The organism is Asanoa siamensis (genome assembly GCF_016862555.1).
Taxonomy (GTDB): Bacteria; Actinomycetota; Actinomycetes; order Mycobacteriales; family Micromonosporaceae; genus Asanoa; species Asanoa siamensis.
Genome location: NZ_BONE01000020.1, coordinates 1 through 54971, shown reverse-complemented (window position 1 = coordinate 54971; position 54971 = coordinate 1). Strand labels below are relative to the sequence as shown.

General features: G+C 72.0%; 54 protein-coding genes, 1 tRNA gene, 1 pseudogene and 1 riboswitch (1 of these 57 running past the window's edge). Of the genes and pseudogenes, 28 read left to right on the top strand and 28 right to left on the bottom strand.

Annotated features, from left to right (window positions below):
* The 5 genes from Asi02nite_RS14455 to Asi02nite_RS14435 form a co-directional block, all read left to right on the top strand.
* Positions 1–1167 carry the 3' portion of a LamG-like jellyroll fold domain-containing protein gene (locus tag Asi02nite_RS14455; protein WP_203713275.1) on the top strand. The gene continues 1449 nt to the left of window position 1, outside the view, so only the last 1167 of its 2616 coding nucleotides appear in the window; its start codon lies off the left edge, out of view; it ends in the stop codon at positions 1165–1167.
* 38 nt (positions 1168–1205) lie between these two features.
* Positions 1206–7502, top strand: coding sequence for an RHS repeat domain-containing protein (locus tag Asi02nite_RS14450; RefSeq protein ID WP_203713273.1), 6297 nt, complete (start codon positions 1206–1208; stop codon positions 7500–7502).
* Between the two features lie 3 nt (positions 7503–7505).
* Complete coding sequence (locus Asi02nite_RS14445; RefSeq protein WP_203713272.1) at positions 7506–7934, top strand: DUF7878 domain-containing protein; 429 nt, start codon at positions 7506–7508, stop codon at positions 7932–7934.
* Between the two features lie 294 nt (positions 7935–8228).
* Positions 8229–8846, top strand: coding sequence for a glyoxalase superfamily protein (locus Asi02nite_RS14440; protein ID WP_203713271.1), 618 nt, complete (start codon positions 8229–8231; stop codon positions 8844–8846).
* 89 nt (positions 8847–8935) lie between these two features.
* Positions 8936–9388, top strand: a complete 453-nt coding sequence (locus Asi02nite_RS14435) for a hypothetical protein (RefSeq protein WP_203713270.1) — start codon at positions 8936–8938, stop codon at positions 9386–9388.
* On the opposite strand, the gene Asi02nite_RS14430 is transcribed toward Asi02nite_RS14435, so the two are convergent.
* Together Asi02nite_RS14430 and pdxR are read right to left on the bottom strand one after the other, a co-directional pair.
* Positions 9373–9909: an LOG family protein gene (locus tag Asi02nite_RS14430; protein WP_203713269.1), complete on the bottom strand. Its 537-nt coding sequence runs from the start codon at positions 9907–9909 to the stop codon at positions 9373–9375. The genes Asi02nite_RS14435 and Asi02nite_RS14430 overlap by 16 nt on opposite strands.
* A gap of 12 nt (positions 9910–9921) precedes the next feature.
* The gene (pdxR, locus tag Asi02nite_RS14425; RefSeq protein ID WP_203713268.1) at positions 9922–11304 is read right to left on the bottom strand and encodes a MocR-like pyridoxine biosynthesis transcription factor PdxR; all 1383 of its coding nucleotides are present in this window, start codon (positions 11302–11304) and stop codon (positions 9922–9924) included.
* Between the two features lie 88 nt (positions 11305–11392).
* Here pdxR and Asi02nite_RS14420 point away from each other — a divergent pair, with 88 nt between their 5' ends.
* Together Asi02nite_RS14420 and Asi02nite_RS14415 are read left to right on the top strand one after the other, a co-directional pair.
* Positions 11393–12286, top strand: coding sequence for an MIP/aquaporin family protein (locus tag Asi02nite_RS14420; protein WP_203713266.1), 894 nt, complete (start codon positions 11393–11395; stop codon positions 12284–12286).
* Positions 12189–13013 carry an NAD-dependent epimerase/dehydratase family protein gene (locus tag Asi02nite_RS14415; RefSeq protein WP_239126715.1) on the top strand — a complete coding sequence of 275 codons (825 nt, stop codon included), beginning with the start codon at positions 12189–12191 and terminating at the stop codon, positions 13011–13013. The genes Asi02nite_RS14420 and Asi02nite_RS14415 overlap by 98 nt, the downstream gene beginning before the upstream one ends.
* A 166-nt stretch (positions 13014–13179) precedes the next feature.
* Here Asi02nite_RS14415 and Asi02nite_RS14410 read toward each other — a convergent pair whose 3' ends face one another.
* Positions 13180–14376: an MFS transporter gene (locus tag Asi02nite_RS14410; protein WP_203713264.1), complete on the bottom strand. Its 1197-nt coding sequence runs from the start codon at positions 14374–14376 to the stop codon at positions 13180–13182.
* 282 nt (positions 14377–14658) lie between these two features.
* On the opposite strand from Asi02nite_RS14410, the gene panD reads away from it, so the two are divergent.
* Positions 14659–15075, top strand: a complete 417-nt coding sequence (panD, locus tag Asi02nite_RS14405; protein WP_203713262.1) for an aspartate 1-decarboxylase — start codon at positions 14659–14661, stop codon at positions 15073–15075.
* Here panD and Asi02nite_RS14400 read toward each other — a convergent pair.
* Positions 15039–17831 carry a helix-turn-helix transcriptional regulator gene (locus Asi02nite_RS14400; protein WP_203713260.1) on the bottom strand — a complete coding sequence of 931 codons (2793 nt, stop codon included), beginning with the start codon at positions 17829–17831 and terminating at the stop codon, positions 15039–15041. The genes panD and Asi02nite_RS14400 overlap by 37 nt on opposite strands.
* A 129-nt stretch (positions 17832–17960) precedes the next feature.
* Between Asi02nite_RS14400 and Asi02nite_RS14395 the strand changes: the two genes are divergently transcribed.
* Positions 17961–18782 carry an alpha/beta fold hydrolase gene (locus Asi02nite_RS14395; protein ID WP_203713258.1) on the top strand — a complete coding sequence of 274 codons (822 nt, stop codon included), beginning with the start codon at positions 17961–17963 and terminating at the stop codon, positions 18780–18782.
* A 53-nt stretch (positions 18783–18835) separates the two neighbouring features.
* Here the strand turns inward: Asi02nite_RS14395 and Asi02nite_RS14390 are convergent, their stop codons facing one another.
* Genes Asi02nite_RS14390 through Asi02nite_RS14380 form a run of 3 tightly spaced genes read right to left on the bottom strand, consistent with a single transcriptional unit; the run spans position 18836 to position 21568 of the window.
* Positions 18836–19699, bottom strand: coding sequence for a YwqG family protein (locus Asi02nite_RS14390; RefSeq protein WP_203713256.1), 864 nt, complete (start codon positions 19697–19699; stop codon positions 18836–18838).
* 51 nt (positions 19700–19750) lie between these two features.
* On the bottom strand, positions 19751–20542 hold the full coding sequence (locus Asi02nite_RS14385; protein ID WP_203713254.1) for an SAM-dependent methyltransferase: 792 nt from the start codon (positions 20540–20542) through the stop codon (positions 19751–19753).
* A gap of 39 nt (positions 20543–20581) precedes the next feature.
* On the bottom strand, positions 20582–21568 hold the full coding sequence (locus Asi02nite_RS14380; RefSeq protein ID WP_203713253.1) for an alpha/beta hydrolase: 987 nt from the start codon (positions 21566–21568) through the stop codon (positions 20582–20584).
* A 71-nt stretch (positions 21569–21639) separates the two neighbouring features.
* Here Asi02nite_RS14380 and Asi02nite_RS14375 point away from each other — a divergent pair, with 71 nt between their 5' ends.
* Entirely contained in the window at positions 21640–22191 is a 552-nt protein-coding gene (locus tag Asi02nite_RS14375) for a TetR/AcrR family transcriptional regulator (protein ID WP_239126714.1), read from the top strand.
* A gap of 8 nt (positions 22192–22199) precedes the next feature.
* Here the strand turns inward: Asi02nite_RS14375 and Asi02nite_RS14370 are convergent, their stop codons facing one another.
* The 3 genes from Asi02nite_RS14370 to Asi02nite_RS14360 form a co-directional block, all read right to left on the bottom strand.
* Positions 22200–22733 carry a hypothetical protein gene (locus tag Asi02nite_RS14370; RefSeq protein ID WP_203713250.1) on the bottom strand — a complete coding sequence of 178 codons (534 nt, stop codon included), beginning with the start codon at positions 22731–22733 and terminating at the stop codon, positions 22200–22202.
* 75 nt (positions 22734–22808) lie between these two features.
* Positions 22809–23603, bottom strand: a complete 795-nt coding sequence (locus tag Asi02nite_RS14365; protein WP_203713249.1) for an aminoglycoside phosphotransferase family protein — start codon at positions 23601–23603, stop codon at positions 22809–22811.
* Positions 23604–23689: 86 nt separating this feature from the next.
* Positions 23690–24661 (bottom strand): hypothetical protein, encoded by a 972-nt coding sequence (locus Asi02nite_RS14360; RefSeq protein WP_203713248.1) that lies wholly within the window; start codon positions 24659–24661, stop codon positions 23690–23692.
* A gap of 110 nt (positions 24662–24771) precedes the next feature.
* Between Asi02nite_RS14360 and Asi02nite_RS14355 the strand changes: the two genes are divergently transcribed.
* Positions 24772–25266, top strand: coding sequence for a TspO/MBR family protein (locus Asi02nite_RS14355; RefSeq protein WP_203713247.1), 495 nt, complete (start codon positions 24772–24774; stop codon positions 25264–25266).
* Between the two features lie 6 nt (positions 25267–25272).
* On the opposite strand, the gene Asi02nite_RS14350 is transcribed toward Asi02nite_RS14355, so the two are convergent.
* Entirely contained in the window at positions 25273–25581 is a 309-nt protein-coding gene (locus Asi02nite_RS14350; RefSeq protein ID WP_203713246.1) for a hypothetical protein, read from the bottom strand.
* Between the two features lie 122 nt (positions 25582–25703).
* On the opposite strand from Asi02nite_RS14350, the gene Asi02nite_RS14345 reads away from it, so the two are divergent.
* On the top strand, positions 25704–26516 hold the full coding sequence (locus tag Asi02nite_RS14345; protein WP_203713244.1) for an SAM-dependent methyltransferase: 813 nt from the start codon (positions 25704–25706) through the stop codon (positions 26514–26516).
* An 11-nt stretch (positions 26517–26527) separates the two neighbouring features.
* Here Asi02nite_RS14345 and Asi02nite_RS14340 read toward each other — a convergent pair whose 3' ends face one another.
* The 3 genes from Asi02nite_RS14340 to Asi02nite_RS14330 all read right to left on the bottom strand — a co-directional run bounded on the left by Asi02nite_RS14340 (position 26528) and on the right by Asi02nite_RS14330 (position 28916).
* A complete protein-coding gene (locus Asi02nite_RS14340) occupies positions 26528–26947 on the bottom strand; it encodes a pyridoxamine 5'-phosphate oxidase family protein (protein WP_203713242.1) in 420 nt (139 codons plus the stop codon).
* Positions 26948–27103: 156 nt separating this feature from the next.
* Complete coding sequence (locus Asi02nite_RS14335) at positions 27104–27469, bottom strand: Imm1 family immunity protein (protein ID WP_203713240.1); 366 nt, start codon at positions 27467–27469, stop codon at positions 27104–27106.
* An 85-nt stretch (positions 27470–27554) separates the two neighbouring features.
* Entirely contained in the window at positions 27555–28916 is a 1362-nt protein-coding gene (locus Asi02nite_RS14330; RefSeq protein WP_203713238.1) for a serine/threonine-protein kinase, read from the bottom strand.
* 113 nt (positions 28917–29029) lie between these two features.
* On the opposite strand from Asi02nite_RS14330, the gene Asi02nite_RS14325 reads away from it, so the two are divergent.
* Both Asi02nite_RS14325 and Asi02nite_RS14320 read left to right on the top strand, forming a co-directional pair.
* Entirely contained in the window at positions 29030–29851 is an 822-nt protein-coding gene (locus Asi02nite_RS14325; protein WP_203713236.1) for a poly-gamma-glutamate hydrolase family protein, read from the top strand.
* Between the two features lie 99 nt (positions 29852–29950).
* Positions 29951–31681: an L-aspartate oxidase gene (locus Asi02nite_RS14320; protein WP_203713235.1), complete on the top strand. Its 1731-nt coding sequence runs from the start codon at positions 29951–29953 to the stop codon at positions 31679–31681.
* Here Asi02nite_RS14320 and Asi02nite_RS14315 read toward each other — a convergent pair.
* Genes Asi02nite_RS14315 through Asi02nite_RS14300 form a run of 4 tightly spaced genes read right to left on the bottom strand, consistent with a single transcriptional unit; the run spans position 31641 to position 34040 of the window.
* The gene (locus tag Asi02nite_RS14315; RefSeq protein ID WP_203713234.1) at positions 31641–32516 is read right to left on the bottom strand and encodes a patatin-like phospholipase family protein; all 876 of its coding nucleotides are present in this window, start codon (positions 32514–32516) and stop codon (positions 31641–31643) included. The genes Asi02nite_RS14320 and Asi02nite_RS14315 overlap by 41 nt on opposite strands.
* Before the next feature lie 52 nt (positions 32517–32568).
* A complete protein-coding gene (locus tag Asi02nite_RS14310) occupies positions 32569–33048 on the bottom strand; it encodes an SRPBCC family protein (protein WP_203713233.1) in 480 nt (159 codons plus the stop codon).
* Positions 33045–33407 (bottom strand): metalloregulator ArsR/SmtB family transcription factor, encoded by a 363-nt coding sequence (locus Asi02nite_RS14305; RefSeq protein WP_203713232.1) that lies wholly within the window; start codon positions 33405–33407, stop codon positions 33045–33047. Before Asi02nite_RS14305 ends, Asi02nite_RS14310 begins: the two co-directional genes overlap by 4 nt.
* 21 nt (positions 33408–33428) lie before the next feature.
* Positions 33429–34040, bottom strand: coding sequence for a TetR/AcrR family transcriptional regulator (locus Asi02nite_RS14300; RefSeq protein ID WP_203713231.1), 612 nt, complete (start codon positions 34038–34040; stop codon positions 33429–33431).
* Positions 34041–34199: 159 nt separating this feature from the next.
* Between Asi02nite_RS14300 and Asi02nite_RS14295 the strand changes: the two genes are divergently transcribed.
* Entirely contained in the window at positions 34200–35690 is a 1491-nt protein-coding gene (locus tag Asi02nite_RS14295) for a dihydrolipoyl dehydrogenase family protein (protein WP_203713229.1), read from the top strand.
* Here the strand turns inward: Asi02nite_RS14295 and Asi02nite_RS14290 are convergent.
* Positions 35670–36209, bottom strand: a complete 540-nt coding sequence (locus Asi02nite_RS14290; RefSeq protein WP_203713227.1) for a hypothetical protein — start codon at positions 36207–36209, stop codon at positions 35670–35672. The two genes, Asi02nite_RS14295 and Asi02nite_RS14290, sit on opposite strands and share 21 nt — an antisense overlap.
* Before the next feature lie 128 nt (positions 36210–36337).
* On the opposite strand from Asi02nite_RS14290, the gene Asi02nite_RS14285 reads away from it, so the two are divergent.
* The 4 genes from Asi02nite_RS14285 (at position 36338) to Asi02nite_RS14270 (ending at position 39490) form a co-directional block, all read left to right on the top strand.
* Complete coding sequence (locus Asi02nite_RS14285) at positions 36338–37330, top strand: arabinan endo-1,5-alpha-L-arabinosidase (RefSeq protein ID WP_203713225.1); 993 nt, start codon at positions 36338–36340, stop codon at positions 37328–37330.
* 109 nt (positions 37331–37439) lie between these two features.
* Complete coding sequence (locus Asi02nite_RS14280; protein WP_203713224.1) at positions 37440–38165, top strand: MerR family transcriptional regulator; 726 nt, start codon at positions 37440–37442, stop codon at positions 38163–38165.
* Positions 38166–38249: 84 nt separating this feature from the next.
* Positions 38250–38774, top strand: a complete 525-nt coding sequence (locus tag Asi02nite_RS14275; protein WP_203713223.1) for a hypothetical protein — start codon at positions 38250–38252, stop codon at positions 38772–38774.
* 14 nt (positions 38775–38788) lie between these two features.
* Positions 38789–39490 carry a GOLPH3/VPS74 family protein gene (locus Asi02nite_RS14270; RefSeq protein WP_203713222.1) on the top strand — a complete coding sequence of 234 codons (702 nt, stop codon included), beginning with the start codon at positions 38789–38791 and terminating at the stop codon, positions 39488–39490.
* Positions 39491–39495: 5 nt separating this feature from the next.
* Here the strand turns inward: Asi02nite_RS14270 and Asi02nite_RS14265 are convergent, their stop codons facing one another.
* The 3 genes from Asi02nite_RS14265 to Asi02nite_RS14255 are packed head-to-tail and all read right to left on the bottom strand — an operon-like array spanning position 39496 to position 41699.
* Positions 39496–40602 carry a hypothetical protein gene (locus tag Asi02nite_RS14265; RefSeq protein WP_203713221.1) on the bottom strand — a complete coding sequence of 369 codons (1107 nt, stop codon included), beginning with the start codon at positions 40600–40602 and terminating at the stop codon, positions 39496–39498.
* Complete coding sequence (locus Asi02nite_RS14260; protein ID WP_239126713.1) at positions 40599–41129, bottom strand: SigE family RNA polymerase sigma factor; 531 nt, start codon at positions 41127–41129, stop codon at positions 40599–40601. Before Asi02nite_RS14260 ends, Asi02nite_RS14265 begins: the two co-directional genes overlap by 4 nt.
* 36 nt (positions 41130–41165) lie before the next feature.
* Entirely contained in the window at positions 41166–41699 is a 534-nt protein-coding gene (locus tag Asi02nite_RS14255) for a GNAT family N-acetyltransferase (protein WP_203713220.1), read from the bottom strand.
* 39 nt (positions 41700–41738) lie between these two features.
* Between Asi02nite_RS14255 and Asi02nite_RS14250 the strand changes: the two genes are divergently transcribed.
* Entirely contained in the window at positions 41739–42329 is a 591-nt protein-coding gene (locus tag Asi02nite_RS14250; RefSeq protein WP_203713219.1) for a helix-turn-helix domain-containing protein, read from the top strand.
* On the opposite strand, the gene Asi02nite_RS14245 is transcribed toward Asi02nite_RS14250, so the two are convergent.
* Positions 42266–43036 carry a hypothetical protein gene (locus tag Asi02nite_RS14245; protein WP_203713218.1) on the bottom strand — a complete coding sequence of 257 codons (771 nt, stop codon included), beginning with the start codon at positions 43034–43036 and terminating at the stop codon, positions 42266–42268. The genes Asi02nite_RS14250 and Asi02nite_RS14245 overlap by 64 nt on opposite strands.
* Positions 43037–43113: 77 nt before the next feature.
* Between Asi02nite_RS14245 and Asi02nite_RS14240 the strand changes: the two genes are divergently transcribed.
* The 3 genes from Asi02nite_RS14240 (at position 43114) to Asi02nite_RS14230 (ending at position 46530) form a co-directional block, all read left to right on the top strand.
* Positions 43114–43851 (top strand): phosphotransferase family protein, encoded by a 738-nt coding sequence (locus Asi02nite_RS14240; RefSeq protein WP_239126712.1) that lies wholly within the window; start codon positions 43114–43116, stop codon positions 43849–43851.
* A gap of 97 nt (positions 43852–43948) precedes the next feature.
* Positions 43949–45790: a VanW family protein gene (locus tag Asi02nite_RS14235; protein ID WP_239126711.1), complete on the top strand. Its 1842-nt coding sequence runs from the start codon at positions 43949–43951 to the stop codon at positions 45788–45790.
* 218 nt (positions 45791–46008) lie between these two features.
* Entirely contained in the window at positions 46009–46530 is a 522-nt protein-coding gene (locus tag Asi02nite_RS14230; protein ID WP_203713214.1) for a DinB family protein, read from the top strand.
* A 3-nt stretch (positions 46531–46533) separates the two neighbouring features.
* On the opposite strand, the gene rho is transcribed toward Asi02nite_RS14230, so the two are convergent.
* Entirely contained in the window at positions 46534–47724 is a 1191-nt protein-coding gene (rho, locus tag Asi02nite_RS14225) for a transcription termination factor Rho (RefSeq protein ID WP_373312261.1), read from the bottom strand.
* Positions 47725–48042: 318 nt separating this feature from the next.
* Here rho and Asi02nite_RS14220 point away from each other — a divergent pair, with 318 nt between their 5' ends.
* Positions 48043–49245, top strand: a complete 1203-nt coding sequence (locus Asi02nite_RS14220; protein ID WP_203713210.1) for an acyltransferase family protein — start codon at positions 48043–48045, stop codon at positions 49243–49245.
* A gap of 87 nt (positions 49246–49332) precedes the next feature.
* Positions 49333–50619, top strand: a complete 1287-nt coding sequence (locus Asi02nite_RS14215; protein WP_203713208.1) for a serine hydrolase — start codon at positions 49333–49335, stop codon at positions 50617–50619.
* Here the strand turns inward: Asi02nite_RS14215 and Asi02nite_RS14210 are convergent.
* On the bottom strand, positions 50588–51484 hold the full coding sequence (locus Asi02nite_RS14210) for a PLP-dependent cysteine synthase family protein (protein WP_203713206.1): 897 nt from the start codon (positions 51482–51484) through the stop codon (positions 50588–50590). The two genes, Asi02nite_RS14215 and Asi02nite_RS14210, sit on opposite strands and share 32 nt — an antisense overlap.
* A gap of 114 nt (positions 51485–51598) precedes the next feature.
* Here Asi02nite_RS14210 and Asi02nite_RS14205 point away from each other — a divergent pair.
* Positions 51599–51672: transfer RNA gene (locus tag Asi02nite_RS14205), tRNA-Pro, on the top strand.
* 26 nt (positions 51673–51698) lie between these two features.
* Here the strand turns inward: Asi02nite_RS14205 and Asi02nite_RS42560 are convergent.
* Together Asi02nite_RS42560 and Asi02nite_RS14200 are read right to left on the bottom strand one after the other, a co-directional pair.
* Positions 51699–51890, bottom strand: a pseudogene (locus Asi02nite_RS42560) (tyrosine-type recombinase/integrase); the annotation flags it as partial.
* Positions 51869–52243, bottom strand: coding sequence for a hypothetical protein (locus tag Asi02nite_RS14200; RefSeq protein ID WP_203713204.1), 375 nt, complete (start codon positions 52241–52243; stop codon positions 51869–51871). The gene Asi02nite_RS14200 and the pseudogene Asi02nite_RS42560, both read right to left, overlap by 22 nt.
* 249 nt (positions 52244–52492) lie before the next feature.
* On the opposite strand from Asi02nite_RS14200, the gene Asi02nite_RS14195 reads away from it, so the two are divergent.
* On the top strand, positions 52493–52861 hold the full coding sequence (locus tag Asi02nite_RS14195) for a hypothetical protein (protein ID WP_203713202.1): 369 nt from the start codon (positions 52493–52495) through the stop codon (positions 52859–52861).
* A 133-nt stretch (positions 52862–52994) separates the two neighbouring features.
* Here Asi02nite_RS14195 and Asi02nite_RS14190 read toward each other — a convergent pair whose 3' ends face one another.
* Positions 52995–53255: a hypothetical protein gene (locus tag Asi02nite_RS14190; RefSeq protein WP_203713200.1), complete on the bottom strand. Its 261-nt coding sequence runs from the start codon at positions 53253–53255 to the stop codon at positions 52995–52997.
* Positions 53256–53419: 164 nt separating this feature from the next.
* A riboswitch (SAM riboswitch) is annotated at positions 53420–53532 on the top strand.
* A 45-nt stretch (positions 53533–53577) separates the two neighbouring features.
* Here Asi02nite_RS14190 and Asi02nite_RS14185 point away from each other — a divergent pair.
* Complete coding sequence (locus Asi02nite_RS14185) at positions 53578–54870, top strand: aminotransferase class V-fold PLP-dependent enzyme (RefSeq protein WP_203713198.1); 1293 nt, start codon at positions 53578–53580, stop codon at positions 54868–54870.
* Positions 54871–54971: the final 101 nt, after the last annotated feature.

Below are 54971 nucleotides of genomic sequence, written 5' to 3'. Positions count from 1 at the left end.
GAGACCGAGATCGTCAATACCCAACGGTCGTTCGGGGTGTCGGCCTGGGTCAAGCTCGACGAGCTCGGCCGCAGTCAGACGGTCGTCTCGCAGGACGGTGCGGGCCAGGCCGGGTTCACCCTCGGCTACGACGCAGGTCGGGCCGCGTGGGAGTTCGGCTTCCCGACGACCGACGTGAACTCGCTCGGCCGGTGGACGGTCGTCGGCGGGACGGTCGAGGCGGGCAGGTGGACGCACCTGGTGGGCATGTTCGACCAGCAGGCGGGCACGATCGCGATCCTGGTCGACGGGGTGCGTACCGAGTCGCAACGCCGCTCCCGGCTGGCGGCGCGCGGTGCCGTCCAGATCGGCCGGCACCTGGAGCTCGGCACCTACACCAACTACCTCAACGGCGACGTCGCCGACGTCTCCCTGTTCAACAGGGTCGTCGTCCCGAACGAGGGCGGCCCGATCTCCGAGGTCAAGGCCACCCGGAAGGGCTACTGGCCGGTCGACACGGCACCCGGCGGCGTCAGCCCCGAGCACCGCGCCGGCCAGCCGCTCACGCTCGGGGGCGGCGCCGTCCTCGGTGTGGACGACCCGTTCGGCGACCCGCCGTCCATCCCGATGCTCGGTGCCGGTGAGCTGCGGCTCGACGGCGTCGACGACTACGCCGCGACGGCGAGCGCGCCGGTGCCGACCGATCACAGCTTCTCGGTCGTGGCCCGGGTGCGGGTGGCGTCGATCGACCCGGGGCAGCCGCAGGCGGTGCTCTCCCAACCGGGCGCGCACACCAGCGCCTTCGTGGTGCGCCGCAACGCCGCGAACCGGTGGGAGCTGATGATGACGAAGACCGACACGGTCGGCGCGGACAAGGTGACCGCCTACGACTCCGAGGCCGAGCAGACCGACGAGCTCTGGGGCCAACAGGTCGCCCTGACCTACAACGCGTTCACCAACGAGGTGAAGCTCTACGTCGACGGTCAGCCCACCGTCACGGGCAAGGCCGTCAACGGCGCCGCCTGGAACGCCTCGGGCGGGCTCCAGGTCGGCCGCGCGTTCCTCGACGGGGTGTGGGCCGAGTACTTCAACGGTGCCGTCGACGAGATCCGCACCTACTCGGGCGTGCTCGACGCCACGACGGTGCAGCTGCTCAACCAGCCGGGTGACGGGCAGGTCGACCTGTGAGCCCGGCCGGCAATCGCGACTCTTCACGGGGAGTTCCCATGTTCTCGCGCGTCTTTCTCGGTCGCCGCTACCGCCGTCGGGTGGTGCGGCCCGTCACCTGGCTGATGACGGCCGTCGTCAGCGCCGGCATCCTCTCCGGCCTCGGCGCACCCGCCGCGGCCGCGGGAGGCACACAGGCACCGCCGGCCGTCAAGGAGTTCGGTGAGACCGTCACCGGCACGCCGCAGGCGGTGAAGCCCCGCCGGGAGAACCCGGTCTCCGACGCCCGCGTCACGAAGCCGGCGACGGTCACCTGGCCCACCGCCGGCGTGGCCGACCTGCCGGTGACGGCCGCCGTCGACACGACGAAGGGCGGCGGCACCGCGCGCGCCGCCGCCGTCGCCCCGGCGAAGGTCGGCGGCATGGCGGTCGGCGTGCGCGCGCCGAAGGCCACCGATCAGCGCTCGGCGCAGAGCGTGCCGGGCACGGTGCGCATGGAGGTGGCGCCGCGCGCCACCTCCACGGCGGTCGGCGTCGACGGCCCGGTCGTCAGCGTGCGGCGCACCGACAGCGCGCGGTCCCCGCAGAAGCTGAGCGTCTCGCTGGGTTACGGCGGGTTCGCCGACGCGTACGGCGGTGACTACGGCGCGCGGCTGCGCCTGGTCAAGCTGCCCGCGTGCGCGTTGACCACGCCGACGAAGGCGCAGTGCGCGGCGGCCGTACCCGTGAAGTCCACCAACGACAGTGCGGCCGACGTCGTCACCGCGGACGTCGACGTGACCGCGGACGCCGCGGTCTTCGCCCTCGCCGCCGGTGACAGCTCGGCCCAGGGCAACTACACGGCCACGAAGCTGGCGCCGTCGTCGAAGTGGAACGTCCAGCCGTCGTCGGGCGCCTTCAACTGGAGCTACCCGCTGCGCCTGCCCCCGACGCCCGGCGGCAACGTGCCGGAGGTCTCGTTCAACTACTCGTCGCAGAGCGTCGACGGGCGTACGTCCGCCACCAACAACCAGGGGTCGTGGGTCGGCGAGGGCTTCAACTACGAGCCCGGCTACATCGAGCGGCGCTACAAGTCGTGCAACGACGACGGGCACGAGACCAGCGCGGACCAGTGCTGGTCGCACGAGAACGCCACCATCATGCTTGGTGGACAGTCCGGCGAGCTGATCAAGGACGCGTCGGCTCGCTGGCGGATGACCACCGACACCGACTGGAAGATCGAGCCGAAGACCGGCGCGACCAACGGCGACAACAACGGTGAGTACTGGCTCGTCACGACGCCGGACGGCCAGCAGCACACCTTCGGGCTCAACCGGCTCGAGGGCTGGACCTCCGGCAAGCCGGAGACCAACGCGGCGTGGACCGTGCCGGTCTTCGGTGACGACAGCGGCGAGCCCTGCTACAACGCCACGTTCGCCAACGCGTCGTGCCAGCAGGCGTGGCGCTGGAACCTGGACTCCACCCGCGACCTGCACGACAACGTCACGTCGTTCTACTACGCGCGGGAGACCAACTACTACGCGCGCAACGGCAAGACCGACGTCAACGGCACCGAGTACCACCGCGGCGGCTACCTCGACCGCATCGAGTACGGCCAGAAGTACGGCGCCGTTCACACGACGCAGGCGCCGGCCCGCGTGCGGTTCTCCGTCGCGGAACGCTGCCTGGTCACCTCGACGTTCGACTGTGCCGAGAACAAGCTCACCGAGGCGAACGCGACGCACTGGCCGGACGTACCCGCGGACCGGATCTGTGCCCCTGGCACGAAGTGCAAGCTCGAGCAGGCGGCGCCGTCGTTCTTCACCCGCAAGCGGCTGACGGCCATCAGCACCGAGATCCGCAAGGGCACCGGCTGGGACCTCGTCGACACCTGGGCGCTCGACCACTGGTTCACGGACAACTCCGACGGATCGAAGACGCTCTGGCTGAACCAGATCCTCCACACCGGACACGTCGGCGACGGCACGGTCGCGTTGCCCGCGATCCAGCTCATCGGTGACCAGTACGACAACCGGATCGACCTGCCGAACGACTCGATCGCGGCCCTGATGCGGTTCCGGGTCACCACCATCTACACCGACTCGGGCTCGCAGATCGACGTCACGTACGCGGACCCGGACTGCTCGGCCGGCAACCTGCCGTCGCCGGGCTCCTCGACGCGGCGCTGCTACCCGGTCAAGTGGACGCCGAACTTCGGCGACCCGGTCGACGACTGGTTCCACAAGTACGTCGTCAAGGAGGTCATCGAGACCGACCGCACCGGTGGCGGGCCCGACATGGTCACCCGCTACGAGTACGTGGGCGGCGCGGCCTGGCGCAAGGGCGACCTCGACGGGTTCAACAAGGCCGAGGACCTCACCTGGAACGACTGGCGCGGCTACCAGACGGTGCGGGTGACCCGCGGCGACGGCCAGACCATGACCACCCGCAGCGACCACACGTTCCTGCGCGGCATGGACGGCAACAAACTGCCCAACGGCTCGAGCCAGTCGGCGTCGGTCACGGACTCCACCGGCACCACGCACACCGACACCGACGAGCTGGCGGGGCAGGAGCTGGAGACGGTCACCTACAACGGTTCGGCGCAGGTCGCCAAGGTGATCACCGTGCCGTGGCTGCACGAGAGCGGCAAGCAGACCAACTCCTGGGGCAGCACCCGGTCGACGTACGTGCGTCCCGGCACCATCCGCAACCTCACCGCGCTCGCCGCCGGCGGGTGGCGGGAGACGAAGACGGTCAACAAGTACGACACCACGCATGGCCGGCTGACCGAGGTCGACGACCTCGGGGACGTAGCCGGCGGCAAGGACGCGGACGACCGCTGCACCCGCACGACGTACGCGGACAACGCCGGCAAGTGGATCTACTCGCTGGCTTCGCGCGTGGAGACCGTCGCCGTCAAGTGCGCCACCGGCCCCAACCGGGCGACCCAGGTCATCACCGACGTCCGGACGTGGTTCGACGGTCAGGCCTACGGTGCGGCGCCGACGATCGGTGACCCGACCCGGACGGAGAAGCTGAAGAGCCACGACGGCACGACGGCCACCTACGTCACCGAGGCGGTGTCCACCTTCGACGGTTACGGCCGGCCGAAGACGGTCGCGGACAACGCCGGCTCGACCACGACGACGACGTACACCGAGACCGACGGTCTGACCACCCGGAAGGAGGAGGTCGGCCCGATGGGGTCGACCTGGAAGGTCACCACGGACTACGCCCAGCACTGGGGCCTGCCCGCGGGGCAGACCGACCTCACGGGCCAGCGCGGCGAGATGGAGTACGACGCGTTGGGGCGCCTGGTCAACGTCTGGCTGCCGGACCGCTCGCGGGCGGCCGGCACGAGCCCCAGCATGAAGTACACGTATCTCCAGCGTGCGGACAAGCCGACCGCGGTGAAGACCGAGAAGGTCAACATCGACGGCTCGTACGTCGCCGAGTGGGAGCTCTACGACGGCTTCCTGCGCCCACGGCAGAAGCAGACCGTGGGGCCGGAGGGCGGCCGGCTCGTCACCGACACGTTCTACACCGCGACCGGTCAGATCGGCCGGACCAACGACGTCTACCACATGGCGGGCACACCGTCGGACGTCCTGCTCGTCTCGGACAACGGCGACGCCAACGGCCAGACCGTCATCGAGTACGACGGCGCGGACCGCGCGGTGGCCGAGGTGTTCCGGGTCTCCGGCGACGAGAAATGGCGCACCACCACCATCTACGGCGGTGACCGGGTCAGCGTCGACCCGCCGACCGGCGGCGTGCCGACCACGACGATCACCGACGGCCGCGGGCAGAAGACGTCGCTGCTGCAGTACACGGGGGCCGGGCCGAGCGGTGCCAGCCACGAGACGAAGTACACGTACACCGCCGCCGGCCAGATGGCGACCCTGACCGACCCGGCCAACAACGTCTGGAAGTGGACGTACGACCAGCGGGGCCGGCAGATCGCCGCGGAGGACCCGGACGCCGGGAAGTCGACGTCCACATACGACGACCTCGACCGGCAGCTCACCGGGACGGATGCCCGGGGCAACCTGATCACGACGACGTACGACAAGATCGGCCGCAAGACGGCGTCGTACCACGGGACCGCCGAGACCGGCACGAAGGTCGCGGGCTGGACCTACGACACCTACTACCGCGGCCAGATGGCCACGTCCCAGCGGATCGTCGAGGGCAAGACCTACGGCGTCGCCTACATCGGACGTGACTATCTCTACCGTCCGACGCGGACACGGTACGTCGTGCCGTCCGTCGCCGGGATGGAGGAGCTGGCCGGCAACTACGAGTTCACGTCGACCTTCAACCGCGACGACACGCTGCAGGGCCAGACCTGGCCGGCGGGCGGCGGCCTGGCGGCCGAGGCGGTCGTCTACGACTACGACGCGATCCGCCGGCCGGTCTCGATGACGAGCGGGATCGGCGGGTACGTCAGCAACGTCAAGTACGCCCAGACCGGCGAGCTGATGCAGTACAGGCTCAGCGACGGCGGCAAGTGGGCGTCGATGACGTACACGTACGAGAAGGGCACGAAGCGGCTGCAGAGCAGCCGGCTGGACCGCCAGGGCGCACCGGTCGTCGACATCGACGCGCGCTACTCGTACGACGCGGCGGGCAACGTCCAGTCGATCGACGACAACCCGGCCGGGGGCACGCGCGACGCGCAGTGCTTCACGCGGGACGGCCTCAACCGGATCACGGACGCCTGGACGAGCGCGAGCACGGCTGTAGACCCGTGCGCCGGCGGCGCATCGACCACAGGCGTCGGCGGCCCGGCGCCGTACCACCACTCGTACACGTACGACGTCACGGGCAGCCGCGACACGGAAACGATCCACGGTGTCAACGGCGGCAGCGACGTGGTGCGCGACTACAGCTACCCGGCCGCGGGCCAGCCGCGGGCGCACGCCCTGGGCAAGATCGTCGAACAGACGAGCGCGGGGCAGCGGCTGTACGAGTACGCGTACGACGCCTCCGGCAACATGACCACCCGCACCCAGGTGGGCGTCACACAGACGCTGAACTGGACGAAGGAGGGCAAGCTCGCGTCGGTGGTGGCGGGCGGCCAGACACAGGCGTCGTTCGAGTACGACGCGGACGGCAACCGCATGCTCCGCAAGGAGCCGAACGCGACGACCCTGTATCTGCCCGGCATGGAGCTGAAGCTCAACAACGCGACACGCGCGGTGGAGGGCACACGGTTCTACTCGTTCGCGGGGCAGACGGTCGCGGTCCGCACGGTCCAGGGCGTGAAGTTCCTGGCGAGTGACCACCAGGGCTCGCAGAGCGCGGTCGTCGACGCGACGACGGGCGCGATCACCCGCCGGCGGATGACGGCGTTCGGCACGGAACGCGGGGCTCCGGCCGGCGCCTGGCCAGGCGACAAGGGCTTCGTCGGCGGCACGATGGACACCACCACCGGGCTGACCCAACTCGGGGCGCGGTTGTACGACCCCGCGATAGGTAGGTTCATATCCGTCGATCCGGTTTTTACCGCTGACGACCCCAGCCAGCTCAATGCGTACCAGTATGGCCGGAACAATCCTGTCACCTGGGCAGACCCGACCGGCCTGAGCATTCCGCCCGAGGACACGGGCCGCATCAAAACTGGCGGTGGTGACACGCCTCCCCCCGACCCCGGTGACGACGAAGGCGGCGAGGGATCGACAGCGACCGGCTACGTCGAGGACCCCGAGCTGGTCAAGGCGCGCGAGGACGCGGAAAAGGCGAAGCAGCGGCTCATCAACGGCGCCAAGATGCTGGGCAAAATCGCTATGGACGAGCTCGGCATCACTGCAGGTCTTGATTGCCTTACGACTGGTGACTTGGGCGCGTGTGGCGAGACGGCACTCAACATAGCCATGACGTTCGCAGGCGGCCTAGCCCTGAAGCTGGCGAAGAAGTACGGCCTGCCGTGGGAATGGGGCAACGCCGCGAGGGTCGCGAAGCTAGTCAAGACTGCCGGTGATGACATCGTTGGCGGTGGTCTAAGCTGGATCAACAAAGTCAAAAGGGTAAGGCAGCTTGAAGAGAGAGCCAAGGGCGCGCTGCAGCAGGCTTCTGAATTGGCATTCAAGGCGGCCGACGATCCCTCGAGCATCTTTATCAAGAACAAGCATCTATCGACTTTCGGGGGCAAGTACGCCAAGTTTGACTCCGCCGACATCTCCGAGGTTCAGACCTGGGTGGCAGAAGGTCTAAGATCGGAGGGGGCTGTGTTCAAAACCAATGGCGATGGCTCCTTCAAGATGGAAGTTGATTTGCAGCGACCAATCGGGACCCGTGGTCAGACCGGCATAAGAATCATGGTGAATGAGGCTGGGAAGGTATTTAACGCGTTCCCGATCAAGATGGGTTGAGGTATGGAGTTTCGCTACGGGAACCTGAATGCGGATGAGCTGCAAGGTGACAGCTCATCGGAGCTCTTGGTCAACCTCGAGGCGGACTTGGAGATCGCTGACGGGGAGCGGGTTATTTACGCGGAGAGAGCCTTTCCGGTTGTCGAACTGGCGCGCGAGTTGGTTTCCTGGATTCAATCACCATCTTATGAAGAGCGAAATGCATTCGAGTTTGTTTCACTTACCTTCCAAGAAACGGGTGTGGTTCGCATCTTGCACACCTCGGGCGGCTGGTCGGTGACTTCCGCCTTTTCACCTGAAGTCTTAAGTGATCCGATGGGTTGGGAGGAAGTCGAGCAAATCGTGCGTCGCTTTGCTGGCGACCTGCGCCGAGATCTGGAACGGCTGGGTGTGGGAGCCTGGCTGATTCCGCCGTCTCTCGGCCCCGGCTGACCTCCCGCCGACGCGGACCTGCTGACCCCCGAGCGCGTCCTCGTGCCGGGATCCGTGATGGGCGGATCCCGGCACGGGCAGCCATCAACGTGTTAATGGCGGCAGGCCCGACAAGGCGTTGCGTGATCGGGATCTGCCTCGTTAATCTGGACGCGCCCCGATGCAGCCGGCCGCTTGCGCCCGTCAGGGTTTGGTGAATGCATCGATGTTCGGCGCCTCTGGTCTGTCCATCGGCGAACGACGCAGTAACGCAAGCGCTGGTCTCTTGGTTCGCCAGGACGTGGAGGATCAGGGATGCGTACATTTCGTGAGGCCAAGGAGATGGCCAAAGCGCTCCGCACCGAGATGCGCGCGGGTAAGGGTGTCGAGCTCACCCACAGTGAGTGTCTCGAGATCGTGGCCAGGGAGTTCGGGTTCGACAACTGGAACGTCCTCGCCGCGCGGATCGAGAAGGAAGGGCGCGGCAGGATCGTGCCGCGGTTTCTGGTCGACGGGCTCGACATCGGCGACCCGCGGCGGGCCACCAGCACCACGATCCCGGTGCTCGCCATCGGCGACGAGAAGAGGGCCCTCAACTACTACTGCGACTTCCTCGGGTTCGCGCTCGACTTCGGGGGCCCCGCGGGTGGGCCCGCCGGCGGGCCGTTCTTCGGGCAGGTCATCCGGGGCGAGACGACCCTCCGGCTGTCCGAGGAGCCCGGCGGCGGCGGCAACGTGACGATCCACATCGGCGACGTCGACGCCGTCCGAGAAGAGTTGAGCAACCGCCGCGGAGGCGTACCAGAGGTCGAAACCATGTTCTGGGGCTATCGCATCCTCGACCTCACCGACCCCTTCGGTAATCGCCTGCAACTCAGTGAGCCGCTCGACGTCGACCAGCGTGCCGCGATGCCGTGCTGGGTGGGGCGTTAACGACCGTCTGGGTGGTTCGGGCCGGCGCAACCCGGCCGGTCCGGGCCGCCGGTGGTGGGAGAATCGAAGCGGACAAAGGGGGTGCGGCCATGTCGATCGACACCGAGCACCGCGCGCACGTCGACACGCACGCGCACATCCACGGCATCGACTGTGGGCACGAGGCCTTCGAGCACATCGGCCACATCGACTATCTCCATGATGGACACCGGCATCACTCGCACGACGGGCACTATGACGAGTGCCAGGCGCCCGACCATCCGCGGTCCGAGAACCATCAGCATCAGCACGGTGACGGGTGCGGGCACGTCGCCCTGCGGCACGACGGGCACGTCGACTATCTCCACGACGGGCACGCGCACAGCAAGCACGGCGACCACTACGAGGAATGCTCGGTCAACGACCACGTCGAGGCCGAGTCACACACCCACATCCACGGCGACGGGTGTGGCCATCCGGCGGTCGACCACGGTGACCACGTCGACTACATCCACGCGGACCACCGGCACGCCGCCCACAGCGGGCACTACGACGAGCACTGACCTTCCAGATAGGCCAGCGCGGCGGCACCGTCAGGAGCGACGAAGAGCAGATCGTCCAGGGGTACGGGGAGGAAGCCCTCCCCGTCCATCCGGCGCAGTTGCAGCGAAAGGCCGTCGTAGAAGCCCGCGATGTTCAGCAGCACCACCGGCTTCGCGTGCAGGCCGTGCTTGCGCAGCTCGAGGATCTCGGTCACCTCGTCCAGCGTGCCGAGGCCACCGGGCAGCACCACGATCGCGTCGACGCGGGCCAGCAGGAGAGCCTTGCGGGTGGCCAGGTCGGGCGCGATGACCAGCTCGTCGGCGTCCGCCCGGGCCACCGACCGCATGAACTCGACCGAGACCCCGACGAGCCGGCCGCCGGACGCGCGTACGCCGTCCGCCACGACCTTCATCAGGCCCGTCTCGGATCCGCCCCAGACCAGGGTGTGGCCGCCCGCACCGATGAGCTTGGCGAACTCGCGCGCCGGCGCGGTGTACCGGTCGTCGAGGTCGGCGGCGGAGAGGAAGACGCAGATCTGCACGTGGCTATTCAACTACGCCAGGACCCGGCAGAGGGTTTCGAGTGCGCCAGCCCACTCCGTGTCCAGCGGCGCCGAATAGTTGATCACCAGCGCGTCCTTCTCCGGCGGGAACGAGCCGTACCGGAACTCCGAGATCCCGCTGATCTCCAGGCCCTGGGCCGCCGCGGCCGCGATGACCGACTGTTCGGTGCCGGGCGGCAGGTCGACGACCGCCTGCAGGCCGGCGGCCAGGCCGCTCACGCGGAAACCCGGGGCGAGCGCCGCCACCAACTGGTCGCGCCGGCGCCGGTACCGCAGCCGCATCGCGCGGACGTGCCGGTCGTAGGAACCCGACGCGATGAACTCCGCGAGCGTCAACTGCTCCAGCGAGCTGGACAGCCAGTCGAGGTAGCCCTTCGCCGCGACGACCTCGGGCACGAGGCTGGCGGGCAGCACCATCCAGGCCAGCCGCATGCCGGGCGCGAGCGACTTGCTGACCGTTCCGAAGTAGACGATCCGGTCCGGGTCGAGGCTCTGCAAGGCCCCTACCGCGGCGCGGTCGTAGCGGAACTCGCCGTCGTAGTCGTCCTCCAGGACCAGCCCGCCCGTCGACCGGGCCCAGTCGAGCACCGCAGCCCGCCGCGCGGGCGGCAGTGCGACCCCGGTCGGGAACTGGTGCGCCGGGGTGATCAGCACCGCGCCGACACCGGGCAGATCGGCCAGATCCGCGACGCGCGCGCCGTCCGCGTCCACCTCGAGCGGTGGCGTACGCAGCCCGCCCTTCTCGAGTTGCTCGCGATAGACGTCGAGACCGTACGACTCGACCGCCACCGCCCGCACCCGCCGCCCCTTGAGCACCTGGGCGATCAGCCCCAGCGCGTGGTGGTAGCCGGAGCAGATCACGATCCGGTCCGGGTCGGCGTAGACCCCGCGGGCGCGCGCCAGATAGTCCGCGAGGGCGGTGCGCAGCTCCACCCGGCCCCGCGCGTCGCCGAGGGCGAACGCCTCGTGCGGGGCAGCGGTGATCGCCCGCCGGGCCGCCGCCAGCCACTCCCTGCGGGGGAACTGCGCCAGGTTGGGGGAGCCGGTCAGGAGGCTGTACGCGGCCCGGTGCTGCGGCCGCGACGCGGTGGGTCCGGCCCGGCGCGGTTTGGTCCGCTGGGCCACCCGCGTTCCCGAGCCCTGCTGCGCGGTCAACCAACCCTCGGCGATCAGCTCCGCGTACGCGTTGGCGACGGTGTTGCGCGCGACACCGAGGTCGACGGCGAGAGACCGCGACGACGGCAGTCGGGAGCCGGGCACCAGTCGCCCCGTGCGCATCGCGTCGCGCAGCGCCTCCGCCAGCCCCGCGCGCAACCGGGGCCCGCCCAGCTCGAGATGCAGGTCGGAGCCCGAAGTGGCCCACGAATCCCCCATGGAAATGGACCATACCTCGGTGCCACCACGGCCATAGCGTTGACCGCGTCACGCCCGGCCGACGAACCGAGAACCCTGAGGAGGCATCGTGAAAACCGCGTTCTTCCGCAGGATCGCCCGTTCCGGGGCGGCGGGCGAGTTCGCCCTGACGACCGTCCTGCTGTTCATCGCCGTGACGGTTGTCCGGTGGCTGCGCGACCCCGGTTCCCCCGCCTTCATCCCCGACCTGAACCTCGCGCTGGTCGTCATCGGCGCGGTCAGCGGGGCGGTGCTCACCGGGTTGATCCTGACCCCGTTGGGCCGGCGCACCGGGGGCCACATGAATCCCGCTGTCACCGTCGCTCTCTGGCTGATGAACGCGTTCCCGCGACGGAAGGTGCTGCCGTACGCGCTGGCCCAACTGGCCGGATCGGTCGCGGGGGCGGGGCTGGCCTGGCTCGCGTGGGGAAACGCGGTCTCCTTCCCGCTGGTCGACCACGGCGCCATCAGGCCCGCGCCGACCTGGTCGGCCGACACCGTTTTCGCGGCCGAGGTCGTCGGGATGGCCGCCGTCATCTTCGTCGTCGGACTACTCGTCCACGGTGGACACATGCGGCTCGTGCCGTACGCGATCGGACTGTCCGTCGGCCTGGTGATCGCGATTCTGGGCCCGCTCAGCGGCGGCTCGATCAACCCGGCCCGGCAGCTCGGCCCGGCGGTGTTCGCCGGACGAAGCACGGACCTCTGGGTCTATCTGATCGCCCAGATCCTGGGCTCGGCGCTCGGCGCCTGGCTCTACCACCTGCTGCCGAGCGGGCCGAAGCGCAACCGAACACAGAGGAGTGAGACCAGTGAATATCGTCATCGCCGGCGCCACCGGAGTGGTCGGACGGCTACTCGTACCCATGTTGCTGGAAGCGGGTCATCAGGTGACCGGGCTGTCCCGGTCGGCCACGGGGGCCGACCGCGTGCGGCGGCAGGGAGCGTCGGCCGTCCAGGCTGACGTCCTCGACCGGGACGGCCTGCTGGCCGCCCTGCGGGACACCCGGCCCGACGCCGTGATCCACCAGCTCACCGACCTGGCCGACGCGGACGGCGCGGCCACCGACCGGCTGCGCCGGGAGGGGACCCGCAACCTCGTGGCGGCGGCCCGCGCGGCCGGCGCGACGCGGATCGTCGCCCAGTCGGTCGGATTCGCCTACGAGCCGGGGGAGAAGCCGGCCGACGAGACCACCCCGCTGGACGTCACGGCGCCGGCGGCCCGCGGCGCGCTGGTTGCCGGCGTGCAGGCCCTGGAGTCCGCGGCGTCCGAGATGAACACCGCGGTGCTGCTGCGCTACGGCATCCTGTACGGCCCCGGCACCTGGTACGCACCCGGCGGGGCCGCGACCGCCGCGCTCGCGGGCGACGCGAACGCCCGCTTCATCGGCTACGTCGTGCCGGACTCGTCGGTGACGTCCTTCCTGCACGTGGCCGACGCCGCTCGCGCCGCCATCGCCGCCCTCGACTGGCCGGCCGGCCCGGTGAACGTCGCAGACGACGACCCGGCCGAGGGCCGCGAGTGGGTGCCTGTCCTGGCGGAGGCGCTCGGTGTGGCCCCGCCGAAGGCCGCGTCCGGCCACGTGCCCTGGGCGCGCGGCGTGTCCAACGACCTGGCCCGCTCGCGCGGCTGGCAGCCGTCGTACGCGACCTGGCGGACCGGCTTCGCCAGCCAGATGGCCGACGCCTGAACGGGAAACGGACCACCATCGTGACGAACTCGACCGTCGACGTGCTGGACGAGTTCCTGGACCGACTGGCCGAACAGGACGGGACGGCCGGGCACCTACGCGGTGAGTGAGGCGTTCCGGAGTTGACGAACGGGTGGCGGAGGCCCGCCTCCGCCACCCGCGACGGTCAGGCGGCTCGCGGTCGCACGGTGAGCCGGTGAACCACTGACATCGCGCCCACCCCGACCAGGCCCACGACCGGGGCCAGGACGAACGCCGCCCGTGGGCTGCTCGCCGCCAGCGGACCGGCCAGCGCCGCGCCGCTGGCGCTGCCGACGGTGAAGGCGGTCACGATCCAGGCGAACGCCTCGACCACGGTGCCGGTCGGCGCCAGCCGGTCGGTGGTGAGGAAGACCGCGGTCAGCACCGGCGGCAGTGCGACCCCGCTGATCGCCACCAGCACCACCATCGCGCCGACCCCGGGCAGGATCAGCAGCGGCAGGTAGCCGACCGTGAAACAGAGCATCAGCAACGGCAGTCGACCCGTGCCGCCCGGCCGCACCCGCGTCCAGGCGAGCCCGCCGGCCAGTGCGCCGACGGCCTGGGCGGCGAGCAGCCAGCCGCTGAGGCCGCGGTCGCCGGCCGCCTCCGCGTACCCGGTGATGGCGACCGGCAGGCTGCCCACGGCCGCGCCCGCGCAGACGACGCCGGCGATCAGCACCACGAACCGCGGCACCCGCAGCGGGCCGGCCCAGTGGCGCTTGGCCGGCACGCCGCGCCAGACCCGGACCGGGCGCGACAGCGCGAAGACGGCGACGCCGGTGAGTTGGCAGGCGGCCGCCGCGATCAGGCCCGCCGACGGACCCCCGATCGCGACGGCGCTCAGCGTCACCAGCGGCCCGACCACGAAGATCACTTCCTGCAGGGCGATATCCAGGGTGTACGCGGACGCGACGGCGGGCGGCGGCACCAGCGACGGCCACAGCGCCCGCAGGCAGGCCTCCAGCGGCGGCGTACCCAGGCCGGCCAGGGCCGCGCCGACCACCGTGATCCCGAGGTCCCCGCCGCCGGCCGCGACGGTCAGGAAGCCGACCGCGGACAGCGTCGACGAGCCCCAGAGCACCGGCGGCTGGCGCCAGCGGTCGACGGCGCGGGCCAGCACGGGCGAGCTGACGGCCATGCCGGCGGTGTAGACGGCGACGACCAGGCCGGCCAGCGCGAGGCTGACGTGCTCACGGGCGAAGAGCAGCAGGGCCAGCGGTCCGGCGGCCAGGGGTAGGCGACCGACCTGGTTGGCGGAGAGCAGCGTGGGTACGCGCGGGGCGCGCAGGACGGCCCCGATGCCGAGCGGGCGTTCGTCGGTGGCGAGGGTGGAAGTGGACATAGGACATCGCTCCCCGATGTCGAGGGTGGGCAGGGACGCGGGAGTGGGCCCGCGTCTCAGGGAGCGAAGTCGCCGCGCTTGTGGTCGTCGCCGTAGAGCGGGAGCGGCGGAGTGATCCAGCGTGCGAAGGCGGCCGCGGAGATCACGCTGAGCACTCTACCGGGCCGGGGCGGCCAGTGGGAGATGTCACTGCGCCCGTACGCCACGATCGGTCCCCGGAAATGATGCCGCAGCATTGCGTGTTCGTACCTGTGTCGATCAAGTCTCGGGAAAGGTCCGCGCGTGTTCCGGTCGATGATGAAGTCCAAGATCCACCGGGCTACGGTCACCCAGGCCGACCTGCACTATGTGGGCTCGGTCACGATCAGCGCCGACCTGATGGAGGCCGCCGACCTTCTGCCCGGCGAGCGGGTCGACGTGCTCGACATCGACAACGGCAACCGCCTGACGACGTACGTGATCGAGGGGCCGCGCGATTCCGGCGTCATCGGCATCAACGGCGCGGCCGCGCGGCTGATCAGCCCCGGAGACAAGGTCATCCTGGTCGCGTACGCGTGGGTGCCGGACGCCGAGGCCCGCGAGCTCGCGCCGCACGTGGTGTTCGTCGACGAGCACAACGCGATCGTCACGACCGGCGCCGACCCGGCCGAGGTGCCCGACGGCTACAGCCTCGTCCCCGGCGACCAGCTGGCCGTCTGACCGGCGACCGGCCGCGCGACGCGGTTCGCGGGCAGCGCGCGACGCAGGTCACGGCGGGACGAGATGCCGAGCTTGGCGTAGACGTTGCCCAGGTGCCACTCCACGGTGCGCGGGCTGAGGAAGAGCTGCGCCGCGATCTCCGGGTTCGTGGCGCCGTCCCGGGCCAGCTCCGCGATCTGGATCTCCTGTCGCGTGAGATCGGTGGCGGTGTCGGTGGTTCGCTTGCGGACCACCTCGCCGGTCGCGAGCAGCTCGCGCCGGGCGCGTTCCGCGAACCCCTCGGCGCCCATCCGGTCGAACATCTCGAACGCCTGCCCCAGCGCCGCGCGGGCGTCCCGGCGGCGGTTCTCGCGGCGTAGCCACTCGCCGCGCAGCAGGTGGGCCCGGGCCAGGTGCAGCGCGACCCGGGTACGGCCCAGCCGGTCGACGGCCTCGCGGTAGTGGGCCTCGGCCGTGCCACCCTCGCTCAGCAGCGCGGCCGCGGTGGCCCGCACGCCGAGCGCCCAGTCGGTGCCGCTGGCCAGCGTCCGCTCGTCCAGGGCACGCATCGCCGTCTCCGCGGCCGTCCGGTGGCTGGTCCGGACCGCGGCCTCCACCAGCTCGACGAGCGCCCAGGCGTAGAACCCGAGATCCTCGTACCGGCATGCCCGGTGGGCGGCGTCCATCGCCTCCTCGTACCGGCCGAGGCCGTTGCACAGCAACGCGGTCGCGTAGTCGGCCAGGCCGAGCGCCCGCCCCTCACCGCGGGCGACCGCGTCCCGCCCGCCGGCCTCGATGACCGCCGTCGCCTCCGCCTCCTGGCCGCGCCAGGCGAGCAGGACGAGCGCGGTGTAGCGCAGCGGTGCGCTGCCGATCGCCGCCGAGACCGTCGTCGACTCGTCGATCAGCCGCGCCGCCTCGGCCAGCTCGCCCGCGTGCATGTGCAGGCAGGCCCGGTAGCTCAACGCCATCGGGAGCACGGTGAGCGCGCCGCTGTCCCGGGCCAGGTCGACCGCCCGGGTCGACAGGTCGTGCCACATGTCGTCGTCCCAGATCTCCGCGGCGAGCGGCTCGGGCGTCACCGGACAGACGAGCCAGAGCCAGCGCAGCGGCGCCTCGTCCGCGCCTGTTCCGAACGCCCGCAGCGCCCGGCGCAGCGGCTCCACGCCGCGGGCGTAGCCGTCCGTGAACCGGGTCGCGAGGCCGTCGAGGAGGGCGTCGGTCGCCGGGTCGGGGTGGGGCCGGACCGGCGCGGCCCGAGCGGCCAGGCTCGTCTCGCGGGGGCCGGGACCGTGACCGAGGCGGCCGGCGTAGACGGCCGCGCCGGTCGCTTCCAAGAAGGTCTCGCGGGCGAGGTCCGGGTCGAGCGGTGCGAGGCGATTGGCGGCGTCGAGGAGCCGAGCGGGTGCGTCACCGCCCCGCCGGGCGGCGAACGTCACCCGGACCCGCAGGCGCTCGAGCCGGGCCCGGGCAACGGCGTCGAGCGGCCCGACCTCCGCCGTCGCGAGCAGGGTGTGCACGGCGTCGCCGCCGCCGGCGTCGAATTTCGCCTGTGCCGCGGTCAGCGCCCGCAGCGCGCGGCGACCCGGGTCGGGCGTGAGTGCGACCGCGCGCTCCAACAGGGCGGCCGCGGCCGCGGCGCCACCCCGGGCCTCGGCACGGTCGGCGGAGTCCACCAACTCGCCGGCGACCCGCTCGTCGGGTCGCGCGGCGGCCAGCGCCCGGTGCCAGGCGCGCCTGTCGGGGTCCGCCCGGGCGTCGGTGGCGCCCGCGAGCGCCTGATGCGCGGCCCGTCGGTCACCGGCCGAAGCGCCCTGGTAGATCGCGGATCGGACGAGGGGATGGCTGAACCGGACATGAGCCCCGAGGTCGACCAGACCGGCCGATTCGGCCGCGGCGGCGGCGTCGTCCGGGATCTCCTGCGCCGCCGCGGCCCGCCAGAGCAGCGCGACGTCCCCGGTCGGCTCGGCGGCCGCCGTCAGCAGCAGCCGGCGCGTCGGCTCCGGCAGTGCCGCATAGCGTCGCTCGTAGCCGCGCTCGATCCGGCCGGCGATCGGCCGGTCGGGCGGCGACGGGAAGCCGCCGTCCAGACCCGGCAACTCGCGCAGCGCGAGCGGGTTGCCCTGCGTCTCGGCGACGATCCGGTTCCGCACCCGCGCGTCGAGCTTGCCGTGCACCACGGTGGCCAGCAGCGCGTGGGCGTCCGGCTCGCCGAGTCCCGACACCGTCAGGGCGGGCAGGCCGGTCAGGTCGCTGTCGTCGGCCCCGGCCCGTTCGGCGACGACCAGGGCGACGCCCTCGGCCCGCAGCCGGCGGGCCACGAAGGCCAGTGTCCACACCGACGACCGGTCGAGCCACTGCGCGTCGTCGACGAGGGCGAGCACCGGTCGGCGGGCGACACCGCCGGCCAGCAGGGTCAGCACGGCCAGGCCGACGAGGAACCGGTCGGGCGGGCGACCCGTGGACAGGCCGAAGGCGACGCCCAGCGCATCGCGCTGCGGTGCCGGCAGCCGATCCAGGCGGTCGAGCAGTTGCGCGCATAGCTGGTGCAGGCCCGCGAACGGAAGCTCCATTTCGGACTCGGTGCCGTCGGCGCGGAGCACCACCGAGCCGGCCGCGCGGTCGGCGGCGTAGTCGAGCAGCGCGGTCTTGCCCACGCCGGCCTCGCCGCGCAGGACGAGCGTGCCGCTTCGCCCCTGGCGCGCATCGGTCAACAGCCGGTCGAGGGCAGCGCGCTCGGTGGCTCGGCCGAGCAGGGTTTGGGCGATTTGGGGCATTTGAGCCCAGTGTACGCCCCGGGGCTGCGGCACCCCGGGGGTTTCTACGGGGGCGACGGGCGCGCGGCCGCACGAGGGTTGGTGCAACGCCGCGCTCGCGAAGCGGGCGCCCGACCGAAGGAGACGACCATGAGCACCGTCACCACCAAGGACGGGGTCGAGATCTACTACAAGGACTGGGGCGAGGGCCCCGCCGTGACGTTCTCGCACGGCTGGCCGCTGAACGCCGACGCCTGGGACGGGCAGATGCACTTCCTCGTCCGCAACGGCTTCCGCGTCGTCGCGCACGACCGGCGCGGCCACGGCCGGTCGAGCCAGGTCGCCTGGGGCAACGACATGGACGGCTACGCCGACGACCTCGCGGCCGTCATCGAGGCGCTCGACCTCGACGGCGTCACGACGGTCGGCCACTCCACCGGCGGCGGCGAGGTCGCGCGCTACCTGACGCGACACGGCACGGGGCGGGTCGCCAAGGCGGTGCTGATGTCCGCGGTGCCGCCGGTGATGCTGCAGTCGGAGACCAACCCGGAGGGGTTGCCGCGCGAGGTGTTCGACGGACTGCGGAGATCGCTGGTCAACGACCGGTCCCAGTTCTACCGCGACCTGGCGGTCCAGTTCTACGGCGCCAACCGCGACGGGGCCGACGTGTCGCAGGGGATCCTGGACCAGTTCTGGCTCTGGAGCATGCAGTCCGGCCTGATCAACGCGTACGACAGCATCAAGGCCTTCTCCGAGACCGACTTCACGGACGAGTTGCCGAGGATCGACGTGCCGACGCTGGTCATGCACGGTGAGGACGACCAGATCGTGCCGGTCAAGGACTCGGCCCGGCGCACGGCGCGGCTGATCCCGGGGGCGGAGGAGATCTACTACCCGGGGGCCCCGCACGGGCTCACGGCCACGATGCAGGACCGGGTGAACGAGGATCTGCTGGCGTTCCTGCGCCGGTAGGGGCGATGGATGACCGGGGCGCGCGGTCCGCGCGCCCCCGGTCGCCAGGCGGCTCACTGCATGGCGGTCGCGGGTGGATGGTCGAAGGACGCGGGGCAGCGGAAGATCTGCAGCGCGTAGCCGCGGCCGATGACGACGTCCGCGGGGTTGGCCGACGTGCCGGGTGGGTCCTCGATCGGCCGCCAGCTCTCGCCCTCCGTCGACCACTCACCGCAGTCGACGGTCAACAGCAACGTCATCGCGGTGCCGCAGTCGGCGCAGTCCATCGGCTCCGGGTCCGACAGCGACCAGTTGGCGAAGCCGCCCACCTTCCAGCCCGGCGCCAGCGACAGCTCGAAGTCGTAGCGGTCGTCGTCGTCCCACGCGGTGATGCGCGCGTCGAGGTCGTCGGGCAGCAGGCCGCCGTACTGGTACTCGCGCACCTGCTCCGGATGCACCACACAGGGCACCGGTAGGTATTCGTCGTGCGCCACCGGCGGCTCTGGGACGCTGTCGAGCGTCGTCGTGACGTCGGGACTGCTTCGCCAGTAGAGGCCTACGCGCGGGTTGTAGTCCTCGTCCTCGTGGGGAAGCGGGCACCACAACAGCTGCAGCAGGTCGGCGCCGTCGGGGCCGGCGAAGTCGGGGACGTCGCGGCGGTAGAGCTGCGCCACCGGGACGTACGGGATCGGTTGGCGCATCAGGTCGCGTGCGGCGGACGGTATGGGTGTGCCGAGGTCGAAGGTCGCGTGGTCGGCGGCGTGGCACACCGGCCAGGGTTCGTCGGCCGGCCAGAGCAGCGGCCCGCCGACCGAGCTGTCGGCGACCGTCGGTCGGCCGGGGCGCGGGTGCAGGCGCGTCGCGGTGGTCGTGTGGTCGCGTAGCTCCGGGAAGAGCGCGGCGATGTCGACCGGGCGCGGCGGCGTGGTGCGGGTCATGGCGCACGATGGTACGGGGAGCGCCGGCGTGCGACGCTCCCCGTGCGACACCTACGGTTTGCGCGCGACCCCGCCGTACGCGTCGGTGTCTTCGATCTCGCCCTCCGCGTGCCATTCGGTGATCCGCACCAGGCCCGGCTCGACGAGGTCGAGCCCGGCGAAGACGGAGGCGAGGTCGTCCACCGGGCGCAGGTGGTAGGCCGCACCGCCGCTCTCGACGAGCCGCTCCGCGCCCGCGACGGCGGTCGGGTTGTCGACGCTGTCCCAGAAGACCAGGTAGCTGCCGGGTGCGGTCGCGGAGACGACCCGGTCGACGAGGGACCGGACGACGGCGATGTCGGGCTCGTAGCCCATGACGCCCATGAACATCACCGCGACCGGCTGGCTGAGGTCGAGGGTCTCGGCCGCCGCGGCCAGGATCTTCTCGGGCTCGTAGTAGTCGGCCTGCAGGTAGGTGACCTGGCCGTCGGAGCCGGCCTCGCCCAGCAGGGCCCGGGCGTGCACGAGCACCAGCGGGTCCTTGTCGACGTAGACGATGCGCGTCTCGGGCGCGATATCCTGCGCGATCTGGTGGGTGTTCTGCATGGTGGGCAGGCCGGTGCCGATGTCCAGGAACTGGCGGACGCCCCGCTCGGCGGCCAGAAACCGCACCACGCGGGCGAGGAACTGCCGGGACTGGCTGGCCATGAGCCGGATCTCCGGATAGACGCCGGCGACGGCGTCGCCGGCCGCGCGGTCGGCGGGGTAGTTGTCGACCCCACCCATCCAGTAGTTCCAGATGCGGGCGGCGTGCGGGATGTCCGTCTGGAGCTGCGCCTCGAGGTCGGAATCCGAAATGGTCATACACCCACTCCTATGCTCGGCTGGGCCCGATCGTAGCCGTCAGCGGACCAGCCGGTCGCCGAGGAAATCGGCGATCGCCGCGCGGGCGGCCTTGGCCTGCGCGGGAAGCATGCCCGGCATGCTGAGGAAGGCGTGACCGGCGCCGGGATGCTCGGTGACGGTCGCGGGTGTGCCGGCCTCCTGGAGGCGTCGCGCGAACACGCGGCCGTGGTCGGCGAGCGGGTCGAGGATCGGGATCACGACGAGGGCCGGCGGGAGTCCACTGAGGTCGTCGGCGTAGAGCGGTGACACCGTACGCGGATCGGTGCCCTCGGGCGCGGCCAGGCGGCGGAACAGCTCCATCTGCGCGACGGTGAGGGTCGGGCTGGCGCCGTGCTGGCTCATCGACGGGTAGTCCAGCGCCGTGTCCGTAAGGTCGACGCAGGGGTTGACCAGCACCTGCGCGCGGATGTCCAGTTCGGACTCGCGGGCGCGTACGGCGGCCAGGGCCGTGACCACGGCGCCGGCGCTCTCGCCGAAGACCGCGACCCGCGCGGGATCGACGCCCCAGCGTCCGGCGTCGCCCACCACCTCGCGCAGCACGTCCCAGCCGTCGTCGACGGCCGCCGACAGCGGCATGCCCGCCGCGACGAGCCGGTGCTCGACCGAGACGACGACCGCGGACAGGCGGCCGGCGAGGTGGCTGTTGATCCAGTCGCTCTGGACGGCGGTGCCGACGAACCCGCCGCCGTGCACGTGCAGCACGAGCGGGAGCGCGGCCGTGCCGGCGCGGGCCGGAGACGGCCGGTAGACGCGGACGCGCAGCGTGCGGTCGGACAGGCGCAGGTCCTGCCAGGCGATCGTGGTGCCGCGGTTCGGGAAACCCGTGACCACGCGCATCAGCGGGGACGAGCGACGGCGGTTCTCGGCGTCGCGGAAGGCGTTCAGGTCCTCGGCGGGCATGGCCAGCCAGTCGGGCTCCTTGCGGACCGCGTGCAGGAGGCGGATGGCCAGTGGTGGCTGTCGCGTACCGGCGGTGGGGGTCATGTGCTCCTCCTCTAGGTTTCGCTACTGGAGGTATCGATACCGAAGGTAGCACAATTGGATAGGGTGTGACCATGGCGCAAGCGACGAGATCCCCGGGGCGGCCGCGGGCCAGCCTGGACGCGACCGTGTTCGCGGCGACGCTGCGGACGATCGACGACCTGGGCTACACGCACGCGACCGTGGACCGGATCGCCGCCGCGGCGGGGGTGGCGAAGACGACGCTCTACCGGCGGTGGCCGTCGAAGGGCGCGTTGATCGCCGCCTGCCTGCTGGACGCGTTCGGGCCGGTGCCGCTGCGGGGGAGCAGCCGGGAGGAGATCCTGGCCTCCGCGATCCGCTGGGGCGCGGCGAAGATCGGCGAGCCGGGCGTGGGCGCGGCCTTCGCGGGCGTGTTCACCGACGCGATCAGCGACCCGGCGCTGCGCGAGATCCTGGCGACGCGCTTCCAAGAGCCGTACCGGCTGGCGCTCAAGGAGGCGCTGGACCTGCCGTCACAACGGGTGCTGCTGTTCATCGACATCATCGTCGGCACACTGCTGCACCGGATGGGCATGACCGGCGCCCCGATGGCCGACGACGACGTCGAGGCCCTGGTCGACATGGTCCTGCGCGTACTCCGCTGACGGGCGGGTCAGCTGCCGAGGTGTTGGACGACCAGGGTGGCGAGCTTGGCCGTCTCGTCCTTGCCGCGGGACGTGCTCGGCGCGTTCTTCACGCCCGTCGAGACCAACAGCAGGTCCTCGCCCACCAGGACCAGGATCTGGCCGTTCGGGGTGTCCCAGTAGGCCGCCGTGCCGAGACCCGGGATGTCGACCGCGTCCGCCGGGCGTTGATTGGTGAACTGCGCCTGGTTGTCGGCGGCGCCCGCCGGGGTCAGCGCCTCCCGGTGGCCGATGTTCGCGTAGCGGGTGTCGTCGGCCGTCCAGTACACACAGGACAGGAAGCGGGTGTCCTTCGCCCCCGGCTCGACGTCGTCGGTGCGCGGTGTCGGGTTCATCGGCGCGTTGAGGACCGCGGCCGCGTCCTCGAAGCGGTGGAACTCGCAGCCGGCGACCGGGCTCGCCGCGGGCGTCGAGGCGGTCGGTGGGACGGCGGTCGGCGAACCGCTGGAGCAGCCGGCGAGCGCGGCAACCGTGACGAGCGCGGCGAGCTTGGTCGGTCGCATGGCGTCCTCCCTCGTAGGTGCCCGCCACGGTAGGCACCACCGCGGCGGTCGCCACGCCTGCGTCGGCTCCACGACTCAGCACTCCGCGATCGCACGGCGCAGGAACGCGTCCCGGCGGAGCGTGGCCGTGGGACTGTACAACACGGTGGGTGTGTTGAGCGCGGCCACGGCGTCCCAGTATGGGACGTCCTCGGCCGGTCGGCCGCCGGCCCGCTCCCAACCCGCCAGCACATGTCCGGGCGCCGCGTCGCCGTAGCCGATCGCGACCTGTTTGCGCAGCTCGCCGAGGTCGACACCCGGGTTGCCGACGCCGGCCGTCTTCCAGTCGATCAAGGCGTGCACGATGCCGCCGCGCACCAGCGTGTTGCCCGGCCAGACGTCGCCGTGCACCAACACGACCGGCCCGTCCGGCGCCCGCATCGCCTGGATGCGCGCGTCGGCCGACCGGAGCAGCGGCGTCGTCGGCAGGCGGCCCGCCCGGCGGTCGCCGGCGAAGTCGTCGACCGCGATCGGACGCGGCCGGAAGGGGAGCCCCGGCGACGGCGGGACGGCGTGGACCCGCGCGATCGCGGCGCCGGCCGACAGGAGCAGATCGATCGAGGGTACGGCGGGCCAGGTGCTGCTCCCCGGCACGACCGTCTCCAGCGTGGCCGGCGTGCCCTCGAGGTCGGCCGCGAGCAGGCGCGGCGCCGGCAGACCGTGGCTTCCGGCGACGACCAGGGCCACGGCGTTCGTCGCGATCTGGTCGGGCGTGATGCGGCTGCTAGGGGCCCGCAGGACCACGGCCCGGCGCGACCCGTCGGGCGCGGCGAGGTCGATCCACCATGGGCTCTCGCCGCCGTGCAGGGAGCGCACGGCCCGGACCGTCATGCCGCTCAGCCGCGCCTCGACCCAGGCGGACAGCGGCTGGTCATCTTTCCCGCACCGGCTGACTCTGCGTCAGCGGCGGGTAGCTGTCAACCGCACCAGCCTTCGTGCAGGAACGCGCGCCGGCCCGGCTCGCCGATGTCCAGCGGGATGTCGACGTGGCTCGGCAGGTCGTCGAGGCGCGCGTTGGGCAGGATGAACTCGCGCCCGGTGTGCCGCTGCCGCACCGACTGCTCGGCCGCCGGCGCGCAGACGAACGGGTTCGCGTACGTGTTGTAGCCACGGCCGACGCCGGTGTTGAGGAAGCCGGCGTCCTGGCACTGGTACAGCACGGCCCGCAGGGCGGCCGCGTCGCGCGGCCCCTGGTAGCCCTCGGCGACGTTGGCGAAGCACTGCCGGGAGTCGGCGCCTTCGTAGGGCGACGGACCGGCGGCCGCCAGCGCGTCGAGGAACGCGGCACCGCAACCGATCTCGGCGGACGGCCACGCGCCCCGCAGCAGCGCGTCGCGGTCGCAGCCCGTCACGTCCTCGAAGGCGTCGACGACGTCCTCGTCGCGCCCGACCCGCGCGTACGCCCGTTCGAGGTCCCGCAACGCCGCGCGCGGGAAGCCGATCCGGTGCCCGACGAGGCGGAACCACTCGGCGAACGTCGGCACCGTCGCCCGGACGCCGCGCGGGAGGGTGTAGACGGCGAGATCGGTCGGGTAGGACCAGGCGTCCAGACCGGGATAGCCGACGTACGAGAGGATCCCGACGCCGACCTTCGCGGGCTCGTCGCCGTACCGGTGCCGCAGCCTCAGATAGGCCTCGAGGTTGACGCTGCCACCGGCCCACGCGTACGCGAAACCCTCGGGGTAGAGGAACGGGTCACCTCGGCCGTGCGTGGTGCCGAACAGCGTCGGCGCGACGCACCGCACCTCCCGCGCCTGCCAGGCGGCCAGGTATTCAGCGGGCGTGCGGACGCAGCGCTGCCCGGCGGCGGCCGGCGGGCCCACGACCAGCCCGCCCACGACGGCCAGGACGAGAGCACAGAGGAGGGTACGCATCCGGCGCAGGTCCATCGACGCCTCCGGGGGGTCCGCTGGTTTCGCCAGTCTCCCCGTCGGAGGCGGACGTGTCGATGGTTGCGTCGATCGGCATGAAATCGGGCTGACCGGGCAGTTGACCCGGCATGACGACGTTTTCGGTGTCGACGCGGAACGCGCACGGTGGCCGGCAGTGGTGGGTGTTGGCGGGGTTCGTGGTGGCCACCGCCGTCGCCGCGGGGATCGGTGGTCTCGGTGTCAGCGGCACGGCGGAGGAGTACGGCGCCCTGCGGCAACCGGCCTGGGCACCCCCGTCGTGGCTGTTCGGTCCGGTGTGGACCGTCCTCTATGCCACGATCGCGGTCGCCGGATGGCTGGTGTGGCGGCGCGTCGGCTTCACGCTCCCGCTCTGGGCCTGGACCGTCCAGCTCGTGCTCAACGCGATCTGGACGCCGCTGTTCTTCGGGGCTGGGCGGTACGGCCTGGCGTTCGCCGACATCGTGCTGCTCTGGGCCGCCATCGTCGCGACCGTCGTGCTCTTCCGGCGCGTGCACCGGCCCGCCGCCGCGCTCCTGCTGCCCTACCTCGCCTGGGTCACCTTCGCCGGCGCCCTCAACCTCGCGGTCTGGCAGCTCAACTGAGGCCCGTCACAGCAGCACCCAGACGATGCCACCGGCGACGAGAGCCACGGCGATCGCGACCACGCGCCAGTCCTTGACGACGTAGCTGGCCGCGCCGAGCAAACCACCCACGATCATGAGGAGGTACGCGGGGACGTCGGCCCCGCCGGAGAAAACGTTGAAGGCGGCGATCAGACCGAAGAACATGCACGCGTTGGCGGTGGCCGAGCGGAAGTTCCGGTGGGCCTCCCACTGGAGCTGCCACACCTCGACGCGGGCGTCGTCGACCGCCTGCCGGCGCTCCTCGTCCGACATCTCCCGCCATCGTCGCCGCATACACGGAGGGTATCAACGGCCGTCACTGTCGGTGGAGTGGAAGGGTCGGGCTCGGGGCAGCGGTTTGTGCAGCCGTAGTGCATAGTGGACGCCGACGGATCGGGACAGACCGGAGGTGGCACGTGGACGTCGCTGACGATCGTGCGTCGAAGCAGGCTACCGCGGCGCGGATCTACGACTACCTGCTCGGCGGCACCTACAATTTTCCCGCCGACCGGGCCGCCGGCGAGAAGATGATCGAGATGTTCCCGATGGCGCCGGCCGGTGCCCGCAACAACCGGGCGTTTCTGCGCCGGGCGGTGCGGCACGTCGCCAACCTCGGCGTCACCCAGTTCCTCGACCTCGGCTCCGGCATCCCCACCGAGGGCAACGTCCACGAGGTGGCCCAGTCGGTCGACAAGAACGCCCGGGTCGTCTACGTCGACATCGACCCCGTCGCCGTCTCCGAGAGCCTGGACCTGCTGCGCGGCAACGACAACGCGACCGCGATCCGGGCCGACGCCCGCGATGCACAATCGATTCTCGACCACCGGCAGGTCCGCGAGCTGCTCGACTTCGACCAGCCGATCGCGCTGCTGCTCTGCGCGGTGCTGCACTTCGTGCCCGAGGACGACCTGGCCGCCGATGTCGTGCGCACGCTGCTCGCAGGTCTCCCGTCCGGCAGCTACCTCGTGCTCTCGCACGGCTCCGTCGAAGGCATGCCCGAGCGGGCGGCCCAGCTCGAGGACGCCAAGGACCTCTACAAGCGGGACACCGCGACCCAGCTCAAACCCCGCACGCGTACGGAGGTCCTGCGCTACTTCGATGGCCTCGACCTGATCGAGCCGGGCCTGGTGTGGGTGCCGCAGTGGCACCCCGACGCCGACGACCCGACCGACTTCGTCGACAACCCGAGCCGCAGCGCCTGCCTGGGTGGCGTCGCCCGGCTGTCCTGACCCGCACGGCGTCACGCGGAGAAGCGGTTCACCTTCTCCGCGTGCAGCACGATGCGCACCAGGTCGCCGGCGCGATACTCCTCGATCAGCCGCTCGTGCTCGGGGTCCGGGGCGCTGAGGTCCCAGTACCGTCCGGCCAGCCGCACCGCCAGATCGGCGCCGCCGTCCTCGTGCAGCGTGACCGGGCCCTCGACCGCCACCCAGTGCTCCGGCTCGCCGGGCGGCGCCGCGACGACGACCGACGCCCGCGGCTGCTCGCGGAGCCGGTCGAGCTTCGGCGCGTCCGGCAGCGAGAACATCTGCAGGTCGCCGTCCCCGGTCACCTCGAACCAGACGGGCCGCGGCGCGGGCCAGCGGCCGCCGCGCGGTGCGACGGTGAGGAAGGCGTAGAGCGGCCGGGCGAGCAGGGCGAGATCCTCTTCGCGGAACATGGCGACTCCTTCGCGCGGGGGCGGCGGGACGACAGGGCTCACCCGACGGTATTCCGGGCGGTGCCGCGGACGACGAACGTCAACGGCGTGGCCTCGAGGCCCGACCCGACCCGCCGGTTGCGGCGGTGCCGGGAAATTCTCGGAAACGCGGTCGGGTCAGCCGGCGCGCCAGGCCAGGCCGAGGTCGGGCCGGCCCGTGCGGTGGAACTCGGACAGTGCCGCCCGCGCCGTGTCGCGGTCGACCACGTCGGGGGCGGAGTAGCGGTGGCCGTCGTGCTCCAACTCCCCGGTGCCCGCCGACTGGAGGATCACCCGGTCGTCGTGGTCGAACGCGCCCAGGTAGACGTGGTAGAGCCCGTCACCACCGCCGACGCTGAGGTAGGCGCCGCTGCCGTCGATGAGCGTCAGCGTCGTACGGGACGCGCGATCGAGCGCGTCGAGCGCCGACACGACGTCGTCCAGGGTGGGCGACTGCACGACGATCAGTTGCCGTTGGCCCGCCTCGTTGACGTCGTACTCCATTTGCGGCCTGGTGAGGGATTTGCCGGTTGGATCTGGCTCGTAGTCGTCCACCACGAACGGAGAAGCGTCGGGCGCGCGCCTCCCGTCACCGCGGCTCGCCGGACGGCTCGACGGGTTCGGTGGGCGTTTCCGGTTCGTCCGGTTCGGTGGTCGGTTCGCTGGTCGCGCTCGGTTCGGGGTCGGGCTCGTCGTCCGGCTCCTGCTCCTGGTCCTGGCCCTGGTCCGGCGCCGGCGTGGGGTCGCCGGTCGGGGCCGAGGGGGGTGTCGGGTCGGGCCCGCCCACGTCGACGGGCGCGCCGGTCGGCGCGGGAGTGGCCGTGGGGCTGTCGCCGGTGGTGCTCGGCTCGGCGCCGCCGGCATCCGTCCCGGTCGCCGCCGGGCGGGTGCCGCCGGTGGACGCCGGCGGTGCGGGCCGGTCCGTGGTCGGCGTGGTGCCGCCGGTCGGGTCGGCGAGCGCGAGGCTCGCCACGAGCGTGGCCACGCCGAGGGCCAGCGCGCCGACCGCGTGCCGGACCCTGCGCCCGGGCGCCGGACGCTCCTCGACCGGCGGCGTCTCGACCGGCGGCGTCTCGACCGGCGGCGCCTCGACCGGCGGCACCTCAGCCGGCACCGCCGCCGCTACCACGGGCGCCGTCTCCACCGTCGTGTTGTTCTCGACCGCCTCGGCCAGCGCCGCGGCCGTCGGATACCGGCGCGCCGGATCCTTGGCCATCGCGGTCTCGACCACGTGCGCCAGCCCCGCCGGCACGTCGTCCGGCAGCGGGTCCGGCTCGTCCCGCAGATGGGACAGCGCGACGTCGACGGCGCTGCCGGACTCGAACGGCGGCCGACCGGCCAGGCAGTGGTACGCGACCGCGCCCAGCGCGTACACGTCGGTCGCGGGTGTCAGGTCCTGCTTGGTGACCTGCTCGGGCGCCATGTAGAGCGCCGTGCCGACCACCTCGTGGATCCCGGTGTGACCGGGCGCGCCGGCGGTCACCGCGACACCGAAGTCGATGAGCACGACGGCACCGCCGGGTTCGACGATCAGGTTGCCGGGTTTGACGTCGCGATGGACGACACCGGCATCGTGTACGGCCTGCAGCGCGCGGGCGGCCTGTGCGACCACGGACGCGGTCTCGGCGGCGCCGAGGCGACCGGCCTCCGCGATCCGCTGCGACAGCGGCCGGCCCTCGACACAGGCCATCACGATGTACGCGTCCGCGCCCGCGGTCTCGCCGTAGTCGTACACGCCGGCGACGCCCGGATGCCCCAGGGCCGCCATCGCCCGCGCCTCGTCCCGGAACCGCGCCCGCGCGGTCTCGTCGACGAACCGGTGCAGCAGCTTGACCGCCACGGTGCGCCCGAGCACGGTGTCGGTGGCCCGCCACACCTGCCCCATCCCACCACTGGCGATCGGCGCCTCGAGGCGGTAACGGTCGTCGACGAGCAGCCCGGATTCGAACATGGGGCAACTCCTACCCAACGCGCGGCCACGCATGCGTCGATCGGGCCATCCAGCGCGACGAATATTGAGATACTTCGCGGGACCATGACGGGTGGGCGACGGGGACGGACACGATGACGTTGATCAGCAGAAGGCACCTGCTCGCCACGATCGCGGTGGCGGTGCCCGCGGCGCAGCTCGCCGGGGTGGCCACACCGGCCGCGGCGGCCGCCGACCTCTATCCCTCCAACACCGCTCTCTACGCCGACCCCGCGCTGGTCGAGGGGGTCGACTACGGGCGGCGCCACCGGCGGCACGGTGGGCTCGACGACAACCTCGGCACCGGCGACGGCTATCCGCGCACCGCGGTCCTCGCGCCGCACGGTGGCGGCATCGAGGTCGGCACCTCCGAGCTGTGCCTCGCGGTGGCCGGCTACCACCCCGCCACGCTGGCGGCCGCCGGTCCGACCCACGACTACTGGATGTTCGAGGGCCTGCGGGCCTCGAACAACGCCGACCTGCACATCAGCTCGTCGCACTGCGACGACCTGGTCGCCCGGTCGCTGTGCGGCGGCGCGCTGAACGCGCTCGGCCTGCACGGGTGCACCGCGGCCCAGGCGGGCCTCCCCGACGAGGCACGTGCGGTGCTGGTCGGTGGGCGCAACGCCACGTTCAAGCAGTTCCTGCTGCAGGACCTCAACGCCGCGGGCATCACCGCCATCGACGCCGGGATCGCGCACGAGGACCTCGACGGCGACGACCCGGCCAACATCGCCAACCGCACGCTGCTCGGCGCCGGCGCCCAGCTGGAGATCACCACCCCGCTGCGCACCGCGATGTTCGAGGTCAACACCCGTGCGCAGCGCAGGCACACCACCACCGCGCTGTTCTGGAGCTTCGTGGCGGCGGCCCGCGCGTCGATCGCGCGGCTGGAGGCCGGCCAGCCCAACCGGTGACTCGTGACCCTGCGGTCAGCGCAGCATCAGCCGCAACGGTCCGCGGAGTCGGCCTGCCTAGCCTTGTGAGGAACGACGTCGCGACAGGTGGTGGGACCCATGAACGCTGCGGAACGGCGGCTGGCGACCGCGGTGCTGGTGGTCGGGACCGGTGGATCCGGGTTGCGGGCCGCGATCGAGCTGGCCGAGCGCGGAGTCGACGTGATCATGGTCGGCAAGCGACCGCGCTCCGACGCGCACACGACGCTGGCCGCCGGTGGCATCAACGCCGCGCTCGGGACGATGGACGCGCAGGACAGCTGGCAGCAGCACGCCGCCGACACCATCAAGGAGAGCTACCTGCTGGCCGATCCGCGTACCGTCGAGGTCGTCGCCCAGGGTGCCGCGCGCGGCATCCACGATCTCGAGCGCTACGGCATGGCGTTCGCACGCGAGGACGACGGCCGGATCTCGCAGCGGTTCTTCGGCGCGCACACCTACCGCCGCACGGCGTTCGCCGGTGACTACACGGGGCTGGAGATCCAGCGGACGCTGGTGCGCCGGGCGGAGCAGCTGAACATCCCGATCCTCGACACCGTGTACGTGACGCGCCTGCTCGTCCGCGACAACGTGGTGTTCGGCGCGTACGGCTTCGACGTGAACGACGGCACCCGCTACGCGGTCCACGCCGACGCGGTCATCCTCGCCACCGGCGGACACACCAGGATCTGGCGGCGTACGTCCTCGCGGCGCGACGAGAACACCGGCGACTCCTTCCGGCTGGCGGTCCTGGCCGGCGCCCGCATCCGGGATCCGGAGCTCGTGCAGTTCCACCCCTCCGGCATCCTCGCGCCCGAGAACGCGGCCGGGACGCTGGTCTCGGAGGCCGCCCGCGGCGAGGGCGGCATCCTGCGCAACGCGGCGGGGGAGCGGTTCATGGAGCGCTACGACCCGCAGCGGATGGAGCTGTCGACCCGCGACCGGGTGGCGCTGGCCGAGTTCACCGAGATCCAGGAGGGTCGCGGCACCGCGAACGGCGGTGTCTGGCTGGACGTGTCGCACCTGCCGCGCGAGACCATCATGCGGCGCCTGCCACGGGTCTACCAGATGATGCTGGAGCTGCAGATGCTCGACATCACGGTGAACCCGATCGAGATCGCCCCGACGGCGCACTACTCGATGGGCGGCGTCTGGGTGCGGCCGGAGGACCACAGCACCGACGTCGCGGGCCTGTTCGCGGTCGGCGAGGCGGCCAGCGGCCTGCACGGCGCCAACCGGCTCGGCGGCAACTCACTGATCGAGCTGCTCGTCTACGGCCGCATCGTCGCCGAGGCCGCGGCCGCGTACTCGGCGGGCCTGGAGGTGCAACGTCGGTCCGCGGCCGCGACCGCCGAGGCACGCGCCGAAGTGCACGGTCTGCTGGCGGCGGACGGCCCCGAGAACGTGCGGGCGTTGCAGCGGGCGGTCCGGGACACGATGACCGCGTACGCCGGGGTGGTCCGCGACGAGTCGGGGCTGCGCACCGGCCTCGCCGACCTGGACGCGATCGAGGCCCGCACGGCGGCCGTCGGCATCCATCCCGACATCGCCGGGTTCCAGGACCTCGCGCACGCCTTCGACCTGAAGTCGTCGACGCTCGCGGCCCGCGCCACGCTCGCGGCGGCCCTGGAGCGGCGCGAAACCCGGGGCTGCCACAACCGCGGCGACTACCCGGAGCTCGACCCGGCTCTGCGGGTCAACCTGGTCTGGTCGCCCGCCGACGGCGTCGTCCGCGAGGAGGTCGAGCCGGTGCCGGCCGAGATCGCCGCGCTCATGGCGGAGGTGTCGTCGGTCGGCAAGCTGGTGGAGTGACCACTGCGGACATTCGATACAGCCCGGGCCCGCTGACCCGCAGCCGGTCGAGGAAACGGCCCGACGTCGCCGAAGCGGTGTCGATGAGCCGCTGCGCGTGCGCGAAGTCCCAGGGGGCGGGCCACTTGTCGACACCGGTCGGCAGCACCACGGTCGGCACGTCCTTCGACACCTCGAGCAGGTCACGTTCGATCTGCTCGTGCAGCATCAGCAGCCCGGCCCGCACCGCGACCGCACCGGCGCCCCCGCGCCGCGACATCGGGCGTACCGGCTGGCTCTCCGGGCCCGTCGCCAGCACCACCAGGCTGGCCGCCCCGGCCTGTCGGGCGGCGCGCACCGGGACGTAGGCGATCACCCCACCGTCGACCAGCGTGCGGCCGTCGCGCCGCACGGGCGGCAGGACGCCGGGGATGGCCGTGCTGGCCAGCAGCGCGGACTCCAGGTCGCCGTGGTCGAGCAGCACCTGGCCGCCGGCGGCCAGGTCCATCGCCACCGCGGTGAACGGGATCCCCAACTGTTCGATCCGCGGCGGCAGCGCGGCCCGCGCGATCAGCCGGCGGAGGCCGCGATCGCCGAAGATGCTGGCGCGCGAGCCGAAGGGGAACACCTCGCGGCGGCGCAGTCCGGTCCAGACCCGTTCGAGCCAGGGCGCGGCCCGGTCGGGGTGGGCGGCCGCGATGGCCCCTGTCAGCGCGCCGACCGACGTGCCGACGATGAGGTCCGGCACGAATCCGCGCGCCTCCAGTGCCTTGCCCACTCCCACGTGCGCCGCACCGAGCACACCACCACCGCCCAACGCGACGGCCACGGGACGGGGCAGCGAGTCGAGGTCCATACCTGTTCGACCGGACGGCCACCCGATCTGTGACGGCGGCGGGCCGATGTGCCTAGCGTTGTGCCTCGAAGTGGTCCTTCATCGCCGGGTAGTAGTCGTCGAACCGCGGCGCCGGGCGGTCCTCGCGGGCGGCCACCAGCGCGTCGAGGTAGAACTCCCAGCCCGGGCCGATGTCGCCGACGCCGTCGGTGTCGGTCATGTGCTGGGTGAACCGCAACTCGGTCACACCCGCCTCCTCGGCCAGGACGATGTCCAGGTGCCACCGGTAGTGCGCGTCGACGGCGGACAGCGCCAGTCGCCGGGCCGGCTCGCAGGCGTCCACCGTCATCTCCGTCCACGGCTGGCCGTCCTCGTGGATCAACTGGACCTCGATCGTGCGGCCCGGCGCGGCGTCGCCCTTCCACGGCCCGTACCAGCGGGCGGTGCGCTCGGGATCGGTGAGGCTCGCCCACACGTCGGCGGCCGGTGCGCGGAACGTGCGGGTCAGGACGAGGTCGTTGCCGAGCAGGCGGCCGGTGGGTGTCGGGCTCATGCGGTCTTCTCCTGGGGTCGGTCGGGCGCGGCGGCCGAGCGCCGCTCGCGGCGGGTGCGGTAGACCTCGGTCTCCAGCGCGTCGAGGCGGTGCTGCCAGCCGGCGGGCCGGGTGAGTCGCTCCAGCCACCCCGCCAACTCGTCGAGCGGCGCCGTGACCAGTGCGTAGACGCGGCGGCGGCCGTCGGCGGTGTCGCTGACCACGCCGGCCTCGCGCAGCACCCGCAGGTGACGGCTGACGGCGGGCCGGCTGATCGCGAAGCGGTCCGCGATCTGGCCGGCGGTGAGCGGACCGTCGCGCAGCATCAGCAGGATCTCCCGCCGCACCTGGTCGGCGATCGCCCCCGCTACCTCGTCCACCGCGAAAGCGTAACACATCGGTTACGCGTTACCGAACGTCTCCACGTAGGCGATCGCTCCGTACAGGGCGTTCCGAAGTGGAGTGACGTCGCGGGCGCCCTGGCTCAGCAGCATGCCGCCCTGGAACGCGGCCATCAGCACGTACGCCAGGTGCTCCAGGTCGGCGTCGGGGCGCAGCACGCCCGCGGCGCGCATCGCCGTCAGGCCCTCGCGCAGCTGTGCCTTCCAGCGGTCGAAGCCGCCGGCGATCTCGTCGTTCAGGTCGAGGCCGGACTTCATGACCTCGGCGGCGAGCGAGCCGAAGCTGCAGCCACCGTCGCGGACCGTCTCGTCGGTCAGGTTGGAGTCGGCCCAGGAGCGCAGGGCGGCGATGCTGTCGGGCGGACCCTGCGGCGGCGTCTGGTGCAGGCCCATCATCGCGTCGGCCCGCCACCGCAGCACCGCCCGCAGGAGGCTCTCCTTGTCGGGGAAGTAATGGCTGAGCTGGGAACCGCTGACCCCGGCGGCACTGCGCACCGCCTCGTTGTTGGTGCGCGCGACGCCGTGCGCGTAGATCAGTCCCGCCGCCGTCTCGACGATGCGGGCGCGGGTGGCCTCGCCCCTGCGGGTGAGCCGGCGGTCGGTCACGGACATGCCGCCAGCCTACCGTAACTGGGCTTGACAGCCCAGTTATCTCGACGTTAACTGGGCTGAGTAGCCCAGTTTTCGGACGGGCGGAGATGGACGAAACGCCCACGACCCGACGTCAGGGTTGACAGGGTGCGAGAGGGCGTAAAGCGGAGGGGGATCGTCGTGTCCGAGAGTGCGACGCGGGACAGGGACCAGTGGGACGTCATCGTCGTCGGCGGCGGCCAGGCGGGTGAGACGGCGGCGCAGTACGCGAGCCAGTTCTCCGGCCTCTCGACCGTGCTGGTGGAGGAGGACCTCATCGGCGGCGAGTGCGAGTACTGGGCCTGCCGGCCGAGCAAGGCCCTGCTGATGCCCGTCGAGGCGCGCAGCGTGGGTCGGGACCTGCCGGGCGTACGGGAGATCCTCGGCGACCGCCCGTTGGACGTGCCGGCGGTGCTGGCCCGGCGTGACGACATCGCGTTCCACTACGCGGACCCGCAGGAGGTGGAGTTCCTCGAGGCCAACGGGATCGACCTCGTCCGCGGCCGCGGGCGGCTGGCCGGCGAGCGGACCGTCGCGGTGACGGCGTCGGACGGATCGGTGCGGACGATCACGGCGACGCGGGCGGTGGTGCTGGCGACGGGAAGCACGGCGGCCGTGCCGCCCACCGACGGGTTGGCGGAGGCGTTGCCCTGGACGTCCCGCGACGTCACGGCGCTGCGGGAGGTGCCCGGGCGGGTCGTGGTGCTCGGTGGGGGACCGGTCGCCACGGAGGCCGTCACCTGGCTGCGCGCGCTGGGCGCGGACACCACGCTGGTGCACCGCGGCCCGCGCCTGCTCAAGACGATGGAGCCGTTCGTCGGCGAGTTCGCGGCGCGGCACCTCGCCGAGGCCGGGGTGACGCTGCGCCTGGACACGACCGTCACCCGGGTCCGCCGCCCGGACGCGCGGCAGCGGGGGATCGGCCACCTCCACGGCGGGCCGGTGACCGTCACGCTGGACAACGGCGACGAGATCGAGGCCGACGAGATCGTGGTCGCGCTCGGGCGCACCGGCGGCACGGACGACATCGGGCTGGAGTCGGTCGGCATCCCGGCGCCGCACGGCTATCTCGACGTCGACGACCAGCTCACGGTGGTCGGCACCGACTGGCTCTACGCGGTCGGCGACCTCACGGGCCTGGCCCTGCTGACGCATTTCGCCAAATACCAGGCCAGGGTCGCGGGCGAGGTCATCACCGCGCGGGCGCTCGGCCGGTCACTGACCGAGCCACCGTTCGACAGCCTGACCACCGCGGAGTACGACGCCGTGCCGCACGTGGTGTTCCTCGATCCGCCGGTCTGCGACGTGGGCCTGACCGAAGCCGCGGCACGGGGGCGCGGCATCGACGTGGAGACGGCCGAGTACGACATCGCGGCCATCTCCGGGGCGGCGATCTCGCGGGAGCACTACGACGGGCGGGCGAAGCTCGTCGTCGACCGGGCCACCGACACCGTGATCGGTGCGACGTTCGTGGGCAGCGCCACGACCGAGTTGCTGCACTCGGCGACGGTCGCGATCACCGGCCGGGTGCCGGTCAGCCGGCTCTGGCACGCCGTCGCGAGCTTCCCGACGGTCAGCGAGATCTGGCTGCGGCTGCTGGAGACGCTGCAGCTAGGCCGCCGCCGGTCCTGACCGGCGGCGCAGTTCCCGCAGGACGCCGTGCCGCTTGAGCATCCAGACCAGGCGGCGCGCGTGGCCGTGCCGGGCCAGCAGGACGACCAGTTCGGTGACCGTCTTCCACCGGCGGCCGCCGAACTGGTCGTCCACCGCCCGCCAGACCGCGGCCCGCAGCCGGGGCGACTCGAGCGCGGCGGTGATCTCGGCCCGCACCGCCGGATCGTCCAGAGCGGACGTGACGGCGGCCGCGAGCCCCGGTCGGTCGGCGAGCCCCTCGGCGATGCTCGCGGTGACCTCCCGCCGGACGTCGTCGGTGTCGACGAGCAGCAGCACCGCGCGCCGGATCTCGGTGGTCTCCAGCGCCGACCGCAGCAGGCTCATCACCCGCAGGTCGACCTCGTCGGACCGGTCGTCGACGGCGAGCGCGGCCAGCAGGGCCGTGACCTCGTCGAGGTCGATGAGGTGCCGCAGGCCGTCACGGAAGGCCGGTCGATCCCAGACGGACACCAGGGCCCGGACGAGGTTGCGATCCATGCCGTCTGCTACCCCCGCGCCCACCGACCCGAAACCGAACGCATTGGCGATCATCGATTGTTAACGTTAACATGTCAGGGCGGTTCGTGCCCTGACCGTCATTCCGTTCCCCCAAGCGGAAGGACGCCATGATCTCCCTTGTCTCCCGCGGACGGCGGCGCGCCGCCGCTTCGTTCCTCGCGGTGGTCGTCGCCGTCACCGGCGTGACCGCCCTGTCCGGCCGACCGGCCGCCGGTCGCGCCTATCCGAACCCCGGCACGGTGACCGGGAACGTCGCCGTGCACGACCCGGCGATCGTCCGGGGGCCCGGCGGCGGATACCTGCTGGCGCACACCGGCGACGACATCAGCCTCAAGACGTCTCCGGACCGCACGGCGTTCCGGAACGCGGGGTCGGCGTTCCCCGGCGGCGCGCCGTGGACGACGGCCTACACCGCCGGCAGCCGCAACCTCTGGGCGCCCGACCTGACCTACCTCGACGGGCGCTACTGGATGTACTACTCGGCGTCCACCTTCGGCTCCAACCGCTCGGCCATCTTCCTGGCGACCAGCCTCACCGGCGCGTCGGGCACCTGGACGCATGCCGGCCTGGTCGTCGAGTCCCGCACGAGCGACACCTTCAACGCCATCGACCCGAACCTGGTGGTGGACGCCGCCGGCCGGTGGTGGTTGAGCTTCGGGTCGTTCTGGTCCGGCATCAGGATGGTGGCGCTCGACCCGTCGACGGGGCTGCGCTCCGGCACCACGATGGTGAGCGTCGCGGGCCGCGGCGGCGGGGCGATCGAGGCGCCGTTCATCGTGCGCCGCGGCGCCTACTACTACCTCTGGGTGTCGTTCGACCGCTGCTGCCAGGGCGCGGCGAGCACCTACCGGGTGATGGTCGGCCGGTCGACGAGCGTGACCGGGCCCTATCTCGACCGCGCCGGCGTCGCGATGACGGCCGGCGGCGGCACGCAGGTGCTGGCCGGGCACGGCCGCGTCCACGGCCCCGGCCACCAGGCGGTGCTCGCCGACACCGACGGCGACGTGCTCGTCTACCACTACTACGCCGACAACGGCGCCGCGCTGCTGGGCATCAACCGCATCGCGTACGACTCGGCGGGCTGGCCCCATGTCTACTGAGGAGTGTCGACCGGCGCCCGGGCCGACCCGCTGGCCACTACCGCCCCTTCCGGGCAGCAACCGCGCAGAACGGTCGGAATAGCGGTGGAGCTGTCCCAGTTCTACTGACATGGCCTGGAGCACGCGCGAGCTCGCCGAGCTGGCGGGGACGACGGTGAACACCATCCGGCACTACCACCGGCTCGGTCTGCTCGACGAGCCCAGCCGCCGGTACAACGGATACAAGAAATACGGCGTTCCCGAGCTCGTCTGCCTGTTGCGCATCCGCCGGCTCGCCGAGCTCGGTGTGCCGCTCGCGCGGATCGCGGAGGTCGGCGCGGGCGGCGACAGCGCCCCCGACGCCCTGCGGCAGGTCGACGCCGAGCTCCAGGCGCGCATCGAGCGCCTGGAGAAGGCGCGCGCCAACATCGCGGCGATCCTGCGTGAGCGCGCGCCGGCCGACGTACCCCCGGGGTTCGAATCCGTGGCCTCGCGGCTGTCGGAGGCCGACAGCTCGATCATCCACATCTACACCCGGCTGTACGACGAGGACGCGCTCGCCGACCTGCGGGACATGGTGGAAGCGGACCCCGAGGACACCAGCGTCATCGACACGCTGCCGGCCGACGCCGACGAGGAGACCCGGCAGCGCCTCGCCGAGCAGCTCGCGCCGACCCTCGCGAAGCACCTCGCCGCGTACCCGTGGCTGAGCGACCCGGCCGGCCGGCTGTCGCAGAGCGAGCAGGTCACGCAGCAGACGTTCGTCGCGGCCGTGACCGAGCTCTACAACAAGGCACAACTGGACGTCCTGTACCGCGCGAGCCTCCTCGCACAGCAGCACCTGCGCGGGACGTGACGGTGGTCTCCACGGGCTTGCCTGTGTTCCTGGAACACGGTCTTCACTGGGCACTCGACCTACGTACCCCGAGGAGCCCTGCCCGTGAATCCCACCGAGAGCCTTGTCCGGGACTTCCAGAGTCTCGTGGCTCAGGTGCCTGACCTGGTCCAACCGTTCATCGTCATGCTGGCGGCCGCGATACCGTTCATCGAAGGTGAGGGAGCGTCCCCGATCGGTGTCCTCGGCGGCATCCACCCGGTCGCCGCCGCCGTGGCCGCCGCGATCGGCAACTTCCTCTGCGTACTCGTGGTCGTCCTGCTCGGTTCGCGGATCCGCACCGCCGCCACGCGCCGGCGGGCGCTGCGGGCGGTGCCGGCGACGGCGGCGGCGACGGCGAAGCCCGAGTCGAAGGGGCGGCAGCGGTTCCGCCGGTTCGTGGTCCGGTTCGGCGTGCCGGGTGCGAGCATCCTCGGCCCGCTGGCGATCCCGACCCAGTTCACGTCCGCGATCCTGATCGGCTCCGGCATCCCACGCGGCAGGGTGCTGCTGTGGCAGGGGGTGGCCATCGTCATCTGGACCACGCTGACCACCACGCTGGCCTGGGGCCTGCTCTCCACAGTGGCCTGACGAAAGGAACACCGATGAACCGACAGCCCGACGCGGCGCCGATCCTGGCCGAGGATCTGCTGCTCCTGCTGTTCCAACCCAACCCCAGGTCGGGTACGGGCACCATCGCCGGCGAGAACACGCTGTACTACCCGCTCGCCGGTGCGGTGCTCGCGGACCTCGGCCTCGGCGGCCACGTGCGGACCGACTCCGGCCGGCTCGGCACGACGCGGGTGGAGGCGGTCGAGGACCGTCCGCCGGCCGACGAGATCCTGCGGTCCGCCTGGGACTACGTCGCCGGGAAGCCCCGCGGTGTCCAGACGGTCCTCGCCGCGGTCGGGCCGACCCTGCGCGGCCCGCTGCTGGACCGGCTCGTCGACCGCGGCGACCTGCGCCGGGAGACCCGCAAGGCGCTCGGCGTGTTCACCACGACCGCCCTCGCGGACGGCGGCAACGGCCGCCGGGCCGGGCTGCTCGGCGACGTCCGCGAGGTGCTCGTCGACGGCGCCGAGCCCCGGCCCCGGGTGGCGGCCCTCGCGGCCCTGCTCTCGGGCAGCGGCACGCTGCCGCAGTTCCACCGCGAGATCCCGTGGACCACGCCGGTCATCACGCGCGCCAAGCAACTGGAGCGCGGCGACTGGGGAGCGGGCGCCGCCGGGGAAGCGGTCACCCGCACGGTCACGGCGACGATCGTCAACAACGTCATCGTCGCGACGACCGTGCTGCCGCGGACCTGACGCCCTCACCAGTCCGCGGCGCGCACGTTGCCCGGCGCGTCCAACGTTCCGGAACGGCCGTCGACCGTCAGCCACGACAGGCGGCCGTCGGTCCCGGTGGCCAGGATGTACCTGCCGGCGTCGTCGGTCGAGACCTCGGCCGCCGGGCCGCCCGGCAGGTGCACCTGCCGGGTGTCGCCGGTGGTCAGGTCGCGCACGTCGAGGCGCTCCGCGACGCAGAGGTCGGCGGCGTGGTGGAAGCCGGGCCGCGCCGGCACCAGCCCCACGCCACCGGCCAGCGCGACGACCGCGCAGTAGTCGCGCTCGAGCGCCATCGTGCGGCTCTGCCACCGGGCGCCGTCGCGGCTGAGCAACAGCAACTGCGGCGCGTCGGCACCGATGCCGAAGTGGGCCGCGTTGATCAGCACCGCGACCCGCCCGTCGGGCAGGACGGCCGCGTCGCTGGCGCCGATCCGGCCACCCTGCGCGACCGGCTCGCCGAGGGCGCGGCCGGGGCTCCGCGGGTCGTCGACGTGCAGCATCCAGGCGCCCAGCGCGTCGGTGACCGCCACCAGGTCGCCGCGGGCGTCGACGCGCACGCCGAAGCTGTAAGCCACGGTGTCCCCGTCGACGACCTTGTGGACGGTGCCGGGCACGGGCTCGCAGCAGGAGGCGACGTACACGTTCCCGCCGCCACCGGCGGCGAGGTCCACAATGGCGAACGGCGCGCCGTTCCTGGGGTTGGACTCCCTGCTGGCCAGCTCGCGGGAGGTCCGGCCGGACACTTCGCGCACCGCGTACGCGTCGGCGGTCTGGTAGGCGGCGATCCACCGCTCGGGCGGCACGGCCGGCATGCCGCCGGCGGTCGGTGTCGCTGTCGGCGTGGCGCTGGCGACGGCCGGCGTCGGCGTGGTGCTGGTGGCGGGCTGCGGCGCCTCCTGCGCCCGCGGCAGGAACCGCAGCCCGCCGACGGTGACGGCGCCGACCAGAGCCAGCGCGGCGACCGTGGCGACGGCGGCCCGGCGGCGCCCGATCCGCCGCGCGGTGCGGTCCACCCGCGCCCGCAACGGCTCGACGTCGGTGTCACCCATGTCGTCGGCCAACGCGGTGAGCCGCTGCTTCAGGTCCTTCATCGGGTCACCCCTTCGGCCAGGTCGAGGTCGGGCATCAACGCGCGCAGCCGGCGCAGGGCCCGCGCGGAATGGCTCTTCACGGTCCCGACGCGGCAGTTGAGGATGTCGGCGATCTCCGTGTCGCTGTGGTCCTCGAAGTAGCGCAGGACCACGACGGCCCGCTGGCGCACCGGCAGGGCCAGCAGCGCCCGCCGCAGCGCCAGCCGCTCGACCGCGTCGTGCGCGTGGTCAACGTGACCGTGCTGCTCGGGCAGGTCGCCCGGCATGGTCTCGACCACGCGGCGCAGGCGCCACCGGCTGACCTGGAGGTGGTACATGACGCGCCGGGCGTACGCCTCCGGGTTGCCGCTGTCGCCGATCCGCCGCCACGCCCGGAAGGTGCGCGCCAGCGCCTCCTGCACGAGGTCCTCGGCCAGATGCCGATCACCCGTCAGGAGGTACGCGGTGCGCAGCAGCGCGGGTGCTCGCGCGCGAAAGAACGACTCGAAGTCGGTGCCCATCTGCTCCCCCGCGGCCGGTCGGGTCATGTCACCTGGGTAGACGCGATCCGGCCCGGCGACGGGTTACCGGCCGCTGCCGCCATCTTCCGGCGGCGCGTCGTCGGCCGCCAGTGCACGTTGGACGACGGCGACGTCGTGCCACGCGCCGTTCTTCCAGCCGATGCGCCGATGCACGCCGACGCGCTCGAAGTCGAGGGCGGTGTGCAGGCCCACGCTCGCGTCGTTGGGCAGCGTCATCTTCGCCACCGCGACGCGGTAGCCGCGCTCGCGCAGCCTCGTCAGCAGCGCCTCGTACAGGGCGCGTCCGGCGCCGGTGCGGCGCAGGCCGGTCTCCAGATAGACGCTGACCTCACAGGACCACCGGTACGCGGGACGGACGGCGAAGGGCCCGGCGTACGCGTAGCCCACGACCCGCCCGTCGATCTCGGCCACCAGCCAGCCGTGCTCCTGATTGGCCGCGTCGATGCGCGCGGACATCTCGGCGCCCGTGGGCGGCTCGGTCTCGAAGGTGATCGCGGTGTCCAGGACGTACGGCCGGTAGATGGCGGCGCAGGCGGCGGCGTCGGTCGTGCGCGCGGCCCGGATGGTGAGCGACATGCCACTATCGTAAGCAGTCTGGGGACTATAGTGACGGCCATGACCGACGCCTTGACGGTGAACCTCGCAACAGCCCTCCGCGCGGCGCGCACCACCGCGGACCTCTCGGTCAGCGCGCTCGCCGAACGCTCCGGGGTCTCCCGCGCCATGATCGCGAAGGTCGAGCGCGGCGAGGCACAGCCGACGGCGGTGCTGCTGGGCCGCCTCACGGCGGCGCTGGGGCTGACCCTGTCCGAGCTGTTCGCCCGCACCGAGGGCAGGAGCCGTCGCCTGGCGCGGTTGGCCGAGCAGCCGGTCTGGGTCGACCCGGCCACCGGCTACCGCCGTCGCGCGGTCTCCCCACCCGGCGGCCCGGCCCAGCTCGTCGAGGTCGACCTGCCCGCGGGCGCGGAGGTCGCCTACCCGGCGGAGTCGTACCAGATGGCGAATCACCAGATCTGGGTCCTGGAGGGCACGCTGCGCTTCCGCGAGGGCGAGGTGGAACACGAGCTGCACGCCGGCGACTGCCTGGAGCTCGGCGCACCGAAGCCGGGCACCTACGTGAACGCGACGGACCGCCCCTGCCGCTATCTCGTCGTGCTCAGCCGCCCGCTCGTCCCGTCCTCGACCGCCCAGCACAGGAACTCGTAGGTCTCCTGGCCGCGCGCGGTCGTGTCGGTGTAGCTGGTCGGCTTCTCCGGCTCCTCGCGGATGCGCAGCGCGTCGACGGCGAGGCGGTGCCAGCGGGCGTCCAGGTCCGCGACGACGTAGCGGCCGGCGCCGCTCTTGGAGGTCAGCTCGTCCTTGGCGAGCAGGTGGTGCAGGCGCGCGACCCCGAGCACGACCCACGCGACCGAGTATTCGTGCTTGCCGAGCTCCTCGACGCCGGCCGCCTCGATCTGGGGGATGTAGGCACGCCAGTAGGTGTCGAGGTTGTCGCGGGTGAACGCGCGCAACTCGGCCCGGTCGGTGTGGACGGGCGGCAGCGTGCCGCGGACGACGACGGCCCGCTCGGCGAGCTCGTGCCAGGTGACGGGGTTGATGTCGATGCTGCCCGCGGGATCGAACGCGCCCCGGACGAACACGGGTCGCGGCCCGACGGCCAGCGCGGAGCCCGCGAGGTCGTCGGGGGAGCAGTGGAACCCGTCGAACGTGACGTCCGGATGGCGCGCCTTGGTTGCCTCGTGGGCGGCGGCGAGCGCGCCGTGGTCGGGCGGCCGGCTCCACACACCGACGAAGTCGACATCGCTGCCGGCGAAGAACTCACCCCAGCAGAGCGACCCGTGCAGGAACAACCCGGCGAGCGCACCGGGCTGCCGACCCTCGACCTCATCGACGAACGTACGGGCGACATCCACGGCACGGACCCTAGCGGGGCCCGGCAAGCGCGGATAAACCAGCGGCGGTGTCGATGATCGGCTTGGAGAATGGTGGTGTGGAGGAGATCGAGGTCGTCGTCGCGCACAGTGAGCGGGCGACCCTGCGCGTCGGCGACGTGTTCCTGAAGGTCGACGTCGACCCGCGGCGCACCGAGGTCGAGGTCCAGGCGATCGCCCTCGCGCCCATCCCGACTCCGCGGGTCCTGTGGCGTGAGCCGCCCGTGCTCGCGATCTCCGCCGTGCCCGGCACCGCACTCGGCCGGCTCGGCGAGCCGTCGCCCGCGTCGCGCGCCGCCTGGGTCGCCGCCGGTGCCGCCGTGCGCGCGCTGCACGACGCGCCCCTCCCGCCGTGGCCCGGTCCCGACGTCGACGCGCTCGCCGCCTGCCTCGACGACGAGTGCGGGCGGCTTCTCGCCGGCGGTGTCCTGCCCCGCGACCTGATCACCCGCAACCGCGAGGTGGCGCAGGCCGCCATGCGGCCGTGGAAACCGGTGTTCATCCACGGCGACCTGCAGATCACCCACGTGTTCGTCGAGGACGACACGGTCGTCGGTGTGATCGACTGGTCCGAGGCCGCCCCCGGCGACGCCCTCTTCGACCTCGCCACCCTGACCCTCGGGCACGAGGAGCACCTCGACGACGTGATCGCCGGCTACGGTGCCGACGTCGACCTCGACGTCATCCGCGGCTGGTGGTCGTGGCGCAGCCTGATCGCGGTCCGCTGGCTGGTCGAGCACGGCTTCGACCCGTCCCTGCCGGGCTGCGAGCTCGACGTGCTGCGCGCCCGGATGTGAGGCGACGCGCTTCGGGGCGAATCTCGCTAGCATCGTGCGGGCGCCGTCGCGCGTCCGTCGGCCCGCGGGTCGGCCCGTCGAAGCCCCGAGGTGGCGAGTGAACCAGCAGCCGGACGCCAACGACGCCCCGACCGTGCAGTTCCCCGCGCCGCGACCGCCGATCTGGACCCCGCCACCGACCCCGGCCCCGGTCGGCCCGCCGCCCACCACGCCGGGCTTCATCCCGGCACAGGCGGGTCCGCCGATCGAGCGAACGCCGGCCAGGCCGCGCCGGCGGCTCTTCCTCATCGGCGGCATCACCGCGGCCGTCGTGGGTGCGATCGGCGGTGCCGGCGCCTACGCGTACGCCGGTGACGTGCCCCGCGGCACGACGGTGCTCGGCGTCGAGATCGGTGGCAAGAGCCGGTCGGAGGCCGTCGCCGCACTGCACGCCGGGCTGGCCGGGCAGATCGGCACCCTCGGGGCGCCGGTGCCGCTGCGGCTGGGGGAGCAGACCGCCGAGGTCGTGCCCGCCGACGTCGGCCTCGGTGTCGACGTCGAGGCGACCGTCACGGCCGCGATGGAGGCCCGTCCCGACCCGGTCAGCCTGCTGCTCGGCGCGCGTACCGTCGACCCGGTCGTCACCCTCGACGAGCGCAAGCTGCACGACCTGCTGGGCCAGGCGCTGGGCAAGGACGCGCGGGCGATGAAGCCGCCGTCGATCACGTTCGCGGGTACGACGCCGAAGCCGAACTATCCCCAGCCGGGCCGCGGCCTCGACGCCGCGCGATCGGCGGAAGCGGTGCGCGCCGGCTGGCTCGGTGGCGCCCCCGTGGACGTGCCGATCGTGGAGATCCATCCCGCCACGACGAAGGAGGACGTCGACAAGCTGATCGCCGAGTTCGCCCGCCCGGCGGTGTCGGCGCCGGTGACGGTCACGACCGAGCGCGGCGACGTGACGGTGCCGCCGGCCGCGATCGCGAAGAGCCTGCGGCTGGTCGCCGACAAGGCCGGCAAGATCGAGCCGACGCTGGACGCGAAGAAGCTGCGCGCCGCGCTGACGGGCCCGCTCGCCGCGGTCGAGACCGAGGCAAAGGACGCGCGGGTCGCGATCGTGGGCGGAAAGCCGAAGGTCACCGAGGGTACGGAGGGCCGGCAGGTCGACACGTCCGCGCTCGCCACGGACCTGCTGGCGGTGCTGCCCGCTTCGGCGGCCGCCGAACGTACGGTCGCCGGCAGGCTGGTGACCGCGAAACCGGCGACGACCGCGGCCGACATCGCCAAGCTCGGCATCAAGGAGCGCGTCTCGACGTTCACGACCCGGTTCACCGGCGGCCTGTCCGCGCCCCGCAGCCAGAACATCGTGCAGGCGGCCAAGGAGGTCGACGGCGCGCTGGTCAAGCCGGGCAAGGTGTTCTCGCTGAACGGGCACACGGGGGAGCGGGGCTACCAGCAGGGCTACCAGGACGCGCCCGTGATCCTCGACGGCAAGCTCGTGCCGGGCGTCGGCGGTGGCACCTCACAGTTCACGACGACCCTGTTCAACGCGGCCTACTACGCGGGGCTCGAGGACGTCGAGCACAAGCCGCACTCGTACTATTTCGATCGTTATCCCGCGGTCATCGAGTCGACGATCTTCTGGCCGGACCTCGACATGAAGTTCCGCAACAACACGCCGTACGGCGTCGTCATCGACACGTCGTGGACCGCAAACTCGATCACGGTCTCGATGTACAGCACGAAGGTCTGGGACAGCGTGACCACGGAATACAGCCCGCGGCGCAACATCACGAGCCCGAAGGTCATCAAGCTGGCGAAGGGCCCGACCTGCATCGCGACGAACGGCATCCCGGGCTTCACCCAGGACGCGTTCCGCGTCTTCAAGAAGGCGGGCAAGGTCACGGAACGGGAGAAGTTCACCTGGACGTACGCGGCGGAGCCCCGCTTCACCTGCGGCTGACGCCCGGCGTCAGTCGAGCGGACGCCAGCCACGTCGACGCAGTCCCCGCATCAGCCCGGGCCGTACGGGCCGGGCCTCGGCTTCGCCGCGGCGGCCCGCTTCACGGCTTCGACCAACGGTCAGGCGTACGTCATCTTCGTCCTGGACGAGCCCCCGGCCTGAGTGGCCGCGCGGCTATCGTGGGCTGCCTGTCTGTCGAGGTGGAGGTGGGCTCGGCGATGGTCAGCGCCACCAACGTGTTGCGGCGGCAGTGGCGCGAGTCCGGTGACCGGCTCGAGCGGCGCCTGGCCGGGATGTCCGACGCCGAGTTCTTCTGGGAGCCGGCTCCCGGGTGTTGGACCGTCCGCGCGCATCCGACCCTGCCCGGGCGATGGGACATCGACTACGACTGGACGACACCGGAGCCGCCACCCCTGACGACGATCGCGTGGCGCCTGGTGCACCTCGCGAACGGCAACTGGATCTACTGGGAGCACGCGTTCGGACCCGGCGTCCGGATGTTTCCCGACCTGGTGGTGCCGGGATCCGCGGCCGCGGCCCGCGCCTACTGGCAGGACAGTCGCGCGCCCGTCAGCGACTGGCTGGAGCGGGCCACCGACGAAAGCCTGCGAGAACTGCGGCCGAGCCACCTCGGCGAACCACGCAGCGCCGGTGACGTCGTGCTGGCCCTCGTCGACGAGCAGACCCACCACGGCGCCGAGATCGCGCTGTTGCGCGATCTCCACCGCGCAGGCGGCTGATCGTCAGGCGACGCGCGCGTGGCCGGCGGTGCGGAGCAGGAACTCGGCGTTGCTGCCCGTACGTGAGAGCTGCTCGAGCAACTGCGGCAGCGCCTGGGCCGTGTCGCGGCCCGCCAGTGCGCGGCGGAGCAGGTGGGTGGCGGCCAGTTCGTCCGGGGGCAGCAGCAGGTGCTCGTTGCGCGTGCCGGAGGCGTTGAGGTCGACCGCCGGGAAGATGCGGCCGTCCGCGCTCGCCCTGTCCAGGGTCAGCTCCGCGTTGCCCGTGCCCTTGAACTCCTCGTAGATCAGCGTGTCGCCGCGCGAGCCCGTGTCGATCAGGGCGCTGGCGATGATGGTCAGGGAGCCGCCGCCGTCGATCGCGCGGGCCGCGCCGAGGAGGCGCTTCGGTGGGGCGAGGGCGGCGGCGCCGACGCCGCCGGAGAGCGTACGGCTGTTGTTGCCCGACGCCGTGTTGTTGTAGGCGCGGCCGAGGCGGGTGAGCGAGTCCATCACGATGACGACGTCGCGGCCGAGTTCCACCAGGCGCTTGGCGCGCTCGACAGCCAGTTCGGCGGTGGCGGTGTGGTCCTGGGCCGGGCGGTCGAACGGCGACGCGATGACCTCGCCGCGGACCGAGCGGCGCATGTCCGTGACCTCTTCCGGGCGCTCGTCGACGAGCAGCATCATCACGTGGCACTCGGGGTTGTTGCGCAGCACCGACTGGGCGATCGCCTTGAGCACCACGGTCTTGCCGGCCTTGGGCGGCGAGACGATCAGCGCCCGCTGGCCCTTGCCGATCGGCATCACCAGGTCGATGACGCGGGTGGTCAGCACCCGCGGGTCGGTCTCCATCCGGAGCCGCTCGTGCGGGTGGATCGGGGTCAGGTCGTAGAACTCGGGGCGCCGCTTGGCCAGCTCCGGGTCGCGCCCGTTGACGGTGTCGACGGTCTCGACCGGACTCGGCCGGTCCTTGGCGGGCCTGGCCTTGCCACGCCCGCCCGCCGACGAACCGCGCCCGCCCGAAGACGGACCACGTCCGCCTGAGGAAGGGCCATGGGCGTCCTCGGCCCGGAGCGTCCCGGTGATGCGGTCGCCGGGGCGCAGCCCGAGCCGGCGGACCAGCGCCGGCGGCAGGTACGCGTCGTGCGGACCGGGCGCGTAGCCCTGCGTACGGACGAAGTACTGCTCGCCACGCTGGTCGACGATCCCGTCCACGGGATCAGTCTCTTGTGGATCGTGCTGGGGTGGGGTTGCGCGCACGCGCGTCTCCTCGCGGGGTGTGGTTCGCCCTCGTCGTCTGCGGCGGCGGGGGTGGTCGGGACCGGGCGTTGCCTCGATCATGAATGGGCCTCCCCGGGGGGCAGCAGGACAGCTGCGCACATCCGCGGGGGAACGGCCTGGTTGCACCGTAGCGCGCCCAGGTGACGGACCGCAAGCACCCCGGGACTTCCCCTACGGGTGGGGACTGCACCACCACAGATCCGGGAGTGCGCCGGATGTGTCTAGGGGAACCTCGAACCTAGCGTCGATGCCATGACCGTGACGGCTTCCCCCTCGCCGGTCGCGACCGCCCTTCCACCCCGGGAACGGGCCATCGACGGCTTGCGGGCACTGGCGATTCTCGGTGTCGTGTGTGGACACTGGTTGGTCGGCGGGCTCAGCCCGGCGGCGGGCGGCGGGCTGGCGGTGGACAGCCCGCTGCGGGCCGCCGCGTGGCTGGCGCCCATGACCTGGATCCTGCAGATGCTCGGCGTGTTCTTTCTCGTCGGCGGGTACGCGGCGGGCTCCTCACTGACACGCTGGCGGGCCCGGGGCAGCACGGACCGCGACTGGCTGCGGCGGCGTTTCCTGCGCCTGGCGTGGCCCGTGGTCGCTGCGGTCGCCCTGGTCAGCGCCGCGCTGCCGGTGGCGGCCCTGGCCGGGGCGGCGCCGGCGACGCTGCGTACCTGGGCGGTGCTCCTGGTGCAGCCGTTCTGGTTCATCGGCATCTACGCGGTGGTGACGGCGCTCACACCGCTGGCGCTCTGGCTCGACCGGCGGTGGGGCTGGGCCGCGGCGCTGCCGATGGCCGGCGCCGTCGCGGTGGTGGACGTCGCCCGCTACGGCCTCGGTGTGGCGCCCGACTGGGCGGGCTATCTGACGGTCGTACCCGCGTGGATGTTCACCTATCAGATCGGCGTGGCGTGGGCGCGCGGCGGCATCTCCCGGACCACCGCGTGGCGGCTGCTCTGCGGCGGCGCCGCGCTGTTCGTCGCGCTGCTCGCGATGGCCCACTACCCGGCCAGCATGGTGACCGTCCCGGGCGCGGGCCGGTCCAACTCGAACCCGCCGTCGCTGCTCGTGCCGGCGCTCGCGGCGGTGCAGGCCGGGGCGGCGATCCTCCTCCGGGACCGGTTCGACCGGCTGCTGCACCGGCGCCCGGCGCTGTGGACCGGCGTCGCGGTGCTCAACCTCTGCGCGATGACGATCTTCTGCTGGCACCAGACCGCGCTGGTGGCGGTGTCGGCGGGCGCCGCGTCGCTGGGGTCGTTCGCCGGGCTGACCGACGCGCCGGCGACGGGGAGTTGGGTTGGGCAGCGGCTCGGCTGGTTCCCGGTGCTGATCATCGCGCTCGGGCTGCTCGTGGTCCTCGTCCGGCGGTTCGAGCGGCCGGCGGCGGTCGTCACGCGACGGCATCGGGCGCTGGCGGCGGCGGCTGTCGCCGTCTTCACGGCGTACCTCGTCATGGTCTATTGATCCTGCTCGCGCGGCGTGCCGCCCGCGCCGGACCCCTCCCGAAAACTACGCTTCGTGTTTCGAAGGACACGTTGTGTGGGGGTTGGCATGGCGCGGTGGTACGCGGCCCTGGTCGCGGTGGTGGTGCTGCTCGTGGCGGCGCCGCCCGCGCTGGCATCCGGACCGGATAACCGGCCGGCGCGCCTCGTCTGGATGCCGGCCGGCGACGGGATCTTCTCGGTGGACGCCGACGGGAAGACGGTCCGGTACCGCTCCTGCTCCGTCGACACCGGGCGCGTCTACAACCCCGGGATGCGGGTGACCGATGGCGTCGCGGTCGGTCGCATCTCCTACGAGGGCCAGTCGTTCCGGTTCCGGGTCCCGCTGGTCGGCCGCTCGACCGGCACCCTGGAGATCGGCCGCCGGCGACTGACCGGCCCGACCGTGACCAGCCCCCAGCCGCCGGTGAACCCCGCCCTCGGCCGCCGCCTCCAGCCGCTGACCGCCAAGCTGCGGGCGATCGTCGACGCGGCGCCGGTCACCGCGGGCGTGTCGGTGCGCGACCTGTCCGGCCGCTTCGGCGACCAGCAGATCTCGGTGTCCGGCCGGTTCCGCCCGAAGGCGGCCAGCCTGATCAAGCTCTGGGTGCTGGTCGAGTTGATGCGCCGGATCGACTGCGGGCAGGCGCGCTACACCGACACGGTGCTGGTGCTGCCCTCGGACGTGGTCGGCGGGACGGGCGAGTTGCAGCACGAGGACTTCCCGCAGGACGTGACGCTCTTCCGGCTGGCGCAATACATGATCAAGTACAGCGACAACACGGCGACGAACGTGCTGATCGACTACCTGGGCGGCTTCGACCCCGTCAACGCGCTGATCGACTCGATGAACCAGCGCGAGACCGTGCTGGCCCGCAAGATGCTCCAGCCGGCGCCGCCGGAGAACTTCACGAGCCCGGACGACGTGATCTCGCTGCTCGGCGCGGTGCACGACGGCGACGTCCTGGGTCGGGTCAACCGCGACCTGATGCTCAGCTTCATGCTCGAGCAGACCCTCAACAACAAGATTCCCGCGGCGCTGCCGAGCGGGGTGCCGGTCGCGCACAAGACGGGCGAGCTCCCCGACGTCTCGCACGACGTGGGTTACTACCTCATCCCGGGTACGGAGGTCGCGGTCGCGTTCCTGACCTCGGGCCTGGAGACCGACGGGGCGGAGACGGTACGGGAGTTGGCCCGCGCGGTCTACGACTACCTCGGGACCCCGCCACCGGTCGGCGGCCTGCCGATCACGGGCGCGCCCGTGCGTACCCTCGCGTGGTCGGGCTCTGCTCTGGTCGTGCTCGGCTGCGGGCTGGTTCTCGTGTTCAGGCGTAGAGCGAGCCGGACAGGTATTTGAGGCCGCTGTCGACCTGGACGGTGACCACGCGCTGCCCGCGGCCGGCGACCTGCCGCGCGGCGACGAGGTTGGCGCCGGTGGACGGGCCGCTGAAGATGCCGTGCCGCCGGGCGGCCGTGCGCGCCTCCGCGAAGGCCACCGCGTCGGGCACGGCGATCACCTCGTCGAAGTCGTCGCGCGTGAGCTGCGGCGGCCAGTAGCCGATGCCGCCACCCTCGATGTGATGGGTGCCGGCGGCGCGGCCGGACAGCACGGCGGACTCGGCCGGCTCGACGGCGACGCGGGTCACGGCCGGCAGCTTTTCCCTGATCGCCCGAGCGGCACCGATGAAGGCGCCGGCGGTCCCCACGTACGCGCAGAAGCTGTCGAGGGTCTTGACCTGTTCGAGGATCTCCTCGCCCATCCGCCGGTAGCCGTCGGTCATGTCGGTGTTGTTGAACTGGTCGGTCCAGAACGCCCCGGTCTCCTCGGCGATCTGTCTGGCTCGCGCCACCATCGCCGGGATGAGCTGCGGCGTGATCCCACCGGGGCTGTGGATGAGCTCGACGTCGGCCCCGAATGCCCGCATGGTCCGGATCTTCTCGACGGCAAAGGCATCGGAAGACACAATCTTGAGCGGGTACGCCTTGACGGCGCACACGAACGCGAGCGACGACCCGGTTGACCCGCCGGTGTATTCGACGACGGTCTGGCCGGGCTGGAGCCGCCCGTCCCGCTCGGCGGCCTCGATCATGGCGAGCGCCATACGATCCTTGTAGGAGCCGGTCGGATTGGCGGACTCGACCTTGACCCAGACCTCCCCACGCTGGTCACCCAGGTCGAGCGCCACCAAGGGCGTGTTCCCGATCGCGTCCAGACCCCCCATGAACCCCTCCAGCCCCAGCCCTGACGGCGACACTACGGACCGCGCCGAACGCGCGACACCCCTGATGCGCTACTCTGTGACGGCTGCCGAGACCTGCAACGCCTCGCGCGGCAACGGGACGTGGCGCAGCTTGGTAGCGCACTTGACTGGGGGTCAAGGGGTCGTGGGTTCGAATCCCGCCGTCCCGACACAGGTAGAGGGGCATATTTCGCGATCATGCGATGCCCCGCTGGGGACCATTCGGGGACCGGCTGGCGGTCTCCGGGTGTAGATACCGCTGGGTCGTGGTCAGCGACCCATGGCCGGCAATCTTGCGGAGCACGTGCACCGGGACGTCCGCGTCTGCCAGCCAGGTTTAGCCGGTGTGTCGCAGGTCGTGCCGCCTCAGGTGGTCGTACCCGAGCGTGCCTCCTCGTCCTCTGCGTCGCGCAGCATGCGCTGCGCAACCGGGTCGTCTGTCGCAAGCCTGAGCAACTCGATTGGCGCCGCGCCTCGCCCGCAGCGCTCCTCGATTGCCGAGCGCAGCCGCTGCTGCTCGCCAGGCGGAAGGCGGTACCCCTGCCCAACTGCGAACTGGTACAGCCACCGAATGTGCGGGGCGCGTTCGTCCGTCCGGCGTGCGAGGAGATAGGGCAACATCACGCGGACGTTGAGCATGTGCACGGTCAGCGCTGGCGCGACCGGCCGTCGCCAGACATCGCCATCGAGGACCAGACCGCCGCCCCATTGGCCAGACCAGAACTCGCTACGGTCGAACACCAGACCGCACAGCCACTCCGCAAACGCGGCAGGTACCTCCTGGTCGGTCGCATCAAGAGAGTCGATTCAATTCCACCAACACGGGGCGGAAACTCACGCAGGTCCTGAGACCGGACACGCTAGGCCGCCACATGTCGGGCTCCAGTTGATCCGTTACCCATCGGCGTCACATGATGTGTCACAGCTCCGGCAGGACTCCGCGGCGCGGGTTGATGTCGTCGCGACTGGTTCTGACGTTGGGGGTGGCCGTTGACTGGTGACGAGGGCAGAGAAGCGCTTGCCCGCGAACTGCGGAGGTTGACGCTGCCGGAACTCGTCGATGTCCTGCGCCGTGTCCTGCCGGGTTATGGCGATCGGGAAGCGGGGTACGGACTTACCAGCATGCTCGTGCTGGCTGAGGCGACCCGGGCTGATGCCAACGTGCCGAGGATGCCGGACGAGCCGCCGGTGACGCTGGAGATGGTGGCCTGGCCGGATCGGGACTACTACGAGGGTGGCTTCGGGCCGGAACCAGACCTCTATGAGCAGGGCACCTGTCGCACCTGCGGTGTCGATGTGACGTCCACAGCGAAGCGGGCCTTCTGCCCTACCTGCGGCGAAGTATGCGAGCTCACCTGATCCGACACCCGTCAGAAGGCGGGGGGCGCGAGCTGGTCGCCGCAATGGACGCGGAAGGTGGTGTCGGCGGTTTCGACGGCCGGAGTGGTCCCGGCGTGACGGATACCGACGTGGATCTTCTGCCCGGCGACGGCTAGAACCACGTGTTCATGTGCCGCTCGACCACTTCGCGCACCATCCGGCGGGTGTCGGTATGACTCATGTCGCCATACCCCTCCGCAACCAGAACCGCGTCGGTGAAGGCGTCCACATCGACCGGCGGCGCTTCCCGAAGCCGGCGACCTTCTTCCGATGGAAGGCAGAAGCCCAGCCCGACGCAGAGTTCGTAGAGAAGCTGTTCCACCTCCGCCCCGCGATCATGCACAAGGCCATGATGCGCCACCGCCACCGCCACCGCCAAGGCACACTCACGGCTCCGGCGGGCAGGTTCTCCGACCCTGCACCCCCGGGACCATGCGCGGATCTGAGGGCGTACCCGATCGATGGATGTGCCTTTCGGGCTTGGCGCGGACGCCCCGCCGGAAGGGGGCGCCGGGCGTTCTGGCTATTCTGATGCCAGGTCATGAGTGTCAGCGTCAAGCCCCGGCTCGCTGATCGGCAACCCTTCTTCGCGACGGGGTGCCCCGGGTGAGGACCTGGCCGACGCCCAACGCGTTCGGCAAGCGCGGACCCGGGTCGACGGCTGCCGGGGTCCCGAGGACCCCCGGGAGGCCCCCATGACAGCCGACGTGACCCACCTCGATCTCGCCGCCCCCGCGCCTGAGGCCGTGCTGCCAGATGGGCGCCGCGTCGCCTTCGCCAATCTCGACTATGCCGCCACCGCCCCCGTCGCGCGCGTTGCCGCCGAGGCCGTGCAGGAACTGCTGCCCTGGTACGGGAGCGTCCACCGCGGCGCCGGCGCCCTCTCGCAGAAGACGACCTTCGCGTACGAGCGTGCCCGGCAGACCATCGCCGACTTCCTCGGCTGCCGGCCCGCGGACGAGGTCGTCTTCACCAGGAACACCACCGACGCCATGAACCTGCTCGCCCATGCCCTGCCGCCGGAGACCCTGACCCTCACCTTCCTGGGCGAGCATCACGCCGGTCTGCTGCCCTGGCCGCGCGCCCACCGCCTGCCCATCCCCGGATCCCCGGCCGAGGCCGTCGCCTCGCTCGCCGACGCCCTCGCCGCCGTCAGGACGCGCGACGGCGCCGCACGGCCGCTGCTCGTCGCCGTCACCGCCGCCAGCAACGTGACCGGTGAGATATGGCCGATCGCCGCGTTGGTCGAGCAGGCCCACCGGTACGGGGCGCGGGTCGCCGTCGACGCCGCGCAACTCGCGCCGCACCGGACCGTCGACCTCGCCGCCTGGGGCGCCGACTACGTCGCCGTTTCCGGGCACAAGCTCTACGCGCCCTTCGGCTGCGGTGTGCTCGCCGGCCGCGCCGACTGGCTGGACGCGGCACCTCCGTACCTCTCGGGCGGTGGCGCCACCTCCTCGGTCACCGACACCGCGGCGACCGTGGTCTGGGCGCACGGGCCTGCCCGGCACGAGGCCGGCACCCCGAACGTGTTCGGTGCCGTGGCGCTGGCCGCGGTCTGCGCCGAACTGACCACTTCGGACGGTGTGGGCTGGCAGGCATACGAGACTGTCCTCTCGAAGCGGCTGGAAGCCGGCCTGTCCGCCATCCCCGGTGTCGCCGTCCTGCGGTCGTTCCCGGAGGCGACAGAGGCGACCGACCGCGTGGGCATCGTCTCCTTCGCTGTGTCCACCCACGACAGTGCCGACCTGGCCCGGTGGCTGAGCGTGGCGGAAGGCATCGGCGTACGCGAGGGCCTGTTCTGCGCGCACCCACTGAGCCGGCGGCTCCTCGCCGACGCGGGCCGCCGCACGGGGCGACCGATGCCGGCGACGGCGCTGCGGGCCAGCATCGGTGCGGGCACGACGGAGGACCACGTCGACCGCCTCGTCGCCGCGGTGGCCCAGGGAGTGGAGAAATCCGTTGGCCACAACGAAGTTCGGCTGTGATCATTGAGGGGTGTGTATTCCTCGGCAGCTTCCGCTCGAGCTCGGCGCACCCGGCGCCGAGCCGGAGTCGGTGCTGCCCATCGTGCTCACCGTCGACGACT

What these genes read in the sequence shown, in the direction of transcription:
- Asi02nite_RS14390 (WP_203713256.1), bottom strand. Translation starts at nt 19,699, where the DNA reads ATGACCCGCACCACGCCGCCGCGCCCGGTCGACATCGCCGCGCTCTTC.
- Asi02nite_RS14310 (WP_203713233.1), bottom strand. Translation starts at nt 33,048, where the DNA reads ATGAGCCCGACACCCACCGGCCGCCTGCTCGGCAACGACCTCGTCCTG.
- Asi02nite_RS14435 (WP_203713270.1), top strand. Translation starts at nt 8,936, where the DNA reads ATGTCGATCGACACCGAGCACCGCGCGCACGTCGACACGCACGCGCAC.
- Asi02nite_RS14185 (WP_203713198.1), top strand. Translation starts at nt 53,578, where the DNA reads ATGACAGCCGACGTGACCCACCTCGATCTCGCCGCCCCCGCGCCTGAG.
- Asi02nite_RS14325 (WP_203713236.1), top strand. Translation starts at nt 29,030, where the DNA reads ATGACGTTGATCAGCAGAAGGCACCTGCTCGCCACGATCGCGGTGGCG.
- Asi02nite_RS14400 (WP_203713260.1), bottom strand. Translation starts at nt 17,831, where the DNA reads ATGCCCCAAATCGCCCAAACCCTGCTCGGCCGAGCCACCGAGCGCGCT.
- Asi02nite_RS14255 (WP_203713220.1), bottom strand. Translation starts at nt 41,699, where the DNA reads ATGTCGCTCACCATCCGGGCCGCGCGCACGACCGACGCCGCCGCCTGC.
- Asi02nite_RS14260 (WP_239126713.1), bottom strand. Translation starts at nt 41,129, where the DNA reads ATGACCCGACCGGCCGCGGGGGAGCAGATGGGCACCGACTTCGAGTCG.
- pdxR (WP_203713268.1), bottom strand. Translation starts at nt 11,304, where the DNA reads ATGGGGGATTCGTGGGCCACTTCGGGCTCCGACCTGCATCTCGAGCTG.
- Asi02nite_RS14355 (WP_203713247.1), top strand. Translation starts at nt 24,772, where the DNA reads ATGACGACGTTTTCGGTGTCGACGCGGAACGCGCACGGTGGCCGGCAG.
- Asi02nite_RS14300 (WP_203713231.1), bottom strand. Translation starts at nt 34,040, where the DNA reads ATGTCCGTGACCGACCGCCGGCTCACCCGCAGGGGCGAGGCCACCCGC.
- Asi02nite_RS14335 (WP_203713240.1), bottom strand. Translation starts at nt 27,469, where the DNA reads ATGGAGTACGACGTCAACGAGGCGGGCCAACGGCAACTGATCGTCGTG.
- Asi02nite_RS14445 (WP_203713272.1), top strand. Translation starts at nt 7,506, where the DNA reads ATGGAGTTTCGCTACGGGAACCTGAATGCGGATGAGCTGCAAGGTGAC.
- Asi02nite_RS14380 (WP_203713253.1), bottom strand. Translation starts at nt 21,568, where the DNA reads ATGACCCCCACCGCCGGTACGCGACAGCCACCACTGGCCATCCGCCTC.
- Asi02nite_RS14330 (WP_203713238.1), bottom strand. Translation starts at nt 28,916, where the DNA reads ATGTTCGAATCCGGGCTGCTCGTCGACGACCGTTACCGCCTCGAGGCG.
- Asi02nite_RS14210 (WP_203713206.1), bottom strand. Translation starts at nt 51,484, where the DNA reads ATGGGGGGTCTGGACGCGATCGGGAACACGCCCTTGGTGGCGCTCGAC.
- Asi02nite_RS14340 (WP_203713242.1), bottom strand. Translation starts at nt 26,947, where the DNA reads ATGTTCCGCGAAGAGGATCTCGCCCTGCTCGCCCGGCCGCTCTACGCC.
- Asi02nite_RS14285 (WP_203713225.1), top strand. Translation starts at nt 36,338, where the DNA reads ATGATCTCCCTTGTCTCCCGCGGACGGCGGCGCGCCGCCGCTTCGTTC.
- Asi02nite_RS14230 (WP_203713214.1), top strand. Translation starts at nt 46,009, where the DNA reads ATGGTCAGCGCCACCAACGTGTTGCGGCGGCAGTGGCGCGAGTCCGGT.
- Asi02nite_RS14315 (WP_203713234.1), bottom strand. Translation starts at nt 32,516, where the DNA reads ATGGACCTCGACTCGCTGCCCCGTCCCGTGGCCGTCGCGTTGGGCGGT.
- Asi02nite_RS14350 (WP_203713246.1), bottom strand. Translation starts at nt 25,581, where the DNA reads ATGCGGCGACGATGGCGGGAGATGTCGGACGAGGAGCGCCGGCAGGCG.
- Asi02nite_RS14395 (WP_203713258.1), top strand. Translation starts at nt 17,961, where the DNA reads ATGAGCACCGTCACCACCAAGGACGGGGTCGAGATCTACTACAAGGAC.
- Asi02nite_RS14270 (WP_203713222.1), top strand. Translation starts at nt 38,789, where the DNA reads ATGAACCGACAGCCCGACGCGGCGCCGATCCTGGCCGAGGATCTGCTG.
- Asi02nite_RS14250 (WP_203713219.1), top strand. Translation starts at nt 41,739, where the DNA reads ATGACCGACGCCTTGACGGTGAACCTCGCAACAGCCCTCCGCGCGGCG.
- Asi02nite_RS14410 (WP_203713264.1), bottom strand. Translation starts at nt 14,376, where the DNA reads ATGTCCACTTCCACCCTCGCCACCGACGAACGCCCGCTCGGCATCGGG.
- Asi02nite_RS14450 (WP_203713273.1), top strand. Translation starts at nt 1,206, where the DNA reads ATGTTCTCGCGCGTCTTTCTCGGTCGCCGCTACCGCCGTCGGGTGGTG.
- Asi02nite_RS14280 (WP_203713224.1), top strand. Translation starts at nt 37,440, where the DNA reads ATGGCCTGGAGCACGCGCGAGCTCGCCGAGCTGGCGGGGACGACGGTG.
- Asi02nite_RS14220 (WP_203713210.1), top strand. Translation starts at nt 48,043, where the DNA reads ATGACCGTGACGGCTTCCCCCTCGCCGGTCGCGACCGCCCTTCCACCC.
- Asi02nite_RS14370 (WP_203713250.1), bottom strand. Translation starts at nt 22,733, where the DNA reads ATGCGACCGACCAAGCTCGCCGCGCTCGTCACGGTTGCCGCGCTCGCC.
- Asi02nite_RS14215 (WP_203713208.1), top strand. Translation starts at nt 49,333, where the DNA reads ATGGCGCGGTGGTACGCGGCCCTGGTCGCGGTGGTGGTGCTGCTCGTG.
- Asi02nite_RS14360 (WP_203713248.1), bottom strand. Translation starts at nt 24,661, where the DNA reads ATGGACCTGCGCCGGATGCGTACCCTCCTCTGTGCTCTCGTCCTGGCC.
- Asi02nite_RS14385 (WP_203713254.1), bottom strand. Translation starts at nt 20,542, where the DNA reads ATGACCATTTCGGATTCCGACCTCGAGGCGCAGCTCCAGACGGACATC.
- Asi02nite_RS14320 (WP_203713235.1), top strand. Translation starts at nt 29,951, where the DNA reads ATGAACGCTGCGGAACGGCGGCTGGCGACCGCGGTGCTGGTGGTCGGG.
- Asi02nite_RS14365 (WP_203713249.1), bottom strand. Translation starts at nt 23,603, where the DNA reads ATGACGGTCCGGGCCGTGCGCTCCCTGCACGGCGGCGAGAGCCCATGG.
- Asi02nite_RS14375 (WP_239126714.1), top strand. Translation starts at nt 21,640, where the DNA reads ATGGCGCAAGCGACGAGATCCCCGGGGCGGCCGCGGGCCAGCCTGGAC.
- Asi02nite_RS14440 (WP_203713271.1), top strand. Translation starts at nt 8,229, where the DNA reads ATGCGTACATTTCGTGAGGCCAAGGAGATGGCCAAAGCGCTCCGCACC.
- Asi02nite_RS14265 (WP_203713221.1), bottom strand. Translation starts at nt 40,602, where the DNA reads ATGAAGGACCTGAAGCAGCGGCTCACCGCGTTGGCCGACGACATGGGT.
- Asi02nite_RS14415 (WP_239126715.1), top strand. Translation starts at nt 12,189, where the DNA reads ATGTTGCTGGAAGCGGGTCATCAGGTGACCGGGCTGTCCCGGTCGGCC.
- Asi02nite_RS14290 (WP_203713227.1), bottom strand. Translation starts at nt 36,209, where the DNA reads ATGGATCGCAACCTCGTCCGGGCCCTGGTGTCCGTCTGGGATCGACCG.